Here is a 43,649-nt window from a genome sequence, read left to right on the forward strand (position 1 = left end):
TACCGCCGTTCCGAGCTGGAGTACGCCCTCAACAAGGTGGGCTGTCGCGCGGTGATTGCTTCGCCCAGCTTCAAGAGCAGCAACTACATTGAAATGCTGCAGGATCTGCTGCCAGAACTGGCCGACAGCCAGCCGGGCCAGCTCAAGGCTGCGCGCATGCCACAGCTGGAGTGGGTCATCCGCATGGGGCAGCAGGCCACGCCCGGCATGCTGGGTTTTGCCGATTTGCTGACCGAACCGACGCCGCACGAGCTGGCAGCCTTGCAGCAACTGGGCCAGAGCCTGCAATTCGATGATGCCATCAATATCCAGTTTACTTCCGGCACCACCGGCAGCCCCAAGGGGGCCACGCTGTCGCATCACAATATCCTGAACAATGCCTTTTTTGCCGGCCAGGCCATGCGTTTCAGCAGCACGGACCGGCTGTGCATCCCGGTGCCGCTCTACCACTGTTTCGGCATGGTGCTGGGCACGCTCACCTGCCTGACGCATGGCGCCTGCATGGTGTTTCCGGCAGAAAGTTTCGATGTGCTCAGCGTGCTGCATACCGTGCAGGAAGAGCGCTGCACCGCCCTGCATGGTGTGCCGACCATGTTCATCAGCCTGCTGGATCATCCGCAGTTTGCCGAATTCGATCTGTCCAGCCTGCGCAGCGGGGTGATGGCCGGCAGTCCCTGCCCGATTGAGGTGATGAAACGGGTCACCACGCTGATGCACATGGAGCAGGTGACCATAGGCTACGGCATGACCGAAACCAGCCCGCTCAGCTTCCAGAGCCGCGCCGATACGCCACTGGACCAGCGCGTAGCTACCGTGGGGCTGGTGCATCCGCATGTGGAGGTGAAGATTGTCGATAACGATGGCCGCATCGTGGCGCATGGAGAAACCGGCGAACTGTTGACCCGTGGCTATTCGGTGATGCTGGGTTACTGGGATGATCCGGCGAAAACCGCTGATTCCATCGACAAGGCAGGCTGGATGCACAGCGGCGATCTGGCGGTGATGGACGGGCAGGGCTATGTCAACATCGTCGGCCGGGTGAAAGACATGGTGATACGCGGTGGCGAAAACATCTATCCGCGTGAAGTGGAGGAGTTTTTCTATCGCCACCCGAAGATTCAGGAAGTGCAGGTGATTGGCGTACCGGATGACCGCTTTGGCGAAGAGCTGTGCGCCTGGATCAAGCTACGAGATGGTGAAACGGCCAGCGAAGACGATATGCGCGCCTTCTGTCAGGGCCAGATTGCCCATTACAAGATTCCGCGTTATATCGAGTTTGTTGACAGCTTTCCCATGACCATTACCGGCAAGATCCAGAAGTTTGTCATGCGCCAGCAAATGAAGGAAAAGCTGGGGCTGAGCGATACCCGCACGGCCTGATGGGAGATGGATCAAGCCTTGTGCGAAATGGCCCCGACGTGTCGGGGCTTTTTTCGATACAATGCGGCCAATTCATTCTGACCGCTAGGAGCGCACCATGACTGATATCGTATTCAATGACGCCGATCTGGCCCGGCTGGAACAGTTGCTGACGCCCTTGTCGATCAGTGGCAGTACCATGCGGCCCGACGAAGCCCAAGGCTTTTTCGCGGCATTGGCCAGCGGCCCGGATGCCCCGGAGCGCGCCATGTGGCTGGCCGAGGTGCTGGGTGATGCTCCTGCCTTTGACAAGCCGGAAGAAAAGGTCGAACTGGAAAACCTGCTGCAAAAGCTGTTCGACGTCACCGCGCATGTCCTGGCCGATGGCCGTGAGCTGGACCTTATCCTTTACGCCGACGATGACAGCGAGAGCGACGACGACGAAGCCGACTACTGGCCGTGGTGCAATGCCTATCTGTACGCGCTGGACGTGGTCGACACCGACTGGTTCGAAGCGGCCGACGATGAAGGTTTCGAAGACCTGCTGATGCCGATTCTGGTGCTGGGCGGCATGTTCGAGGAAGAAGAAGGCGAGGACCTGGTCACCTTTACCGACGAGGAAAAGGACGACTGCAAGGAACAGCTGCCGCAAGCACTGATCGCAGTCTTCAACTACTGGCGCGCCAAGGCTCAGGCACCGGAAACCGTGCGCCGTGAAGGTGACAAGGTTGGCCGCAACGACCCCTGCCCTTGTGGTAGCGGCAAGAAATACAAGGCTTGCTGCGGTAGCAACTAAGCCTGTCTGCCTCAAATGCAAAACCCGCATCAGCGACTGATGCGGGTTTTTTGTATTGATGACACGCCATGCAAAAAGCATGGCAGGCAGGAATGGTTTTGATTAGAATGAAAAACGAGAGTACGAGCTCTCTTTTTTTCATTCCTTTATTTATAAGCCCGGGTTTCCGGGCTTTTTTTTGTCTGGACTGCCCTGAGTAGCCGCTATCTGCTGCCAATAAAAAAACGGCCCCGCAGGGCCGTATCAGTGGAGTCGAACAAGCAATCAGAAGGCGAAGTGTTCCTCATCCAGCGCCATCAGCGGCGCGGCACCGCCCTTGATGCGGGCGAGCAGGGTGTGCACTTCCGGGAACAGTTTGGCCATGTAGAAGCGGCCGGTGGCAATCTTGGCCTGGTAGAAGGCGTCATCGCCCTGGCCCAGGCTGGCATGGGCCACTTCGGCCATGCGCGCCCACAGCCAGGCATAGCTCAGGTGGCCGATCAGGCGCAGGTAGTCGGTGGCAGCGGCACCGGCTTCGTCCTTGTTCTGCAGGCTGGCCATGCCGATGCCCATGGTCACTTCGCCGATATCCTTCATCAGTTTGGCAAGTGGTGCGATGTAGTCGGCCAGCTTGTCATTGCCTTCGTTGGCCTGGCAGAACTGGTGAATCTGCTTGGTAAACTTGCGCAGCTTCTGACCCTGATCCAGCAATACCTTGCGTCCCAGCAGGTCGATGGCCTGAATGCCGTTGGTGCCTTCGTAAATCTGCGAGATACGGCAATCGCGTACCAGTTGCTCCATGCCCCATTCACGAATGAAACCGTGTCCACCGAAAACCTGCATGCCCATATTGGCGGCTTCATAGCCATTGTCGGTCATGAAGGCTTTGGCCACCGGGGTGAGCAGGGCGACCAGATCGGCCGCATCCTGACGGGCTGCTGCATCCGGGTGCTTGTCCTCGATATCCAGCTGCAGGGCGAGTAAGGCAGTCAGTGCGCGGCCGGCTTCGGTATAGGCTTTCTGGGTCAGCAGCATGCGGCGCACGTCCGGATGCACGATGATGGGGTCGGCTGCCTTGTCCGGGCATTTGGCTCCGGTCAGTGCGCGCATTTGCAGGCGTTCACGGGCATAAGCCAGTGCACCCTGGAAGGACGCTTCGCCAATACCCAGGCCCTGCATGCCGCAGCCCAGACGCGCCGCGTTCATCATGGTGAACATGCAGGACAGGCCCTTGTTGGCTTCGCCAATCAGATAGCCGCGAGCACCATCCAGATTGATCACTGCCGTGGCATTGGCCTTGATGCCCATCTTGTGTTCCAGACTGCCGCAAGCCACCGGGTTACGGCTGCCATCGGCGTGGTACTTCGGCACGATGAACAGCGAAATCCCCTTCACGTCCTTGGGCGCATCCGGCAGACGGGCCAGCACCAGATGGATGATGTTGTCGGACATGTCGTGTTCGCCGGCCGAGATGAAAATCTTGGTGCCGGTAATGCTGTAGCTGCCATCGCCGTTTGGTTCGGCACGGGTTTTCAGCAGACCCAGGTCGGTGCCGCAGTGCGGTTCGGTCAGACACATGGTGCCGGTCCAACTGCCATCCACCAGGCGCGGCAGGTAGGTGGCTTTCTGTTCTTCGGTGCCATGAGCGTGGATGGCAGCATACGCACCATGCGACAGGCCGGGATACATCGACCAGGCCACATTGGACGAGCACTGCATTTCCATTACCGGGAAAGCCAGCGATTTGGGCATGCCCTGGCCACCGTAGGCCGGGTCACAGTCCAGTGCCGGAAAACCCAGCTCGCAATATTGCTTGTAGGCTTCCTTGAAACCCGGCGGGGTGGTGACGGCCTTGGTGCTGGGGTCGAACTGGCAGCCTTCTTCATCGGCCTGGCGGTTCAGCGGGGCCAGCTCGCTTTCGCAAAACTGGGCGGCGGCTTCCAGGTAGGAAGTAAAGATGTCCTGGGTGGCTTCCTCGTAGCCGGGCAGGGCGGGGATGATGTCCTGTACCTTGATCAGTTCGTTGAGCACAAAGTCAAAGTCACGCAGCGGGGCTTTGTATGCGGGCATGGGGTCTCTCCTGTTGGTTGCGCTGCCCGGGTTTTCCGGGTCGAATAGCTTGTATGAGCAGGGTAGGGCTGTGTTGCTCACTTAATTCAAACGCTTGTTTAATTTATTCCGTCGCGTTTGACAACTCCTTTTACCTGCACCCGCCTCGTGGTGTGGCATTACGACAACGGGAAGGTGGCTGGTCATGCGTTGCTTGCGAACAACAATCCGCCGTCTCAGCACTTACCGCCACCAGCTGCTGAGCCGGCCAGGCCTGGGCTGGCTGGGGCGCTGGCTGGACCAGCCGGCCTGCTGGGCCGTGCAACGACGCAAGGTGGCACAAGGCGTGGCACTTGGCCTGCTCACCGGCTTGCTTCCGGGGCCGCCGAAACGGCTGGCCACCCTGCTGCTGGCGCTGTGTCTGCGTGTCAATCTGCCAGCAGCCTTGCTGGCCACGCTATACAGCAATCCGCTTACCATCCTGCCGCTTTATTTTCTGGCTTATTCCTGTGGACTGCTGTTACTGGGTGACCCGGCTGCAGGTACAATGAGCCAGCCTCCAAGCTGGGAGGCCCTGTCGCTGCAGCAATGGGTCGTGCAACTGGTGCATTGGTTGCTGTCGCTGGGCTGGCCCTTGTTGCTTGGTCTGCTGGTCATGGGGCTGGGGCTGGCATTGTGCGGCTATGTCTTGGTGATGCTGGGCTGGCGCTGTGCCGTGGTTCGAAACTGGAAGAACAGAAAGGCAGCACGTGGATCTTGTTGAAAAGAAACTGCAGTCGGAGCTGGTGTATGAGGGTGGCTTTCTCAAGGTGCACAAGGACAAGGTACTGCTGCCGGATGAGTCGCATGCCAGCCGCGAGTACATTCTGCATCCCGGTGCCGTGGCTGTACTGGCGCTGACGCCAGACCGGCAACTGGTGCTGGAACGCCAGTACCGTTACCCGGCAGGCCGCGTGTTTGTGGAAATTCCCGCCGGCAAGATTGATCCCAACGAAGCCCCGGAGCAGACGGCCCGCCGCGAGCTGCTGGAAGAAACCGGTTACCAGGCCGCCAACTGGCGTTATCTGGGTACGGCCTATCCCTGCATCGGTTATTCCAACGAGCAGATCAGCTACTACCTGGCCGAAGGGCTGCAAGCCGGTGAACGGCAGCTGGACGAGGGGGAGTTTCTCGAAGTGCTGACCCTGCCGCTGGAGCAGGTGATGCAAATGGCGCTGTCCGGTGAAATCTGCGATAGCAAATCCATTGTCGGCCTGCACTGGCTGGCCGCCTATCTGGATGGGAGACTGCCTGGTGCCGCCGTTTGACCCCTATCATGAACGACGTGGTGCGCGCCGCTTGCAGATGGGTTGCAAGGCCCGCATCCGCTCGCTGCACACCGGCGAAACCCACTACGGCGAATGTGTCGACCTGTCGGTAGACGGCATGGCCTTTCGCTCTTCCTATGTACCGCAGCATGGCGAGCGGCTGTCGGTCATTGTGCTGGCACCTTCGCTGGGCGGGCTGCCGGGCAAGCCACTGGAAGCCGAGGTGGAAGTGCGCCGCTGCAATGAGGTCAAGCGTGGGCAGGTCTATGAAATCGGCACCCGCATTATCGAACGCAAGAGCTGAAACATCTGCTTGCAAATTGATACATTATTCCTGCTGGTCGATTTTACGGGTCGGTGTTTTGTAGGTGGTTGATTTAAAAGATTTATTTTTCAAAATGCAGAATGGAAATTTTTTCTCTTAGTTTTTTCTTTGATCATATCAAGATATTTCTCAATAAAATTCAGTGACTTAGCTGGCTAATGTGCCGAAAGTCCTGATTGCCACGCTTTTATTCTTGCTGTCCAGCGCATGTGCTATACCCAGAAAAAGAGAAGCTGAAAAACCAGTCAGTACTCTAATTTGCCAGGGGAATGCGGGTGCACCATGCACGCCGTGCGCGCCCCTGCAACCAGCCAGGAGAGAGCCATGCACCCGGACATCTTGAGCCACTACGCCTCCCGCTACGACAAGACGCGTGAAGAGGAATACACCATTCAGGAGTATCTGGAGATCTGCAAACGAGATCCAGCTGCTTATGCCACGGCTTCCGAGCGCATGCTGGCAGCCATTGGCGAACCGGAACAGGTGGATACTCGCCACGACCAGCGCCTGTCACGCATCTTTTCCAACAAGGTCATCAAGGTCTACCCCGCCTTCCGCGAGTTTTACGGCACCGAGGAAGTGATCGAGCAGGTGGTGGCCTATTTCCGCCATGCTGCCCAAGGGCTGGAAGAGAAGAAACAGATTCTCTACCTGCTGGGGCCGGTAGGCGGCGGCAAATCGTCGATTGCCGAAAAGCTGAAAGAGCTGATGGAGCAGGTGCCGTTTTATTGCCTCAAGGGCAGCCCGCTGAACGAGTCGCCGCTGGGCTTGTTCAATGTGGATGAGGACGGTGCCATTCTGGAAGAAGAATTCGGCATTCCGCGCCGCTATCTCAAGACCATTCCCAGCCCGTGGGCGGTGAAGCGGCTGCATGAATTCAATGGCGACATCGGCCAGTTCAAGGTGGTGAAGCGCTACCCGTCCGTGCTGCGGCAGATTGCCGTGGCCAAGACCGAGCCGGGTGACGAAAACAACCAGGACATTTCCTCGCTGGTGGGCAAGGTGGACATCCGCAAGCTGGAAAAATATGCCCAGGATGACCCGGATGCCTACAGCTACTCTGGCGGCCTCTGCCTGGCCAACCAGGGCCTGCTGGAATTCGTGGAAATGTTCAAGGCACCCATCAAGGTGCTGCACCCCTTGCTGACTGCCACCCAGGAAAGCAATTTCAAGGGCACGGAAGGCTTTGGTGCGATTCCATTTGATGGCATCGTACTGGCCCACTCCAACGAGTCGGAGTGGAAGCAGTTCCGCAACAACAAGAACAACGAGGCTTTCCTCGACCGTATCTACATCGTCAAGGTGCCGTACTGCCTGCGGGTGACCGAAGAGATCAAGATCTACGACAAGCTGATCCGCAACTCGTCCTTGGGCAATGCGCCCTGCGCACCGGGAACCCTGAAGATGATGGCGCAGTTTGCCATTCTGTCGCGGCTGAAAGAGACAGAAAACTCCAGCCTCTTCAGCAAGATGCAGGTGTACGACGGCGACAATCTGAAAGACACCGATCCCAAGGCCAAGTCGCTGCAGGAATACCGTGACTATGCCGGGGTGGACGAAGGCATGAACGGTCTGTCGACCCGCTTTGCCTACAAGATACTGTCCAAGGTGTTCAACTTCGACAACCAGGAAGTAGCCGCCAACCCGGTGCATCTCTTGTATGTGCTGGAACAGCAAGTGGAGCGGGAACAGTTCCCGGCCGAGCAGGAGCAGAAATACCTGACTTTCCTGAAGGAGTATCTGGCGCCCAAGTATGTCGAGTTCATCGGCAAGGAAATCCAGACTGCCTATCTGGAAAGCTACTCCGAGTACGGCCAGAACATTTTCGACCGCTATGTCACCTTCGCCGACTACTGGATTCAGGATCAGGAATACCGCGATCAGGACACCGGCGAAATCTTCGACCGCACCTCGCTCAATGGCGAGCTGGAAAAGATCGAGAAACCGGCCGGGATTTCCAATCCCAAGGACTTCCGCAACGAAATCGTCAACTTCGTGCTGCGGGCCCGAGCCAATAATGGTGGCAAGAACCCGACCTGGACCAGCTATGAAAAGCTGCGCACGGTAATCGAGAAGAAGATGTTCTCCAATACCGAAGAGCTGCTGCCGGTGATTTCCTTCAATGCCAAGGCCAGCGTGGAAGATGCCAAGAAGCACGAAGACTTCGTCAACCGCATGGTGGAAAAAGGCTATACCGCCAAGCAGGTTCGCCTGCTGTGCGAATGGTATCTGCGGGTACGCAAGTCCTCCTGAGCACGCGCCGGCCAGCGGGTTTCTGCCCGCCGGACCGGCACCGATTCTGGCCCGGACTGTCCAAACAGGATGGTCCGGCTTGGCCGGGTCGCATGCCGCGACCGTAGCAAAGGCTGGCGCCCGCAGACCAGCCGGGCCGCAGGAGACAACAGCGAGGTTGCCATGTCCCACATCATAGACAGACGCCTGAACGGCAAGAACAAGTCCGCGGTCAACCGCGAGCGTTTCTTGCGCCGTTTCAAGGCGCAGATCAAGGAAGCCGTTTCGCGTGCGGTGAAGGGGCGCAGTATCACCGATATCGAGAGCGGCGAGAAAGTCTCCATTCCGGTCAAGGATATTTCCGAGCCGGTATTTCATCATGGCCAGGGCGGGGTGCGCGAGCAGGTGCATCCGGGCAATGAAGAATTCATTCGGGGGGATCGTATTCAACGTCCGCAAGGCGGCGGTGGAGGTGGCGGTGGTGGCAAGGCCAGCCAGGATGGCGAGGGTGAGGACGACTTTGTGTTCGAGTTGTCGCGCGAAGAATTCCTCAATGTGTTTTTTGATGACCTGGCGCTGCCCAATCTGATCAAGACCCAGCTGATGGGCGTGGAAGAGCTCAAGCAGGTGCGGGCCGGCTACACCAATGACGGCACCCCGGCCAATATCAGCATCGTCCGTTCCTTGCGTGGTGCACTGGCGCGGCGTGTCGCCATGGCCGCGCCAACCCTGGCCAGCCTGGGCGAGGCCGAGGAAGACCTGGACCAGTTGCTGGAGTCGGATGACGAAAGCGCGCTGGAAGTGCGCGACCAGCGCAAGCGCATCCATATGCTGCGCGAGAAGCTGGCCAGCATCCCTTTTATCGACCCTTTCGATCTGCGCTACAACAACCGCATCAAGCAGCCCAAGCCCACCAGCCAGGCGGTGATGTTCTGCATCATGGATGTGTCCGGTTCGATGGACGAGCAGAAAAAAGACATGGCCAAGCGCTTCTTCATCTTGCTCTACCTGTTTTTGCAGCGTAACTACGACAAGATCGAAGTGGTGTTCATCCGCCATCACACCAGTGCGGTGGAGGTGAACGAGGAAGACTTCTTCCACTCGCGTGAAAGCGGGGGGACGGTGGTGTCCTCGGCGCTCAATCTGATGGCGGACATCGTCAAGAAGCGTTACAGCGGCAGCGAGTGGAATATTTATGCCGCCCAGGCTTCCGATGGCGACAACTGGGACAGCGACTCGGCCAATTGCGGCCGCATCATGGAAGAACAGCTGCTGCCCTATTGCCAGTATTTCGCCTACATCGAAATCACCGAGGGCGAGCCGCAAAACCTCTGGTACGAGTACCTCAAGGTCAAGGAACGCCAGCGGCATTTCGCCATGCAGAAAATCCGCTCGGCCTCCGATATTTATCCGGTATTCCGGGAGCTGTTCAAACGCCAGCCAGCCACGCGCGCCTGAGTGCCAGGGCCGGCCGCCAAGGGGAATGCAGCATGACACCCATTTCCACCGGGTCCGAATGGACCTTCGACCTGATCGAAGAATACGACCGCGCAATCCGCAAGATCGCAGTGGATGAATTCCAGCTGGACGTCTATCCCAATCAGCTGGAAGTGATTACCGCCGAACAGATGATGGATGCCTACTCCTCGGTCGGCATGCCGGTGAACTACCATCACTGGAGCTTCGGCAAGCACTTCGTTTCCACCGAAAAAAGCTACAAGCGTGGCCAGATGGGCTTGGCCTACGAAATCGTCATCAACTCCAGCCCCTGCATTGCCTATTTGATGGAAGAAAACTCCATGACCATGCAGGCGCTGGTGATTGCCCACGCCGCCTATGGTCACAACAGCTTCTTCAAGGGCAATTACCTGTTTCGTGCCTGGACCGACGCCTCGGCCATTGTCGACTATCTGGTATTTGCCAAGTCCTACATCAGCAAATGCGAGGAGCGCTATGGCATCGACGAGGTGGAGATGCTGCTGGATTCCTGCCATGCGCTGATGAACTATGGTGTGGATCGCTACAAGCGGCCGCAGAAGCTGTCACTGGCCGAGGAGCAGGCGCGGCAGGTGGAGCGCGAACAGTATCTGCAGATGCAGGTCAACGACCTGTGGCGCACCATTCCCAAGCGCGACAAGGACGATGCCAATCGCGAACCGCAACGTTTTCCGGCCGAGCCGCAGGAAAACCTGCTGTATTTCATCGAAAAATCCGCGCCCTTGCTGGAACCGTGGCAGCGCGAGCTGGTGCGCATCGTGCGCAAGGTGGCGCAGTATTTCTACCCGCAACGCCAGACTCAGGTGATGAACGAGGGCTGGGCCACGTTCTGGCACTACACCATTCTCAACCGCCTGTACGACAAGGGGCTGGTGACCGATGGCTTCATGATGGAGTTTTTGCAGAGCCACACCAATGTGGTGTATCAGCCGCCGGTGACGGCGCGCTGGTATAACGGCATCAACCCCTATGCCCTGGGTTTTTCCATGTACCAGGACATCAAGCGCATCTGCGAAGCGCCCACGGACGAGGACAAGGCCTGGTTTCCCGATCTGGCCGGTACCGACTGGCGCAGCTCGCTGGAATTCGCCATGAAGAACTTCAAGGACGAAAGCTTTATTTCACAATACCTTTCGCCCAAGCTGATTCGCGATTTCCGCATGTTCTCCATTCGTGACGACGACCATGAAGACAAGCTGGAAGTGTCGGCCATCCATGACGAAAGGGGCTATCGTGACATCCGCAGCAAGCTGGCCGAGCAATACAACCTGGGCTCGCGTGAGCCGAACATTCAGGTGTGGTCGGTCAATGTGCGGGGTGATCGCAGCCTGACCTTGCGCCATACCATGCACAATCGCCGTCCGCTGGACGAGGGCAGTGCGCAGGAAGTGCTCAAGCATGTGGGACGGCTGTGGGGCTTTGATGTCCGGCTGGAAAGCGCAGACAACGACGGTGCGGTCACGCAGAGCTTCGAGGTGAAATCCAGTCTGGAATTACAGCGGCTGTAGCGGATCAGCGCGTACCGTGCGGGACAAAGGCCCGGATGCGGGCATCCGGGCTGATCAATTCAGCCAGCCGGATGCCGTAAATGGCCTCCAGCCGCGCCTGCTGCATGATGTCGGCGGTGCGGCCAAAGGCGATGCTGCAGCCATCCTGCAGCAGCAAGACCCGGTCGGCATGGCGCAGCGCCAGGTTCAGGTCGTGTACCACCGCCACCACGCCGATGTGCAAGTCCTGCGCCAGCCGCCGCCATTGCGCCATCTGGCTGTCGGCAATGGCGAAGTCCAGCGCGGCCGTGGCCTCATCCAGCAATAAATAGCGTTCCGGCTGTGTGGATGCCAGTAGCTGGCACAGTGCGCGTGCCAGGTGGGCGCGCTGCGCCTCGCCCCCGGACAGGCTGTCGAGCCGGCGTTGCGCCAGTGCGCTGGTGTCGGTCAAGGCCAGCGCCTGTTCTATAGCTGCCGCCTGCTGGCCGGGAGCAGCAAAATAACTGCCGGCCGCGACCAGCTCGTTCACCCGCCAGCCGGATGGAGCAGCTGCCTGCTGCTCCACCACGGCGCGCAGGCTGGCCAGACGGGCCGGGCTCATGCCAGCCGTATCCTGCCCGCCCAGCCAGACGCTGCCGCTGTCGGGACGCAGATAGCCCGACATCAATTGCAGCAGGGTGCTCTTGCCCGCGCCGTTGGGGCCAAGGATGACGCACAACTCGCCGGGCACGGCCTGTAGCGAAACCTGCCATAACAGTCGCTTGCTGGCACGCTGCAAACATACCTGCTCCAGCTCAAGCACGGTTTGACTCCTGTTCTCGTCGTAACAGCCACAGAAAAAACGGGGCACCCAGCAGACTGGTGATGACGCCAACCGGCAATTCCGCAGGGGCCAGCAGGCTGCGTGCCAGCCAGTCGGCGCTGACCGTCAGCCAGGCACCCAGTAGTGGAGACGCCAGCAGCAGGCGGCGGGCGTCGCTGCCGGTCAACAGCCGGGTCAGATGCGGTGCCAGCAGGCCGACAAAGCCGATCATGCCGCAGCTGGATACCACCACGCCGGCGGCGATGGAGGCAAGGCAGACGACCAGCCATGCGCCACGGCGAATGTCAAAACCCAGATGAAACGCGGTGGCTTCACCCAGTTGCAGGGCATTGAGCAAGCGCCAGTGGCGGAACAAGCCCAGCCAGACCAGCGGCGTGGCCAGCAGCAACAGCCAGGCCTGCGGCCATTCAGCATTGGCGAAACTGCCCATCAGCCAGAAGGTGATGCTGCGCAGGGCACCATCCGGCAGGGTGGTGATCAACAGCGTCAGCAGACTGCCCAGCAAGGCTGCGATGGCCACGCCGGACAGGATCAGCCGGCTGCCATTGCCATTGGGCGAGGCCAGCAGGCGAATCAGCCACAGCGTCAGCAGACTGCCGGTAAAGCCGGCCAGCGAAACCGGCAAGATGCCGGCGCCCAGGCTGAGTGCCAGTGCGGCGGCCAGTGCCGCTCCGCTATAGATGCCCAGCAGGCCCGGTTCGGCCAAGGGATTGCGGAAGCGTGCCTGGATGGCGGCTCCGGCGCTGCTCAGCAGCATGCCGCTGCAGATGGCGACCAGCAGACGTGGCAGGCGTAGCTGCAGCAGTAGCTGCAGTTGCAGCGCCGGCAGTGTTTGATTGCCATGCAGCATGGCCCAGACAATGCCGCTGCCGTGCAATAGCGAAGCGAGGCAAGTCAGTAGCAGGGCAGCCAGCAGGCACTGGCAGAGCAGGGAGAGGCGGATCATCAGCAGGGGAAGGGAGCCAGCCGGGCGGCCGGCTCCCGCAGGCCTTAACGCAGGCCCAGTACGTCTTGCATGTCGAACAGGCCGGAGGGCTTGGCCGACAGCCATTTGGCGGCGCGCACGGCACCGTTGGCAAAGGTGGCACGGCTGGACGCCTTGTGGGTGATTTCCACCCGTTCGCCCAGGGTGGCGAACAATACGGTATGGTCGCCCACCACATCGCCGGCCCGCACGGTGGCAAAGCCAATGGTGTTCGGGTCGCGCTCGCCGGTCACACCTTCGCGGCCATACACCGCACATTCCTTGAGGTCGCGGCCCAGGGCATCGGCAATCACTTCGCCCATGCGCAGTGCGGTGCCGGACGGGGCATCCACCTTGAAGCGGTGGTGTGCCTCGGTGATTTCGATATCGTAGCCTTCGTTCAGCACCCGCGCGGCCATGTCCAGCAGTTTGAAGGTGAGGTTCACCCCGACGCTGAAGTTGGAGGCAAACACGATGCCGATTTTCTCGGCCGCCGCCTTGATGGCAGCCTTGCCAGCATCGTCAAAACCAGTCGTGCCGATGATCATCTGCACCTTGTGCTGCTGGCACTGTTGCAGATAATCAAGCGTGGCTTCCGGGCGGGTAAAGTCGATGACCACATCCGCACCAGACAGGGCCGCAGCGAAATCGCTGGAAATCTTGACCCCGGTCTGCTGACCAATGAACAGGCCGGCATCCTGACCGATAAAGTCGGAAGCGGCACGATCAATGGCAGCATGCAAACGAGCGCCGGGGGTAGCCAGTACGGATTCGATCAGCGTGCGGCCCATGCGGCCGGCAGCACCGACGATGACGATATTCAGTTCACTCATTGCTTGGGGGCTTCCTGGGCGGGGGCAGAGGCATCAAGCGGCAGAATGGCGCGCTCGGCCGGCTGTGCGGTGCCTTCTACCCGCACCATGGTGTCGCCTTCAAAGAAAACGGTCAGCAGCTTCTTGTCGACCAGCTTGCCCTGCTTGCTATCCTGATACGGATAGTCCCAGCGGTTGTTGTGGAAGGAATCGGTCAGCAAGGGAGTGCCCAGCAGGAAACGTACCTGGGAGCGGGTCATGCCGGGCTTCAGTTTGGCCACGGCATCTTCGGTGACATAATTGCCTTGCTGGATTTCCATCTTGTGGGGGGTAATCCAGTTGATGGGATTCATGGAGGTGCAGCCGGAGAGGGCGATGACGGCAGCGATGATCAGGGCGCGCATGAGACTCCGATGGGCTGAGGATTATATTTAACTGGCGGTGTTAGGCAAAGCCGGAAAAAGGCTTTATCATGCTTCAAAAATCGACCTAATTTATATCACGATGAGCAAAGCCAGTCACCTTAAAGATATCGGCCTCAAAGCCACCGGCCCGCGTCTGAAAATTCTCGACCTGTTCGAGATGACCGACGATCGCCACCTGTCGGCCGAAGATGTCTATCGCAAACTGCTGGCCGAGAATATCGACATCGGTCTGGCCACCATTTACCGCGTGCTCACCCAGTTCGAGCAGGCCGGTATTCTGGTACGCCACCATTTCGAATCCGGCAAGGCCGTGTACGAGCTCAACCAGGGTGGTCACCACGACCACATGGTGTGCGTGAAGTGCGGCAGCGTGATGGAATTCTTCGATCCTGAAATCGAGGCCTTGCAGGATCGCATCGCCGAGCAGCACGGCTTTCGCATTGCCGAGCATGCGCTGTATCTGTACGGCGAATGCCTGAGCTGCCAGGGCAAAACCGGCAGCAAGTAATGATTCCCTGGCTCGGACACGAGCTGGTTTTTCCTCCGGTTCGCAGCGCACTGGCCGAACCGGACGGTTTGTTGGCTGCTGGTGGCGACCTGTCGCCGGCGCGCCTGCTGCTGGGGTACTCCCAGGGCATCTTCCCGTGGTTTTCCGCAGGCGAACCCATTTTGTGGTGGTCGCCTTCTCAGCGCATGGTGCTGTTCCCGCCGCAGCTACGCGTCAGCCGTTCGCTGGACAAGACGCTGCGCAATCGCCACTACCGGGTGACGCTGGACACCGCTTTCCGACAAGTGATGGAGGCCTGTGCCGCACCGCGCGCCGGGGCTGCCGGTACCTGGATCATCCAGCCCATGGTGGAAGCCTACTGTCGTCTGCATCAGCTCGGGGCGGCACATTCTTTCGAGGTATGGATGGATGGCGAACTGGTGGGCGGGCTGTATGGCGTGGCGCTGGGGCGGATGTTCTATGGCGAATCGATGTTTTCCCACCGTACTGACGCCTCCAAAATCGCCTTTGTCCACATGGCTCGCCACTTGCAGGCGCAGGGCGTGGACATGATTGACTGCCAGATGCATACCCCGCATCTGGCCAGCCTGGGCGCAACGCTGATTCCAAGGGCCGAATTTATTGCTACTCTGAAGAACAAGACGCTTGAACCCCAGGCGGACAGCATGTGGAACTATTGTTTCGACCATGAGCCATCGTGATGCCGGACCGGCGGTTGCCATTCATTTTTATGCCACCGCCCCCTATGCCTGCAGTTATCTGGACGGTCGCCAGGCGCGCTCGCAGGTAGCCATTCCTGCCGAAGCCATTGATGCCGCGGTTTACAGCCAGCTGGTCCGGCTGGGTTTTCGCCGCAGTGGTCTGTATACCTACCGGCCTTATTGCGATAGTTGCCAGGCCTGCGTGCCGGTGCGGCTTCCGGTAGCGGCCTTCACGCCCAACCGCAGTCAGCGGCGCAGCTGGAAGCGCTTGCAGGACATGGAGGTGCGGCTGTTGCCGCTGGAGTTCCGCCAGGATCATTACCAGCTGTACCACGACTATCAGCAGTCACGCCATGCCGGGGGCGGCATGGCCGAGGATAATGTGCAGCAGTATTCCGAGTTCATTCTCAAAAGCGGCGTGGATAGCCTACTGGCCGAGTTCCGGCTGGATGGCGAGCTGAAAATGGTCAGCCTGATCGACCGGCTGGCCGACGGCCTGTCGGCGGTGTACACCTTTTATGATCCGCAGGATGCCCAGGCAGGCTATGGCGTATTCAATGTGCTATGGCAGGTGGAGCTGGCGCGGGCCTGGCAGCTGCCCTATCTATATCTGGGCTACTGGATTGCCGATTGCCGCAAGATGGCTTACAAGTCGCAGTATCGGCCACTGGAGCATTTGCAGGACGGGCGCTGGGTGCCGGCAGCATCGGGAGAGTGAGGGGGCAGGCATGCAAAACAGGCTGANNTCAGCCTGTTTTGCATGCCGGCTACTGACCAGGTGTGATCAGTAAGGTACCACCCGGTCGTCACCGCCACCGCTCAGCAGGCGTACACGCTGGCCTGCGCTCAGCGGGATGTCGGCATCCTGCACGATGGAAACCATGCGGCCACTGCCGTCCAGTTTGACAGTCACTTCTAGTGCATTCTTGCTACCCATGCTGCGCTGGGCTGCCTGGGTGCCGAAACCACCGGCCAGTGCGCCGATGATACCACCGGCGATGGCACCCTTGCCGCCGCCGACATTGCTGCCGGCCAAGCCGCCAAGAGCCGCGCCGCCCAGTGTCAGCAGCTCATTGTTCTGGCCTTCCATCTTGACGTTGTTGACCGACACCACGGTGCCCAGTTGTACGCTCTGCGCCTGGCGCATTTGCCCCTTGGAGTAGACGGCGGCGGAATCGGAGGTGGCGCAGCCGGAAAGCAGGCCCAGCGACAGGCTGCCAAGCATTACAAGGCGAGTCATCTTGTTGAACATATATCCTCCCTGGGATGTCAATTGCGGGTTTGTTGTTGCAGGTGGCGGGCGATGGCCTGGCTGCACTGCGCGATCAGCGGTGGTCCCTGATAGATCAGGCCGCTGTACAGCTGTACCAGTGTGGCACCGGCTTGCAGCTTTTCTACTGCATCTTCGCCACTGAGAATGCCGCCTACCCCTATGATGGGCAGGCTGCCGTCTAGTTCACGCGCCAGCTTGCGGATCAGCGCGGTGGAGCGTTCTCGTACCGGTGCGCCGGACAGGCCGCCTGCTTCGTCCTGCAGCGGGTGGTCGGCAATCTCTACCCGCGACAGCGTGGTATTGGTGGCGATGACGCCATCAATCTTGTTGACGGTCAGCAGACGGGCGATGTCGGCAATCTGTTCGTCGTCCAGGTCCGGAGCGATCTTCACCGCCAGCGGCACATAGCGACCATGTTGGTCGGCCAACTGCTGCTGGCGGGTCTTGAGAGCAGCCAGCAGGCGCGACAGCTCGTCGCCTTGCTGCAACTGGCGCAGGTTCTTGGTATTGGGCGAGGAGATATTGACCGTGATGTAGCTGGCGTAGGCATAGACCTTGTCCAGGCAGATCAGGTAGTCATCCACCGCGTTTTCAATCGGAGTAACTGCGTTTTTGCCGATATTGATGCCCAGCACGCCGTTGAAACGGCAGTTGCGCACATTGTCGAGCAATACATTGACGCCACGGTTGTTGAAACCCATGCGATTGATGATGCCCTGATGTTCCGGCACGCGGAACAGGCGTGGCTTGGGGTTGCCATCCTGTGGGCGTGGGGTGATGGTGCCGATTTCCAGAAAGCCGAAGCCCAGCGCCGCCAGCGCGTCGATATGGTCGCCATTCTTGTCCAGGCCGGCAGCCAGACCAACCGCATTGGGAAAAGTCAGACCCATGGCCTTGACCGGCGCCCGGCTGACCGCCGGAACAGCCAGGCCAAGCAGGCGCAGTTTGTGCGCCTTGTCCAGCAGCTGTAGGGTTTGTTCGTGGGCGGTTTCTGCGTCAAATCTGAACAGCAGAGGGCGCAGAAGCGGGTAGAGCATGAGCGTCTCCGGAATGAATTTGCCCGCTAGTATAACCGGGCAATGGCCCTGAGCCGAAGCACCATGGTCAAATCCACGCCCGCTTACGCTGCTTCAGAGTATCTGGCAGGCTTCGTCAAAACCAAAGCGCGGTGCGCGCGCATGCAGCTTGCCGGCCTCGCCATAGCCCAGGTTGATCAGGAAATTGGACTGGCAGCGGCCATCAGCAAAAAACTCGCCATTCACCCCGGCATTGTCAAAACCCGACATCGGGCCGCAGTCCAATCCCAGCGAACGTGCCGCCATGATCAGGTAGGCACCTTGCAAGGTGCTGTTGCGGGCGGCGGTGGCGGCAATGTCGGCATCGTTGCCTTCAAACCAGCTCTTGGCGTCGGCATGTGGAAACAGCCGTGGCAAGTGCTCATAAAATTGCATGTCTTGCGCCACGATCACGCACACCGGAGCGGCCATGGTCTTCTCTACATTGCCTTCCATCAGGAAGGGGCGCAGCCTTTCCTTGGCCGCCGGGGTCTTGAGGAAAACGAAGCGGGCTGGCGAGCAGTTGGCGCTGGTGGGGCAGAGCTTGAGCAGGTCAAACAGCTGATGCAGGGTGTCATCGCTCACCGGGCGTTGCTGCCAGTGGCTGTGACTGCGGGCATTGTGAAACAGCTGTTCCAGCGCAGTGGCGGATAGCGGGGTGGTCATGGGCTCCTCCTGATTGTTATGGTACGGGCGTCTGACTATTTGCCGGCCGGAACGGCTGCCGGGGCAGGGGTGGTGGACGGTTGCGATGGCAGCACTTCGGCCTCGTTCTGGTCTTCAGCCAAAACGGTAATGGACACGCGGCGGTTGGTGGCGCGGCCATCTGGCGTGGTGTTGTCGGCCACCGGCAGGTTTTCTCCCCGTCCTACGGCGACCAGTCTTGCCGGGCTGATGCCGCTTTCCTGGAATAGTCGCACTACGCTGCCAGCGCGGGCGGCAGACAGTTCCCAGTTGGACGGATAAGTGGAGGTCTTGATGGGGACGTTGTCGGTAAAGCCTTCCACCCGGATCTGGTTATCCACCTTGGACAGCAGGGCGGCCATGCCGGACATGATCTGGCGCGACTGGTCGTTGGGTGCAGCCTGACCCACCGGAAACAGCGCCGTATCGCGGATGTCGACGGTGATGCCCTTGGGGCTCTGGGTGATGTTGACCTGCCCGCCCTTGACCAGCGGGTCCATCACCTTGGCCAGATCCGCTGCCAGCGAGCCGAGTTTGGGATTCGGTTCGACATGGTGGTCCCCCGTGATGGCCTTGGCAATCGGCTTGGTCTGGGGGATTTCTATCATGGTATTGGCCCCACCGCTGGGCGGGGTGGTATTGATATTGATGGTGGAGCCACTGCGAAAGGCATCGACGATGGCCGAGGACAGTACCCGGTACTTGCCCTCGTTGACCGAGGAAATGGCGTACATCACCACGAAAAAGGCGAACAGCAGGGTGATGAAGTCGGCATAGGACACCAGCCAGCGTTCATGGTTTTCGTGCTCTTCTTCCTGACGGCGGCGTCTGCTTGCCATGTGTGCTCCGCGATGAGGGCTGTTGTCAGAACAGGCGGGTGTTGAACAGGCTGCGTACGCCCCCGGCGAATTCGACGCCTATCTTGCGCGCCACGCGGCTGGAAAGATCGTCCTGCTGGGTGTAGTCCACCGTCTTTTCGGCCTTGATGATGTCACGCGCGACCGAGCGGGTATTGCCCAGGCCATCCGCCAGTCCCAGCGGGATGCTCTTTTCGCCGATCCATACCATGCCGGAAAATAGCTGCGGGTCGTTTTTCAGCCGGCTGCCACGGCCATCCTTGACTGCCTTGATGAACTGCTGGTGGATGTCATCCAGCAATTGCTGGCGGATGGCGTCCTGCTTGGGATTGACCGGGGAGAAGGGGTCGCCCATCGCCTTGTTTTCACCGGCAGTCTTCAGGCGGCGTTCCACGCCCAGCTTGTCCATCAGGCCGGTAAAGCCAAAGCCGTCAGACAGTACACCGATAGAGCCGACAATGCTGGCCTTGTCGACGAAGATCTTGTCTGCAGCGGCGGCAATGTAATAACAGCCGGACGCGCATACTTCCTGCACGGTGACATACACCGGAATGGCCGGGTGCAGCTTTTTCTGACGGCGGATTTCATCATAGGCCATGCCGGACAGTACCGGGCTGCCGCCGGGGCTGTTGGCCTCGATGACGATACCGCGCGTGCCGTGGTCGGCATAGGCGTCTTGCAGCGCAGCGCTGAGTTTCTCGGCGGTATTGTTTTCGCTATCGATGACGCCATCCAGGCTGATGACGGCAGTGTGGCCGCTGCCGGTCAGGGCCTCGGCCGATTTGTCTTCATTGCGTGCAAAGGCAAAGGCCAGCAGGCTGCCGATGATGCCCAGCCACACCAGGCGGAAAAAGATTTTCCAGCGCCGTGCGCGGCGTTGTTCCACCACGGCGGCCATGGCCAGTTTTTCGACTAGCTGGCGTTCCCAGTTTGGAGTGTCGTTCATTGTGCTTGCCCTGAGTGCGAATGTCGGCAGTCTAGCAAAATTCAGTCAGGCATGACATTCAGCCACACTTGGCCATCTGCTTCATGCAGCGGGAGCGCTTGCAGGCTCTGGCCGCGGCAGGGGCCGCCCACGCAGCGGCCATTATTGGGCAGGTAGAGTGCACCGTGCATGCTGCACACCAGATACTGTCCGGATAAATCGAACACATTGCCATCTTGCAAGTCCAGTTCGATGGGAATGTGGCGGCAGGCATTCACATAACCATAGACCCGGCCCTGATAGCGCAGTGCCAGGGCAGACTGCTGCTTGCCATCTGCACCGTCCAGCTCGAAGCGGACGGCGCGGCCACTATCCTGCAAATCGGCGCTGGCGCAGATCAGCCTAGTCGTGCCAGCAGCCATTGCTGCAACTCCGCAAAGCTATGGACGATAGTCTGCGGCTGGCAATCCTGCAGCAGTCCCACATCGTGTGCGCCGTAGCTGACGCCAACGCCATGCGCGCGGGCATTCAGTGCCATGTTCAGGTCGTGGCTGGTGTCGCCAATCATCACCGTGCGCGCCAGTTCCACCCCTAGCTCATCGCTCAGTTCCTGCAGCATGGCCGGATGCGGCTTGGAATGGCATTCGTCCACGGTGCGGGTGGCGTCAAACAAGGGTCCCAGGCCGGTTTCAGCCAGCAGGCGATCAAGGCCCACCCGGCTGTTGCCGGTGGCCACCGCCATGAATACCCCGCGTTCGCGCAACGCATGCAGGCCTTCGCGTACACCGTCGAACAGGGTCACACCCTCGTCGCTGCTGCGATAGTGGCGGATAAAGCTCTCGGTCAGCGCCTTATGCTGCGCATCGTCCAGGCCGGGGCAGGCCAGGTGCAGGGCCTGGTCCAGCCGCAGGCCGATGACATGACTGGCCGCCTGGCGGTCTGGCACGGTCAGGCCCAGTTCGCGACAGGCATTCTGGATGGAATGGGTGATGTGCGCCGTGGAATCCATCAGCGTGCCATCCCAGTCGAATACCAGCAGGTCGTAGTGGCGTGCCATCAGTTTCTCAGTTTCTTCAGAAAGCCTTCCAGCTCGGCCGGTAGTGGGGCTTCCAGTTTCAATGGCTCGCCGGTAAGCGGGTGGGGCAGGCTCAGGCTGCGCGCGTGCAGGAACATGCGTTTCAGGCCGCGTTTGGCCAATTCTTTATTAAAGGCAAAGTCGCCGTATTTTTCGTCACCGGCAATCGGGCAGCCGCTGGCCTGCATGTGCACGCGGATCTGATGCGTACGGCCGGTACGCAAATGGGCTTCTACCAGGGTGAAGTCGGCAAAGCGTTCCACCACGCTGAAATTGGTGTGGGCAAACTGGCCATCGTCGCCCTCGGCCACCTTGACGCGGCGCTCGCCGTCGGTGGTGTGGAATTTGAACAAGGGCAACTTGACGCTCTTGTTGCTCGGGTCCCAGGAGCCCAGCCCCAGCGCCAGGTAGCGCTTGTCCGGTACGTTGGCGCGCATCATGTCGTGCAGCTTCACCAGTGCCGAGCGTTTCTTGGCCAGCATCAACAGGCCGGAGGTTTCCCGGTCCAGCCGGTGTACCAGTTCCAGATATTTCCAGTCCGGGTGCGCCTTGCGCAGTTGTTCGATCACGCCAAAGGACACGCCGCTGCCACCATGCACGGCCACACCGGCCGGCTTGTCGATCACCAACAGCGCAGTATCTTCATACACCACCGGGAAGCTGCCGGGCGGCACATCGTTGACCGGGCGCTCGGCCACGCGAATGGGGGGGATGCGGATCTGGTCGCCAGCCTGGATGCGATAGGATGCATCAATCCGGCGCTTGTTCACCCGTACTTCGCCCGAGCGCAAGATGCGATAAATATGGCTTTTTGGTACGCCTTTTAGAATGCGTACCAGGAAGTTGTCCAGCCTTTGGCCGGAATCTCCATCGTCCACGTCAAGAAACGTGACGGAGTCTTTGCGAATGTCAGTCATATTGCTTATACTTCGTGCGCTCGATCGCACATTTCAGTGCGATGACAGCGTTCCGGAAAGCCATGGTCACAGGCAGTATTGCCGCGTGATGCTGCTGCGGGAAAGTGAACCGGCCGGCAGGGTGTTGACCCTGACCTGATGCCGCGTCAACCGGCCGCAGCCAAGGTTAACTCGCTCACCAAAAAGCAGCGATGGTAATGCATTTAGTCGCATAACGCACTCACGAGTATTCCATTTCCTGATGCAAAGCCAGTCAGGAGATCTTGCAGCAAAGTTTGACCCGGCACGCAGCCCTCCAGTTTGTCCAGCTCGCCCGCGATGGCGGGCTGGGAGAAAATTTCCGATGCGCTAATGCGCTCAAACCCCCGGGCACGTGTGAATTTAGTCAGGAAGTAGGCTTGATATCTCGGTTGTAATGATCTTTATACCAACACTTCTTTCGGAAAGCGCCCATCAATAGCCTCTGGGCCGTCAAATACTGGCTGCATCCCTTGCGTGAGTGCCGCGCAGGGAACGTTTATGAAACGCATGTTGTTTAATGCAACGCAGGCTGAAGAGCTGCGCGTTGCCATCGTCGACGGGCAAAAGCTGGTCGACCTCGATATCGAAACCGTTGGCAAAGAACAACGCAAAGGGAACATCTACAAGGGCATCATCACCCGTATCGAGCCCTCCCTCGAAGCGTGCTTTGTCGATTACGGCACCGAACGCCACGGCTTTCTGCCGTTCAAGGAAGTCTCCCGCTCCTATTTCCAGGGCTATGACGGCGGCCGTCCGCGCATTCAGGATGTGCTGCGTGAAGGCATGGAAGTCGTTGTCCAGGTAGAAAAGGACGAGCGCGGCAACAAGGGCGCTGCCCTGACCACCTATATCAGCCTGGCTGGCCGCTATCTGGTGCTGATGCCCAATAACCCGCGTGGTGGTGGCGTATCGCGCCGCATCGAGGGCGAAGAGCGTCAGGAACTGAAAGACCTGCTGGCCCAGCTGGAAGTCCCCAATGGCATGAGCCTGATTGCCCGTACCGCTGGTATCGGCCGCAATCTGGAAGAGCTGCAGTGGGACATGGGCTATCTGATGCAGCTGTGGCGCGCCATCGAAGGTGCTGCCGGCTCGCAGAATGCACCTTTCCTGATTCTGCAGGAAGGCAGCCTGGTGATCCGCGCCATCCGTGACTACTACCACCCGGATATCGGCGAAATCCTGATCGACACCGACGAGATCTATGAACAGGCCCGCCAGTTCATGAGCCACGTGATGCCGAACATGGTGCATCGCGTAAAGCTGTACAAGGATCACGTTCCGCTGTTCTCGCGCTTCCAGATCGAACACCAGATCGAAACCGCCTTCTCGCGCAGCGTGCAGCTGCCGTCCGGTGGTGCCATCGTGATCGACCACACCGAAGCGCTGGTGTCCATCGACGTCAACTCCGCCCGCTCCACCAAGGGTGCTGACATCGAAGAAACCGCCCTGCGCACTAACGTTGAAGCCGCCGAAGAAATTGCCCGCCAGCTGCGTCTGCGCGACCTGGGCGGTCTGATCGTGATCGACTTCATCGACATGGAAAACCCGAAAAACCAGCGTGAAGTGGAAAACAAGCTGCGCGATGTACTGAAGCACGACCGTGCTCGCGTACAGATGGGCAAGCTGTCCCGCTTCGGCCTGCTGGAACTGTCGCGTCAGCGTCTGCAGCCGTCGCTGGGTGAAACCAGCCACGAGCCTTGCCCGCGCTGCCATGGCATCGGCTTCATCCGTGGTGCCGAATCCTCCGCCCTGCACATCCTGCGCATCATCCAGGAAGAGGCAATGAAGGAGAACACCGGTGCGGTGCATGCCCAGGTGCCGGTAGATGTGGCCACCTTCCTGCTGAACGAGAAGCGTGCCGAAATCCACTCCATCGAAGAGCGTCTGGACGTGGACGTAGTGCTGATTCCGAACATTCATCTGGAAACGCCGCATTACAAGATTGCCCGCATTCGCCACGATGATCTGGCCGAGCTGGGTGACAGCCCGAGCTATCTGCGCGTGGAAGTGCAGGAAGAAGACATCATCACCAACTTTGGTCAGGAAAAGCCCAAGGTTGAACGTCAGGAAGCCGCCGTCAAGGGCATCACCCCGCAACAGCCGGCTCCGGTGTCCAGCCAGCCCGAAGTGGCTGCTGCAGCCGCTCCGGTAGTGGCCGAGCAAGGTGTGGTCGGTCGTTTCTTCGGCTGGGTGAAGAGCCTGTTTGCCGAACCGGAACAGCAAGCGCAAGAAACCGAAAAGAAAAAGCCGGCAGCCGCGACCAGTTCGCGTGACGGTCAGCGCAATGGCAACCGCCAGCGTGGCAATGAGCGTCGTCCGGGCAGCCAGGCGCGTCGTGACCACAATGACCGTCGTCATGGCGAAGACGCTGGCAAGCGTCCGGCCGAAGCCCGCCAGGATGGCGAGCGTCAGGATGGCCGTCGTCAACCGCAGCGCAATGAGCGTGCTGATCGACAGGAACGTCCGGAGCGCGTAGAGCGTGCCGAGCGCGCCGAACGCCCGGAGCGTGCAGAACGCAGCGAACGTGCCGAGCGTGGCGAACAGCCGCAGCGCGAGCCGCGTCAGCGTCGTGAACGCGAACCGCGTGAAAACCGCGAGCCGCGCGAGCAGAATGCCCGCCCGCAAGCGGAAGAACGTGGTGAGCAACAAGCCGCACCGCAGGCAGCAGAAAAGCCGTCGCGTCGTCGTCAGCCGCAGTCCGAGCGTAATGAAGCAGACAAGCCGCAGGCTAATGCCGCTGAAGAGCTCAAGCTGAACAGCGCAGAAGGTGTGGAAGCTGCTGCCGAATCGGCCGAACAGCAAGAGCGTGGTGAGCGTGGTCGTCGTCGTCGTGGTCGTCGTGACCGTCGTCGCGAACCGCTGGATGGCGAAAACACCGCAGCGCTGGGCGAAGCTGGTGAAGTAGTTGCCGCTGCAGCTGCCGGTTTTGTTGCCGTAGAAGCTGTTTCTGCGCTGGAAGCCGCTCCGCAGCCGGAAGCCGTCAAGCCGGTAGAACAGGTGGCCGAAGCCGTGGCCAGCGAGCCGGTGGTGCAGCCTGCTGTCGAGCCTGCTGCTGCCGAAGTGGTCGTAGTGGCCGAGCCAGTTGCTCATGTCGAGCCGCAGCAGGTGGCCGAGGAGGCCGCTACCGTTGTCGTTGAGCAAGCTGCGCTTGAGCCGGCCCCGGTCAGCGAAGTGGCAGTGCCTGCGGAAGCCCCGGTAGCCGTGGCGGCTGCTGAGGTGGTGCTGGAGCAGATCAGTACCGTCATCGAAGCGCAGCCGCTGAGCATTGAGACTGCTGTGGCCGAAGTGGCCGTAGTTGTCGAGCCGGTTGCAGCAGAGCCAGTGGTGGCTGTGGTTGAGCAAGTGACGGAAGTTGTCGCTGCGCCGCCGGTCGTGGCTGCTGTGGAAACCAAGCCGGAAGCGCCGGCCGACCTGGGTGGTCTGGTCATGGTCGCCACCAAGGCTGTGGTACAGCAGGAACAGCCGCAAGTCGAAGTGCCGGCCGGTCCGCGTCGCCGCGATGTGGTACGTCAGGTGGCCGAGCAGGCAGCGCCGGCAGAGCTGATGCTGCAGCAGGTGGAAACCCGCAATAACTGATGTATTCCGTCGGGCCTCTGAATTTCAGTTCAGGGGCTTGACGGTTTGATCAGGGTTTTATAGAATTGCGTTCTCTCAAGGCAATTCCCTGATAGCTCAGTTGGTAGAGCGACGGACTGTTAATCCGCAGGTCGCAGGTTCGAGCCCTGCTCGGGGAGCCAAGCATTTGAAGCCCAGTCAGCAATGACTGGGCTTTTTGCATTGTGTGGTCATGGTCGGTCAGACCATGACATGCTGCTTGCGCGGCGATGGCCAACCCCTGTTCCGCCTATGTGTTGGCGCCGGGCCGCGACACGGTTCGTGTGATGTTGAAATATTATTTTTTGTTTGCCGGCTTGCTGTCGGCATGCAGTTTGCAGCCCGGCCGACAGTCGCCCTGTCGCGCCGGGCTGTATTGTTTTCATTTGCGGCTAGCGAGTTTGGCCGTGGTGGCCGCTATGATGTATAAAACAGCAAGTTCCGCGCAGATGCGGCCTGTCAGCGGGCCGCATCTTACAGACGGGACAGGACCAGTCCAGAAGCTCATCCAATAAAAACAAACTCAACAGGGAAGTCAGAGGATGACAATCAAGCTCAAAATTACACTGCTGCTCTCCATTGCCTTGCTGGCCTTGCTGGTGGTCAGCGGTGTCGGTCTGTTGCAGCTCAGTGCAGCGCAGAGCCGTTTCGAATACATCAGCAGTAATACCTTTCCCAGTCTGAAAGCCCTGCAAACCGCCCAGACGGCCATGTACGGCATGCGTAGCTCCTTGCGCAACCATGTTTCGCACGTGCAGCAGGAGAAAAAGCAGGCAGACGAAAAGGCCATCGAAAGCAGCCGGCAACAGTTTGACAAGGCAGTCAGCCAGTATGAAACCGAGCTGGCCGTGGATGACAGCGACCGCCAGATGGTGAAGCAGGCCAAGGCAGACATGGTGCAATACCGCGCCGCGATGGACGAGTTTTTCAATAACTCGCGCTCCAACTACATGTCGGTGGCGACTGCCATGCTGGAAAGCGGCAGCCTGTTTCAGCTGTCCGGCAAGCTGGAGGCGGATCTGAACAAGCTGATCGGCTACAACTATCAGCTGGGCAACCAGCAAAACGAGGCAAACCGGGCAGCCTACAATGCCGCCAAATGGCTGCAGACGGCCCTGGCCCTGGCTGTGTTGTTGGTCACGGCCATTGGCGGCTGGCTGCTGATCCGCGCCATTACCCGTTCGCTGTCCGACATGCAGCACACCATGGAGCTGGTCAGCCAGCAGCGTGATTTCAAGCTGCGGGTACACAGCGACAGCAAGGATGAACTGGGGCGCACTGCCACGGCCTTTAACAGTCTGCTGGACAGCTTGCAGCAAAACCTGCTGCAACTGCGACATGGTGCGCAGGATGTCATGGCCTCATCGCACAAGATGAACGAGGCGGCAGATGATATTTATCAGGCCGCGTCGGCCCAGAGTGAATCCTCTGCCGCGGTGGCTGCCACCATCGAACAGATGACGGTGAGCGTCAATCATGTGGCCGAGCGTGCCGACGAGGCGCAGCTGCTGTCACAAACCTCCAGCCGCCAGGCTGAAGCCGGCTCGGTGACCATCAGCCAGACCATTAGCGATATCCGCGATATTTCCGGTGCCATTGCCAGCGCCAGTAATGCCTTGCGCGGGCTGAATGCGCAGAGCAGCCAGATCGTGTCGGTGGTGCAGGTGATTCGCGATGTGGCAGACCAGACCAATCTGCTGGCGCTCAATGCCGCTATCGAAGCGGCACGTGCCGGTGAAATGGGCCGTGGCTTTGCCGTGGTGGCCGATGAAGTGCGCAAGCTGGCCGAGCGCACCGCCAGTTCCACCCAGGAGATCTCCGCCAGCCTGTATGCCATGCAGCAGGCTTCGGCAGCGGTGGTGGACCAGATGAAGAATGCGGAAATGCTGGTGGAGGGCGGTGTCAGCCGGGCTGATGAAGCCGACCGCGCCATCCAGAGCATAGGTGAAGCCGCCGCCGGCACCACCGGCATGGTGGCTGACATCTCGGTGGCCATCAAGGAGCAGGGCATGGCCAGCAACAGCATTGCCCAGCAGGTGGAGCGCATCGCCCAGATGTCGGAGCAGGCCAATTCGGCCGCTTCGCAAACCGCAGGCAGTGCCAAGGACTTGCGCGGGCAGGCCGAGCGCCAGATGCAGATCATCGCGCAGTACCAGCTATAAGCACCGCCAGGGAGGCTACTGAGCGACCGGCTGTTGCTGCAGGCTGGCCTGGCAGGATCGACCGGTCTGAAACCATGCCCCGCCTTGATTCAGGACGTCATCATCAAGCTGGGGCTGTGTTAACATCCCTTTCACTTTTTAGCGGCCGAGGCTGGCTGCGTCGTCCGGTGTGCTTGCTTCCAGATTGGCCACCCTGAGTCCCTTGCCGATGAAACATCATTTAGCGTCCCGCTCCGAGTTGTCCCAGGTCCTGCAAACCTTCAAGCAGACGTTTTACCAGCTGGGGGCCTTCAGTGCCGTGATCAATCTGCTGATGCTGCTGCCTTCCATCTACATGCTGCAGATCTACGACCGGGTTTTGCACAGCCGCAACGAAACCACGCTGCTGATGCTGACGCTGCTGATGCTGGGGCTGTACGGGCTGATGTCGGTGCTGGAACTGGTGCGCTCTTCGGTACTGATCCGGGTAGGCAACCGGCTGGACATGCAGCTGAATTTCCGGGTGTTCACCGCGGCCTTCGAGCGCAATCTGCGCAAGAACAATGGCAATGCCTCGCAGGCGCTGCATGACCTGACCAGCGTGCGGCAGTTTCTCACCGGCAACGGGCTGTTTGCTTTTTTCGATGCCCCGTGGGCGCCGATCTACCTCGCCGTCACCTTCATGTTTCACTGGATTCTCGGCCTGTTCGTGCTGGGAGGCATGATTATCCTGTGTGCGCTGGCCTGGCTGACCGAGCGTTCCACCCGCAAGCCGCTGGCCGAGGCCAATCAGGCCTCCATCGCGGCCGGCAACTACGCCAATAACAATTTGCGCAACGCCGAAGTGATCGAGGCCATGGGCATGCTGCCGGCCTTGCGCGAGCGCTGGTTCCTGTTTCAGAGCCGGGTGCTGGAAAAGCAGACCGAGGCTTCCGACAAGGCTGCCCGCATCGGTGCGCTGTCCAAGCTGGTGCGCCTGTCCCTGCAATCACTGGTACTGGCTGTCGGTGCCGTGCTGGCCATCCAGAATGAAATCTCCCCCGGCATGATGATTGCCGGTTCCATCCTGATGGGGCGGGCTTTGCAGCCGGTGGAAATGGCCATTGGTACCTGGAAGCAGCTCAACAGTGCGCGCGCGGCCTATCAGCGGCTGGAAGAGCTGCTGGCCGAATTCCCCGCCCGCATCAGCGGCATGAGTTTGCCGCGTCCGCAGGGAAGGGTGCAGGTGGAAGGCGTGGTGGCGGCCGCGCCCGGCAGTGGTGTACCGATTCTCAAGGGCATCAGTTTTGCCATCGAACATGGTGATATCGTTGGCGTGGTCGGCCCCAGCGCGGCTGGCAAATCTACCCTGGCGCGGCTGCTGGTGGGTATCTGGCCGGCGCAGTCGGGCAAGGTCAGGCTGGATGGTGCCGACATTTTCCAGTGGAACAAGGACGAGCTGGGGCCGCATATCGGCTATCTGCCGCAGGATGTCGAGTTGTTTGATGGCAGCATCGCCGAAAATATCGCCCGCTTTGGTGAGATAGATTCGGAGCGCGTCATCGAGGCAGCCAGCCGGGCCGGGGTGCACGAGATGATTCTGCACTTTGCCCAGGGCTACGATACCCGGCTGGGCGATGGTGGTCACCGGCTCTCCGGCGGCCAGAAACAGCGCATCGGCCTGGCCCGTGCCATCTATGCCAGCCCCGCTTTCGTGGTGCTGGATGAACCCAATTCCAATCTTGACGATGTCGGCGAACAGGCACTCATCCATACCGTGATGGACCTGAAGGCGCATGGCACTACCGTGGTGCTGATCACCCATCGCACCAGCATCCTCAATGCGGTGGACAAACTGCTGGTGATGCGCGAAGGCCAGCTGCATTTGTTCGGCCCGCGCGACCAGGTGTTGTATGCCCTGAGCCAGGCCGCGCAGCAGGCCTTGCAGCAGCAGGCGGCCATGCAGGGCCAGGCCGACCAGACTTCCGACGAGAACCATGCATGAACCTGTTCAAAAAACTGACACGCCAGGCCTCTGATCGCGCACAGACCCCGCCGGCCCAAGGTGCGGTCGAGCGCTTTGGCCGGGTGGATACCGACGACCAGCGCATTGGCCGCTGGGGCATGAAAATCGTTCTGGTCGGCTTTGGCGGCTTCCTGCTGTGGGCCGCACTGGCTCCGCTGGATGAAGGCGTTACCGCCAACGGCACGGTCATCGTCGCCAGCAATCGCCAGACCGTGCAGCACCTGACTGGCGGCAGCATCGAAAAGCTGCTGGTGGGTGAGGGGGACGTGGTGAAGAAGGGTCAGCCGCTGATCCAGCTCAACGACACCGAAGCCCGCGCACAAATGGGCAGCACGCTGGCGCAGTTCATCAGTGCCCGTGCCATCGAAGACCGGCTGCTGGCGGAGCGTGCCGGCCTGCCCACGCTGGTTTTCTCGGACGAGCTGAACGCGCTGGCCAGCGATGCCCGTGTGGCAGAGGCCAAACAGCTGCAAACCCAGCTGTTCAATACCCGCCGCGACGGCTTGCGTAACGAACTGAAGGCGCAGGATGAAAACATCAACGGTCTGCAACAACAGCTGCACGGATTCCAGGGGGTAAAGGCAGCGCGAGCCGAACAGAGCAAGTGGCAGGACAAGGAGCTGGAAGGCATCCGCGAACTGGCGGCCGGTGGCTATGTGCCGAAGAACCGCCTGTATCAACTGGAGCGCGGGGCGGCCGAGCTGCGTGGCGAACTGGCTGACACCATCGCCAATATCGGCCGTGTCCAGGACAGCATTGCCGAAACCAAGCTGCGCCGCATCGCGCGCCAGCAGGACTACCAGAAGGAAGTCGAGTCACAGCTTACCGACATCCAGAAAGAAACCGGTGCCTTGCGCGACCGGCTCACCGCCCAGCGCTATGTGGTGGCCAACAGCACTATTCGTGCGCCGATTGACGGCCTAGTGGCGGGGTTGAAAGTTCATACCATCGGCGGTGTGGTGCAGGCCGGCCAGGCGCTGATGGATGTGGTGCCTACCAGTCAGCCCTTGCTGATCGAAGCTGCCGTCGATCCGGCCATGAGCGCCAAGGTACGTAGCGGGCTGCCGGTGGATGTCACCTTCCCCGCGCTGAATCAGCAGACCACCCCGGTGATTCCCGGCGTGGTGGCTACCTTCTCGGCCGACCGGCTGCTGGATCCTAAATCCGGAATGCCCTACTACCTGGCGCAAGTCAAGGTCACCCCCGCCGGCATGAAGCTGCTGGGAGAGCAGCCAGTCAAGCCCGGCATGCCTGCCACCATCGTCATTCGCAGTGGTGAACGCACCATGCTGCGCTATCTGCTCAAGCCCGTCATGGATCGCATGAATCTGGCATTCAAGGAGAGCTGAATGGCCGCTCGCCGCACTCTGCGCCTTTCTGTCCTGCTGGCTTGCTATGCCATGCTGAGCCTGCCTGTAGCCAGCGGCTATGGCTTGCTGGAAGGGTTTCAGCTGGCGCGCCTCAATGATGCGCAATACCAGGCGGCTGCTGCCGAGCGCGAGGCGGGCGAGGCCAACAGGCCCATGAGCCGGGCGCAACTGCTGCCCACGCTGAACGCCAGCTTCAACCGCAGCAAGGTAACCGGTTCGGATACCGCGCCGGATTTCTTCGGTACGCTGAATACCTCGCCGCTCAAGTATATGAGCCAGGATGCGGCGATCCAGCTGCGTCAGCCCATTTTCAATTTGCAGCGCTGGGCCATGTATCAGCAGGGCAATGCCCGGGCTGATTACAGCCAGGCGATTTTCTCGCGCAAGGAGTACGAGCTGGCGGTGCGCTATCTGACCAGCTATCTGGGCCTGCTGCTATCGCAAAAGAACATCGCCTTGAGCGAGGCCAAGCTGCAGGCGCTCAGCGGTACACGCTTGCAGGCGCAAAAGCTGTTTGATCAGGGCGATGGCACCATCACCGATATCCACGATGCCGAGTCGCGCATGGCGCTGGCCGAAGCGGAGCTGATTGAAGCGCGCACGATGCAGGCCATTGCCGAGCGCAGTCTGTCGGCCATTACCGGCGAAATGCCCCAGCAACTGGCCGAGCCAGAGCCGGGGATCGTGCAGTACCTGGGTGTGACCGGGCAGTTGGCCGATTGGCGTGAACAGGCCTTGCAGCACAGCCCGGACATCCAGGCCGCGCAGATGAATGTGCGCATTGCCGAACAGGAGCACAAGAAAGCCCGTGCGGCCAATTATCCCAGTCTGGATCTAGTCGCCAGCAAGGACCGCTCCAGTGCCAGTTCCGTGTCCACCATCAATCAGCGCATTACCCAGAATGTGATCGGAGTCGAGCTGAGCGTGCCGCTGTTCAATGGCGGCTTCAATTCCGCCCAGATCACCCAGACCAGTGCGCTGTATCGCCAGGCACTGGCCGAACTGGACAATGCACGTACTCAGGTGGAGCTGGAAGTGACCAAGCAGTTTTATGGCATCAGCAACGGTGTGCGCAAAGTGGCAGCCTTGCAAACGGCGGTGAGCGCCAGCGCGGAAACCGTCAAGGCCAGCAAGCTGGGGCTGGCTGCCGGCGTGAAAACCCTGACCGACATCCTCAATAGTGAAGAGCAGCTATATCAGGCAAAGCGCGATTTGCTGCTGGCGCAATACAACCAGCTGGTTAGCTGGATCTCGTTACGCGCTGATTGCGGCATCCTGAGTCCGCAAGATCTGCTGCTGCTGGATCAGCACTTCAGCCACCAGGCTGCTGTGCGCTAGTGTCTCTTGTCCTGCGCGTGCTGCTGGCCAAGGCAGCAGCGGCGGGCGACTTCTCTCATTCCTGTCCACTGAAGCTGCAGGCAGCCACAAATGAAACAGACCCGGCCTGGCCGGGTCTGGTGTAGTTCTCAAGCAACAGCGCACTGGCAGCAATGCCGTGCGCTGTTGGCATCTGGCGCGGGCTTATACCAGATGATGCTCTGCCAGCGCGGCGGCGTTCATGTTGACACCCACCAGTGAAATGGCCGGTGCTTCGGCGCTGAGCAAAGGATGCGGCGAGGCAGCCACACCACCAATCGACAGTGAGAAGGTTTCACTGGCCGACAGGCCGGAAGTATCGGTGGCCTTGACGGTGATGTCGGCCGACTCAATCAGGCTGCCCATGGTTGCGACAAAGCTGTCGGTTTTGGGGTTGAAGGTAATCCAGCTGGGCAGCGCCTGGCCATTGGCCTGGCTTGCGCTATAGCTGAGGGTCTGTCCTTGCGGATCGATAAATGTGCCCTGCGGTACGCTGATATTGAGTGTGCCGTTGGCGTTGAACGTGATGCTTAGCGGCAGCGGGTTGACCACCGGCGCTTTCAGCGCGGTAGCCACATCATTGATGGTAAAGGTTTCCGAAGTCGACAGGCCGGCGCTGTCGGTGGCGGTCAATTTGACTAACAAGCTGCCTGCCGTGGTAGGTGCCGTGCCGGAGAAGGTTTCGGTCTGGGCGTTGAATGCCAGCCAGGACGGCAAGGCCTGGCCACTGCTCAGCGCCGCTTTGTAAGTCAGTGCCAGCCCTTGCGGATCGACAAAGGTATTGGACGGCAGGCTAATGCTGAACGCCTTGCCGGCATTGATGGTTTGCGTTGCCGTCTGCAGGTTGAGCGTGGGCGCGGCATAGCTGTCGTTCAGGGTGAAGGTTTCCGAGGTCGACAGGCCGGCCTGATTGCTGGCACTGACCAGCAGCGACAGCGTGGTATTGGCCGTCGGCGCGGTGCCGGAGAAGGTCTGGGTTTGTGCATTGAAGCTCAGCCAGGACGGTAGTGCCGCGCCACTGGCCAGCTTGGCGGTATAGGCCAGGGTCTCGCCTTGCGGGTCGGTAAAGGTGCCGGCCGGCAGGGCGAAACTGAAGCTGTGGCCGGGGGTGACCAGTTGACCTGCAGTGGCTTTGGCCAGAATCGGTGCAAGGGCAGTGTCGGTGATGGAGAAGGTTTCCGACGCAGACAAACCTGCAGTATCGGTAACCGTCACCAGCACTTGTGTGCTGCTGGAGGATACCGGCGTGGTACCGGACAGGGAGTTGGTCTGGGCGTTGAAAGTCAGCCAGGAGGGCAGTGCTTGCCCATTGCTCTGGGTTACCTTGTAGGTCAAGGCTTGGTTTTGCGGGTCGGTAAAGGCATTGGCCAGCGACAGCGAGAAGGCATGATTGGCCGCCAGGGTCTGATTGGCCGTCTGGTTGCTCAGGATGGGTGCAGCTGGTGTGACTGGCACCGTGCCGCCAACATTGTCGACGGTGATGGTGTCACCAGCGGCCAGCAAGGTGGCCAGGCTGACTTCGAAGGTGGTGTTCCAGTACTGGCCGGTTTGCGAACCCCAGGGGTTGCGGATCTGCAAGTAGCCATTGGCGGTGTCGATACCGTAGATCGACATGGCATGGCCCGCCACCAGTTGCACCTTGCCGCCAGCATCGTAGCTCCAGGTGTAAGACGACAACACCAGATCGTCGCCGGCGGCCAGATCGGCTTTCAGTGTGCCCAGCACACTGGCCGTGGTAATGCCGCTTTGCGAACCGGTGCCGGAGAGCGAAGCATTATAGGTACGGCACAGCCAGCTGGTGCCATTGGCGCAAAAATCGGTAATCTGCGAAGCGCCGGTGATGGCCTCCAGCGCATACTCGGGCAAGCCACCATTGCCGATGGCAGTAAAGCTGTTGCCGGTGTAGCTGTTGCCGGTGGTCACATTGATGGACTGCAACTGGGCATAGGCTTTTTCCAGCAGCGTGGCCCACATATTGCTGCCACTGTTACAGCCGGTTTGCAGCGTGTTGTTGACGGTAACGTACTCGGTGGAGCCCCGGTAGTGGAAGGCCACGCCATAGCTGTCGTTACCATTGGCCGTGATCATGTTCTTGATGATGTTGGGGTTGCGGCTGGCGACCTCGGTAATTGAGGACAAGAAGTAGCAGTCCCCCAGCTTGCCCTGATTGATATCATTGGCCGAGGGGCCGCTGGCCCCGAACAGCGCCGCAGTGCTGGTGCTGTAGGTGATCTTGGAGGTAGAGCCACTCACGGTGACGGTCGACGATGGCAGGTCAGTGCCTTGCAGCCATTTGCCGTTCAGATAATTCAGTTGCGCCGCGCTGGAACCGGCAGCCAGATTACCCAGGCTGCTGCTGGCAGCACCACCACCAGTCCAGGATGCATTGGCGGCATTGCCGTTGACCAGTGCGTTCAGGGTGTACAAGTGATAGCCGGATGCGCTCTCGCCAACATTCAGGTTGGTGACAATCGTTTTCAGATCGTTGAACTGATTGGCCGACAGCGTGGTTTTGTTGCTGGTCAGTTCAGCAGACAAATCAGTGACCAGTTTGGCCAGCCCGGCTTCGGTAACCGTTCCAGCCATGGCATTCATATCGGCCTTCAGCACCGAGTCCGACAGCGTGGCAATCCAGGATGGTGCGGTGGTACTGCCCGTTTTCACCATGCTGCCGGTGCTGCTTACCGTGCTGCTGCTGGCCAGCGCAGTGCTACTGGCGGCGCTTGCGCTCACCGTTGCTGCAGTCGGGCTGGTGTTGGGGGAGGGGCTAAACAGCGAAGCCAATGCCGACACGGACAGATCGCCCAGCCCGAGAAAACCGGGGTCAGACAACAACCCTTCGGCGGCCTTGGTCATGGCCGCATTGGCGAGGAGCTGGTCTTGCTGGCGGGTCGAAGTATTCGAGGCGCTCATGGCTTTCCTTCTGAAGAGTAAGGCAAAGCTAAAGGAGCGCTTGCAGCGGACACAGGGCGTGTTGCTGGCAACTGGCTGACATAAGCGGCCAAGCCGCCCGTAGTCCCTTTAGTTTTGCGTCGCCGGCTTTCACCGGTTTTGCCTATAACGGTCTAATTTTATGTGTGAAATTTCGTAAATGGAAAAGGAAATTTACACTTTGTATCTGATCCGCGACAGATACCCAGCAAACGATGAAGAGTGCTTCAAGCCAGTGCAGCAGACCGTATGCCAGCGTGCCTATTCCTGCCTGCCACCATGCAGGCTAGCTGCCGCGAGGGGCAAAAGCCAAACCCCGGACGCCGCGTGTTCTCGACTGAAACACGGGAGCCCGGGGTCTTGAGTCAGGTAGGTGTTGCTGCTTTGCTAGCGGCTGAGGTTGCTGCGGTTTTGGCCCTTTTCCCTCAGAACCTGTTCATAGTCTGCTGGATTTAGTCGAAATGGGGTGATACCGCGTTAAAAACGCCTGCGGAATGCTCATTTACTCCATGTAAACTCTGCTTCTCCGCTTGTTTTCCGTCGTTTTCGTCTTGTCTCACTCTAGCTTGCGAGACTTTGAACAGGCTCGCCTAATTTCATACAGCTGCTCAGGTCCGCGCAGGAACTCCAGAATACAGCCAGCTATTGACTGTCAGGTGCTGGCAAATCTCGGTTTCGAAATAGTGTTTTTGGTGCAGGCTCATGGTTATTCCGACCATTCAGGATGGTTTTCGGCCAGCCATGCCCGGGTGTGGGCCAGCAGGGCTGCAGCTTGCTGCAGGCAGGCGTCTAGGGCGCTATCTGCAATCGGGTCGCCCTGGTAGTCGTTCACATTGCGCTGCTTGCGCAAGGCATCCAGTACGATCACTGCCTTTGGCGGCAGATCCATGGTTTTCGGTAAACACTGGATCGCTGTCTGGTGATGGCCGGGCTTGCTGGTCGAGGTGCGGTAACCGCGCGCCAACAGGCCGACCATGGCGCATTGCATGATGGTCTTGTAGGCCGCATCAAAGCGGTTGTCAGCACTCAGGCCCGGCAAGGCTGCATCGGCCAGATTCCGCGCTGCCGCTGCCAGCAGTTTCTGGATGGCCGCTTTGTCTGCCGGCTGTCGCAGCAATTGGCCCGTTGCCATTAAATTATCCAGCGTCATGTATTGTTCCCAATAGCATCAAGTTTGGCCGCGTCAGCACATCACGGACAAAGTAGTCATCAGCGGCACGCATTTGCTGCCATTTCTCAGTGCTATACACCACGGGGTTGATCTCGCGCCCCAGCATGGCCTGGCAGGGGTACAGTGCCTCCACCACCTCGGCAAAGCCGACACGGCCCACCACCAGCACATCAATATCCGACTCGGCATGTGCCTCGCCCCGTGCCATGGAGCCAAATACCAGCGCCAGCTCGATCTGCCCGGCCAGCGGCTGCAAGGCATCACGCAAGGGGGTGGACAGGCCAACTGTCTTGCGGAATAGCCCAGCCAGCTCGGGATACACCGGGTTGGCCACATTGGCCTGGTACAGCACCTGATTGCCCCGTGTACTGCGCAACAGCAAGCCACAGGCAGCAAGTTTCGCCAGTTCCCGGTGCAGTGAACCGGGCGAGCTGCCTGTCAGGCGGGCCAGCTCGCGCACATGCAGTGATTGTTCCGGGTGTAACAGCAGGCGGGCCAGCACACCCTGGCGCTGCGCACCAAACAGGGTTTCAAGCAAATCCATATGTAACTCTTTTGGCTTCAATTGTAGCAATATTGGCTACATTAAAGCCGGCAATGACCCGACTCAAGCAAAATCAATGGTTGCAGCTAAAAAGGCTGCAATTGAAGCAAAAAAGGCTACATATCGACTAGCTGGGCATCCTGCCAATCGGTATAGCTTTGCCCGCTGTCCTTCAGCTTCCACTCGATACGGCCATTGGCATTGCGTGCCAGCACGATGGCGGCGGCAGCACTGGGGCTGTTGAAGGGACAATCCTCGCTGAAAACCAGCATGCCATTGTCAGTGGGCACCAGCTTCTTGGCCTCTTGCAGCGACTGATGCAGCTTTTTGTAATTGACCCATTTCTCGTTTTCCCATTGGCCGCGAGCTAATGAGCCTTTACGCACAATGAACTCGCCATCGATTTCCTGTGCGGTGGCGCTGATACCTTGCCTGGTCGTGATGGAGAACACCGGGGACTGCACGCTGGAGTCCTGTTCGCTTGGCTGCGTTGTGGCCGCTTGCGCCGGCACGGCACGCAGCAAATCCAGCCCCAGCGCTGGCAGCACGATTTGCAATTGTTCAATCAGGTAGTGCATGTCGGCCATGTCGGCTTCCGGCAAGACGCCATATTCGTTTTGCTTGCCTTTGACATTGGCCACAGACAAACGCCCGGCATGGCTGGCAATCGAAATCAGCTTGCTTTCCACATAGCGCAAATGGCCTTTGGTGAGGTTGGCATCCTTGCTGGTAAAGATGAACATGCGATCCCAGAAGTCCTTACCACCGGTGGACTCCGGCTTGTTGTGCTGGGCCAGCCGTTCTCCTACCACTTCCGATTCGCCGATATACGCCTGGCGGCTGTCAGAGTCGGCAGGATTGTCGCCAACCAGCACATACAAGCCAGGCCGGCTGGCTTCTGCCCGCTTGAGCACATCCGCCAGCCGGGAGCGCGGGGCGCTGATCACATGGCCGGTCCAGTTGATGATTTCAGCCGTGATGATGCCACCTGGCGTACCGTCCACCAGAAACATGCGGATGGATTTGCCGTGGTTCACACCAGATCCATCCAGCTATCGTCATGCCAGGCGTCGAGCAATTCGCTGACCTCGGCCTTCGCCACGGCAGGGTAGCGACTCACCCAGGCCTGCAGGGCGTCGCGTTGGGTCAGGGTCACGCTGCCGCTGGCATAGGTGGTGATGAAGCCGCTGCTCTCATCACCGCCGTAAGTCAGGCCCAAGGCTTCCACCTTTTCAATCAGCGCCTCGACATAGCTGTCTCGTGCAGCTCCTTTCAGTGGGGTGACAAATTGCACCGACAAGCTAAAGCCAAGCTCCTGAAATTCGCCTGCATGGTGCTTTTTGCGCTGGCGACGGTTCCAGTTGGCCAGACGACGAGCGGAAGGGATGATGATGTTGTTCATGGTTTACCTTGTTCTCATTGTGTCAGCGTGGATTTGTTGGATGGATAGAGCACGGCGATACCACTCATCATGTGGTTACGGCTAGTCCCGTACTTGGCTAACCAGACAAGAGCTGAGCGGGTTGTTGTGCTCACTAGTCTACATGACAGGCATGGGCTGCATCGTCGCGGATGTGCTGTTCACCGTGGTGCCATTGCCGCGTTCTCTGTTGTTTTGGCGGCTGGGGCGCCTCATCTTCGAAGTAGGCTTGCTTATCTTAGTCAATGGCATGTTTTCGCTATCCTGCAGCGCAGTTGTCTGGCTGCTGTTTGTCCTTGAGGCCGAGCACGTTCCTACTGCCCGCGTCACGCGGTGGGTGTTCCACGCTAATGGTGGTGTAGTCATGTATCGACGACAGTCCAGCCTGTCATGGCCCGCTCCATTGTAATAAACCCCGGATGCACCCCCTGCTAACAGGTGGATGAGTCCGGGGTTTGTATGGGGCAGGGTGCTGGCATCGCTTCGGGGTGCGGAAGCACCACACCTTAGCGCGCTTTCCTACGCGCAAAGTAAACCCCGGTATCCGCGTGTCCTTGAGTTCTACACGTGAATCCGGGGTCTTGATTCTGGATATATAGCTGTCGGTCAGGTGCGCCTGCATCGTTCGCTCCGGGGTGGCAACTGGGGTCGAGCGCTACAGGCAAACACCCAAAACAGCTTATTCCTTGGCTGTGCTGTCCTCTGCTCCGGCAGCGGCATCGCGTGCCTGCTGCTGGGCGGCACTTCTGGCGTCGTAATACTCTTTGTTATCCAGATAGTGCTGACGGCGGGCTTCCTTGGCTGCGGCTTTTTCCGCCAGTTCCGCTTGCTTCTTGGCTTCTGCCTCGGCTTCCTGCGCCTTGCGGGCCTGACGCTTGGCTTCGCGGATGGCTTCTTCCGCCGCTTCCATGTCAGCCACTTCCTTCAGGCTCTTGGCCGGGCCGGTTTTTTCGAACCAGGCGACGGACTCGACGTGGGCGGTGTGCGGGAACATGTTACCCAATTAGGAATTACTGTTATTTGCGTCTGGCTAGCACGACTCCAGTGGGCAGCTAAGCGCTGCCTGGGGTTAATTGGGGAGATACCTGTTGATGGTAGCAAATGTAGTGATAATGGGCTATCAACAAGAGTTATACATACTCCGTTGCTGGCAGAAACGTGATCTTGCCAAGATGCAACTGTATGACATCAAACCTGCTGATGTGGCTAAAGCCAGGGACCAACGGTTAGAAGAGGTTAGTTCTGGTTCTGTACGGCGAGAGTTTGATGCTATTTCTGCTGTGTTTACCTATGCGGTCAAAGAGTGGGGGCTGTGCTCAAGTAACCCTGTAAAACAGATCAGAAAGCCACCACACGGCAAACCAAGGGAACGTCGCGTAGAACTAGACGAAGTAACCCGCATCATTGCAGCCAGCAAAGCACCTGACTTCGCTGCTATTGTGTGGCTAACCTACGAAACCGCTATGCGCCGTAGTGAACTCCTGTCGCTGGTGTGGGAACATATTGACCTTGAACGACGCATTGCCTACCTTCCCCTGACCAAGAACGGCGATAGCCGAACTGTTCCCCTTTCATCCACAGCCATTTCCATACTCTCGAAATTGCCCCGTCGTAATGATGGAAAGGTCTTTTCCAAGAATGCGACTAGCCTCAGCGGTGCATTCAATCGAGCTGTAACAAGGACAAGAAGTGCTTATCTGAAAGAATGTATTTTAAATGGCATAAAAATAATACCACGATATTTAGTTGATATTAGATTACATGATCTTCGGCATGAGGCTACAACAAATATGTTGAAATTGGACTTAGTTTGCTTGAAATTTCAGCAATAACTGGGCGTAAATCACTATCAATGCTAAGAAGGTATTCGCATCCATCAGCAGAGTTGCTGACTACTAAGTTGATGTAATGAAAAAAAAGGCCCTAGATTCTGGGCCTTTTAATATTTAGATTACAGTGAATTTAGCTTGGTAGTCTTGATAATAATTCATTAAGTGATATTTCACCGACTCCATCTTCCAGATTAACAAGATGAAAGTTGCATTCTGGTTCATTTTTGAGAATGTCAATAGAATCTTCTGTGCATGGTGATATGGGTAATGATGTTGCAATACCTTCATTTGGTATGAAAAGTAGTTTGAAAAATTTCTTTATTAATCCTGCTTGTGTCAGTTCAAATGATTCAAATATTTCAGTTATGTAGTTAATGAACAGTTTGGTGTTTTTGTATTGTCCAGCGCAACGATCATTATTTCCTTGAGTGCTTGATTTTAAATCGGAGATGACAAAATAAACAGTGTTGTCTTTTTGTGTAATAAGGCAAAAATCAACTTTCTGATTAATTCCAGATGCGCCAGATTTTAGAAAGTGTGTGAAATTTTCTAATAGTGGATTTGAATGATCTAGTTCAATAAAAATCCCATCTTTAGGGTGCTGATCAAGCAGCTCTGGTTTACTTGCTTTTATGATCAGTTTTCTTAGTTTGGCACTTTTATCGGGCTCTATAAATTCAATTTTTTTTGAATCAAAACGCTTTACGGCGTGGTGATTTATATTTTGTCTGAGGCAGGATATTAAGTTACTCATATTTTTATTCCTGATCGCTTTTCTCAGAAAGGTAATTGCTTAGTATTCCTGTGATCTCTCTTAATCTTCGGTTGTTCTTTAATATTTCTCGATTGAAAAGGTCAAGATTAATTCCGTATTCATTTACCTCGGCAGGGAATAATTTTCTTTCCTGTGCAGAGATTACAAAAGCTTTTACATGTTCGGGATTGATTATGCATCCTGCGGGAATTTTAAATTCTTCAATAATATCTAATTTTTCATCACTCGGAATTGCGTTTGATGAAAGCATCATGAGAGTGTTTAGTTCTCTTAATAGGTGATCGCTATGAGTTGTTATGACTACTTTAACGCCGGAGTTAACTAATTTCGTAATAACTCTTGCCATTTGGATTTGATTGTCTAAATGTAGATTTAGTTCTGGCTCGTCAATGACAACAAGGCTTCTATCGTCAGAGATGTATTTGATGAAATTTTCAATCAAATATATGGATTTTACCGATGAAGAAGTGGCACTCATCGGGATTATCGTGTTGCCGTTTTTTGGTTTAAAGCTTATCTCATTGGAGGATTCTATAAAATGTCCTCCAGATATTGTCTCTAATAGTTGTTTCATTTCGTCATCAAACAAGTCGGACAGAGCATTTTTTTTATTTTCACCCTGTCTTATTTGATTGATATTGTCTTTGATGGCGGTTGAAAAGTTAAAAGAGTCAGATATTGAGCTGGTAAGATGCTTTATGGATTCTCTATTCGTTGTGCGTATTTTTGTAGAGACTTCATGTCCAAGGTCGGACATGGCAGTGTCTAGTGCTTTGTAAAATAATGCTATGCCAGTTCTTTCAGACGTGATAACTGTTGTAGTTGGGAATAGTTCATTAACAATATTTATCAGTATGACAAAGAGAAAAAGATACGTTGATGTGTCATTTTCCTGGCTTACCCCTATGTGCGTTATGTTAAAAATAAAGCTATTTTTTGGTTTTTGAAATTTATAAACACTGCTGCCGCTTTCGAATATTTCTGATATTTCTCGTGAGAAAATTTCATTTTTTAGTTCAAATTTATATGTTATTTCAATATTTAGATTTTTAAAAAGTGATCCTCCGATATTGAAGTAATCATTTAACCCTTTTGTGGCAAGTGTTCGACTTCGTTGTTGTGCAATTTTTTTTACATCAGGTATTATTTTTTCGCAGTCGTACTTAGTATTTCCGAAATGTTTTACAATATCATTATCAGGTCCCAGTTCGGAGTTTCTTAGAGAATTCAGTAGTTCAACTATAATGCTACTTTTTTCTAGGCAGCATGCAATTGTATGACTTACGTAGGTCTTACCAACGTTGTTTCGGCCACATATTACTGTTAAGGGTGCAAGTTCAATTTCACCGCTTGAAATTGGACCTAGGTTTTCAAATTTGATATTTATCATTTTGGCATACGCTCTTTAAAATAAATTTTTAATTGTGGCTTGCTCAATTTGTATTTTTATTAAATTGAGAACGAATGTAATAAATTAAACTTGTTCTCCAGCTTCTATATAATTATTTATGTAGTGTCAAGTTGCAGCTATGCACACTACCCTAAATACAGCATTGGCAGTGCTTTGTCTACTGGATGACTAGTGAAGGGTGAGGAAAACGTCAAGAATCGCGCTTACGATCAGAAGATTGGCATTTTGCACTGCTGCGATGTTGTATTGGTTAATGTTGCTCGTGTTGTTCCATTGGTATATATTGACTACAAATTAAATGAACATCTAGAGTTGTAGTCAGTAGAGGAAATCCATGCCTTCCGGTAAGTTCATTGCGTACTACAGGGTATCCACAGCCAAGCAAGGTGAGAGTGGGCTTGGTCTTGATGCTCAAGAGACCTCTGTACTCTCTTACCTCAATGGTGGCGAATGGGAACTGTTGCAGTCATTCCATGAGGTTGAAACTGGAAAAGGAAGTAACGCTCTGGACCGTCGCCCCCAGCTAAAAGCAGCTTTGCAAGCATGCAAGAAACACGGGGCAACACTCATCATTGCTAAGCTTGATCGGCTGGCAAGAAACGTCCATTTCGTATCTGGACTACTAGAAGCCGGGGTAGAGTTCGTAGCTGCTGATATGCCCCATGCAAACAAGGTAATGATTCAGATGCATGCGGTTATGTCTGAGTGGGAGCGTGACCAGATCAGTACTCGCACAAAGGCTGCACTGGCTGCTGCTAAGGCCAGGGGAGTCGAGCTTGGGAAAGCTGGCCCCGCAAACCTACGGCCTAACATTGAAGAGCGCAAGCAAGCAGCGCAGGCATTCGCTGAGAAACTCAGAGGGCAGTTTCTAGGTATGCAACTCCGGGGGCTATCACAACGGAAGATGGTAGAAGACCTGAATGAAATGGGCATACTCGCACCGAGAGGAGGTAAGTGGTCCCTCCTGCAAGTACAGCGTGTTTTGAAACTACTGAAGTGAGCCTGAGCACAGCCCTCAAGCTCTCCTG

The 43,649-nt window shown here is 57.9% G+C and carries 39 protein-coding genes, 1 tRNA gene and 1 riboswitch (1 of these 41 only partly in view); of the genes, 19 read left to right on the forward strand and 21 right to left on the reverse strand.

The genetic code is table 11. From position 1 onward, the window contains the following. Window positions 1–1,380 carry the 3' portion of an AMP-binding protein gene (locus DBR44_RS01020; RefSeq protein ID WP_124641188.1) on the forward strand. 309 nt of this gene lie to the left of the window's left edge, so only the last 1,380 of its 1,689 coding nucleotides appear in the window; the start codon falls outside the window, past its left edge; the stop codon is at window positions 1,378–1,380. 97 nt (window positions 1,381–1,477) lie between these two features. Next, entirely contained in the window at window positions 1,478–2,155 is a 678-nt protein-coding gene (locus DBR44_RS01025; protein WP_124641190.1) for a UPF0149 family protein, read from the forward strand. Between the two features lie 264 nt (window positions 2,156–2,419). Here DBR44_RS01025 and DBR44_RS01030 read toward each other — a convergent pair whose 3' ends face one another. Continuing rightward, window positions 2,420–4,204 (reverse strand): acyl-CoA dehydrogenase C-terminal domain-containing protein, encoded by a 1,785-nt coding sequence (locus DBR44_RS01030; RefSeq protein ID WP_124641192.1) that lies wholly within the window; start codon window positions 4,202–4,204, stop codon window positions 2,420–2,422. A gap of 184 nt (window positions 4,205–4,388) precedes the next feature. On the opposite strand from DBR44_RS01030, the gene DBR44_RS01035 reads away from it, so the two are divergent. The 6 genes from DBR44_RS01035 (at window position 4,389) to DBR44_RS01060 (ending at window position 11,052) form a co-directional block, all read left to right on the forward strand. Beyond that, complete coding sequence (locus DBR44_RS01035) at window positions 4,389–4,946, forward strand: DUF2062 domain-containing protein (protein WP_124641194.1); 558 nt, start codon at window positions 4,389–4,391, stop codon at window positions 4,944–4,946. Continuing rightward, a complete protein-coding gene (locus DBR44_RS01040) occupies window positions 4,933–5,490 on the forward strand; it encodes an NUDIX domain-containing protein (protein ID WP_124641196.1) in 558 nt (185 codons plus the stop codon). The genes DBR44_RS01035 and DBR44_RS01040 overlap by 14 nt, the downstream gene beginning before the upstream one ends. Continuing rightward, entirely contained in the window at window positions 5,477–5,794 is a 318-nt protein-coding gene (locus tag DBR44_RS01045; protein ID WP_233578255.1) for a PilZ domain-containing protein, read from the forward strand. Before DBR44_RS01040 ends, DBR44_RS01045 begins: the two co-directional genes overlap by 14 nt. Window positions 5,795–6,139: 345 nt before the next feature. Then, on the forward strand, window positions 6,140–8,068 hold the full coding sequence (locus tag DBR44_RS01050) for a PrkA family serine protein kinase (protein ID WP_124641200.1): 1,929 nt from the start codon (window positions 6,140–6,142) through the stop codon (window positions 8,066–8,068). A gap of 162 nt (window positions 8,069–8,230) precedes the next feature. Next, complete coding sequence (locus DBR44_RS01055) at window positions 8,231–9,505, forward strand: YeaH/YhbH family protein (protein WP_124641202.1); 1,275 nt, start codon at window positions 8,231–8,233, stop codon at window positions 9,503–9,505. A gap of 32 nt (window positions 9,506–9,537) precedes the next feature. Beyond that, entirely contained in the window at window positions 9,538–11,052 is a 1,515-nt protein-coding gene (locus DBR44_RS01060; RefSeq protein WP_124641204.1) for a SpoVR family protein, read from the forward strand. Between the two features lie 4 nt (window positions 11,053–11,056). Here DBR44_RS01060 and DBR44_RS01065 read toward each other — a convergent pair whose 3' ends face one another. From DBR44_RS01065 to DBR44_RS01080, 4 genes are read right to left on the reverse strand one after another with little or no spacing between them, the layout of a single operon-like run. Then, a complete protein-coding gene (locus DBR44_RS01065; protein ID WP_158613533.1) occupies window positions 11,057–11,833 on the reverse strand; it encodes an ABC transporter ATP-binding protein in 777 nt (258 codons plus the stop codon). Further along, window positions 11,826–12,800 (reverse strand): iron ABC transporter permease, encoded by a 975-nt coding sequence (locus DBR44_RS01070; RefSeq protein ID WP_158613534.1) that lies wholly within the window; start codon window positions 12,798–12,800, stop codon window positions 11,826–11,828. Before DBR44_RS01070 ends, DBR44_RS01065 begins: the two co-directional genes overlap by 8 nt. Window positions 12,801–12,844: 44 nt before the next feature. Continuing rightward, a complete protein-coding gene (gene dapB, locus DBR44_RS01075) occupies window positions 12,845–13,651 on the reverse strand; it encodes a 4-hydroxy-tetrahydrodipicolinate reductase (protein ID WP_124641210.1) in 807 nt (268 codons plus the stop codon). After that, window positions 13,648–14,034, reverse strand: a complete 387-nt coding sequence (locus DBR44_RS01080; RefSeq protein ID WP_124641212.1) for an outer membrane protein assembly factor BamE — start codon at window positions 14,032–14,034, stop codon at window positions 13,648–13,650. Before DBR44_RS01080 ends, dapB begins: the two co-directional genes overlap by 4 nt. 100 nt (window positions 14,035–14,134) lie before the next feature. Between DBR44_RS01080 and fur the strand changes: the two genes are divergently transcribed. Genes fur through DBR44_RS01095 form a run of 3 tightly spaced genes read left to right on the forward strand, consistent with a single transcriptional unit; the run spans window position 14,135 to window position 15,982 of the window. Next, the gene (fur, locus tag DBR44_RS01085; RefSeq protein ID WP_059286148.1) at window positions 14,135–14,563 is read left to right on the forward strand and encodes a ferric iron uptake transcriptional regulator; all 429 of its coding nucleotides are present in this window, start codon (window positions 14,135–14,137) and stop codon (window positions 14,561–14,563) included. Further along, window positions 14,563–15,264, forward strand: coding sequence for a leucyl/phenylalanyl-tRNA--protein transferase (gene aat, locus DBR44_RS01090; RefSeq protein ID WP_124641214.1), 702 nt, complete (start codon window positions 14,563–14,565; stop codon window positions 15,262–15,264). Before fur ends, aat begins: the two co-directional genes overlap by 1 nt. After that, complete coding sequence (locus DBR44_RS01095; RefSeq protein ID WP_124641216.1) at window positions 15,251–15,982, forward strand: arginyltransferase; 732 nt, start codon at window positions 15,251–15,253, stop codon at window positions 15,980–15,982. Before aat ends, DBR44_RS01095 begins: the two co-directional genes overlap by 14 nt. A gap of 66 nt (window positions 15,983–16,048) precedes the next feature. Here DBR44_RS01095 and DBR44_RS01100 read toward each other — a convergent pair whose 3' ends face one another. From DBR44_RS01100 to DBR44_RS01135, 8 genes are all read right to left on the reverse strand, one after another. Then, a complete protein-coding gene (locus tag DBR44_RS01100) occupies window positions 16,049–16,504 on the reverse strand; it encodes a glycine zipper 2TM domain-containing protein (RefSeq protein ID WP_233578258.1) in 456 nt (151 codons plus the stop codon). A gap of 29 nt (window positions 16,505–16,533) precedes the next feature. Further along, complete coding sequence (locus DBR44_RS01105) at window positions 16,534–17,574, reverse strand: quinone-dependent dihydroorotate dehydrogenase (protein WP_124641220.1); 1,041 nt, start codon at window positions 17,572–17,574, stop codon at window positions 16,534–16,536. A gap of 93 nt (window positions 17,575–17,667) precedes the next feature. Beyond that, window positions 17,668–18,258 carry a malonic semialdehyde reductase gene (locus tag DBR44_RS01110; protein WP_124641221.1) on the reverse strand — a complete coding sequence of 197 codons (591 nt, stop codon included), beginning with the start codon at window positions 18,256–18,258 and terminating at the stop codon, window positions 17,668–17,670. Window positions 18,259–18,293: 35 nt separating this feature from the next. Beyond that, the gene (motD, locus tag DBR44_RS01115; RefSeq protein WP_124641222.1) at window positions 18,294–19,115 is read right to left on the reverse strand and encodes a flagellar motor protein MotD; all 822 of its coding nucleotides are present in this window, start codon (window positions 19,113–19,115) and stop codon (window positions 18,294–18,296) included. Window positions 19,116–19,140: 25 nt separating this feature from the next. Beyond that, window positions 19,141–20,079: a S49 family peptidase gene (locus DBR44_RS01120; protein WP_124641223.1), complete on the reverse strand. Its 939-nt coding sequence runs from the start codon at window positions 20,077–20,079 to the stop codon at window positions 19,141–19,143. A gap of 41 nt (window positions 20,080–20,120) precedes the next feature. Next, window positions 20,121–20,480, reverse strand: coding sequence for a Rieske 2Fe-2S domain-containing protein (locus DBR44_RS01125; RefSeq protein WP_124641224.1), 360 nt, complete (start codon window positions 20,478–20,480; stop codon window positions 20,121–20,123). Further along, window positions 20,456–21,115 carry an HAD-IA family hydrolase gene (locus DBR44_RS01130; protein WP_124641225.1) on the reverse strand — a complete coding sequence of 220 codons (660 nt, stop codon included), beginning with the start codon at window positions 21,113–21,115 and terminating at the stop codon, window positions 20,456–20,458. Before DBR44_RS01130 ends, DBR44_RS01125 begins: the two co-directional genes overlap by 25 nt. Then, window positions 21,115–22,050: an RluA family pseudouridine synthase gene (locus DBR44_RS01135; RefSeq protein ID WP_124641226.1), complete on the reverse strand. Its 936-nt coding sequence runs from the start codon at window positions 22,048–22,050 to the stop codon at window positions 21,115–21,117. The genes DBR44_RS01130 and DBR44_RS01135 overlap by 1 nt, the downstream gene beginning before the upstream one ends. Before the next feature lie 519 nt (window positions 22,051–22,569). Between DBR44_RS01135 and DBR44_RS01140 the strand changes: the two genes are divergently transcribed. From DBR44_RS01140 to DBR44_RS01165, 6 genes are all read left to right on the forward strand, one after another. Then, entirely contained in the window at window positions 22,570–25,647 is a 3,078-nt protein-coding gene (locus DBR44_RS01140) for an Rne/Rng family ribonuclease (protein WP_124641227.1), read from the forward strand. 85 nt (window positions 25,648–25,732) lie between these two features. Next, window positions 25,733–25,808: transfer RNA gene (locus tag DBR44_RS01145), tRNA-Asn, on the forward strand. Window positions 25,809–26,207: 399 nt separating this feature from the next. Further along, window positions 26,208–27,827 (forward strand): methyl-accepting chemotaxis protein, encoded by a 1,620-nt coding sequence (locus DBR44_RS01150; protein WP_124641228.1) that lies wholly within the window; start codon window positions 26,208–26,210, stop codon window positions 27,825–27,827. Window positions 27,828–28,035: 208 nt separating this feature from the next. Beyond that, window positions 28,036–29,790: a type I secretion system permease/ATPase gene (locus DBR44_RS01155; protein WP_124641230.1), complete on the forward strand. Its 1,755-nt coding sequence runs from the start codon at window positions 28,036–28,038 to the stop codon at window positions 29,788–29,790. Further along, window positions 29,787–31,160, forward strand: coding sequence for an HlyD family type I secretion periplasmic adaptor subunit (locus tag DBR44_RS01160; protein WP_124641232.1), 1,374 nt, complete (start codon window positions 29,787–29,789; stop codon window positions 31,158–31,160). Before DBR44_RS01155 ends, DBR44_RS01160 begins: the two co-directional genes overlap by 4 nt. Further along, window positions 31,161–32,519 carry a TolC family outer membrane protein gene (locus DBR44_RS01165; RefSeq protein ID WP_124641234.1) on the forward strand — a complete coding sequence of 453 codons (1,359 nt, stop codon included), beginning with the start codon at window positions 31,161–31,163 and terminating at the stop codon, window positions 32,517–32,519. It begins immediately after the preceding gene. 183 nt (window positions 32,520–32,702) lie between these two features. Here DBR44_RS01165 and DBR44_RS01170 read toward each other — a convergent pair whose 3' ends face one another. From DBR44_RS01170 to DBR44_RS01195, 6 genes are all read right to left on the reverse strand, one after another. Further along, window positions 32,703–35,450, reverse strand: coding sequence for a putative Ig domain-containing protein (locus tag DBR44_RS01170; RefSeq protein ID WP_124641236.1), 2,748 nt, complete (start codon window positions 35,448–35,450; stop codon window positions 32,703–32,705). A gap of 63 nt (window positions 35,451–35,513) precedes the next feature. Beyond that, window positions 35,514–35,603, reverse strand: a riboswitch (cyclic di-GMP riboswitch). 571 nt (window positions 35,604–36,174) lie between these two features. After that, window positions 36,175–36,600 carry a DNA-binding protein gene (locus tag DBR44_RS01175; protein WP_233578261.1) on the reverse strand — a complete coding sequence of 142 codons (426 nt, stop codon included), beginning with the start codon at window positions 36,598–36,600 and terminating at the stop codon, window positions 36,175–36,177. A 4-nt stretch (window positions 36,601–36,604) separates the two neighbouring features. After that, window positions 36,605–37,183: a nucleotidyltransferase domain-containing protein gene (locus tag DBR44_RS01180; RefSeq protein ID WP_124641240.1), complete on the reverse strand. Its 579-nt coding sequence runs from the start codon at window positions 37,181–37,183 to the stop codon at window positions 36,605–36,607. A 116-nt stretch (window positions 37,184–37,299) separates the two neighbouring features. After that, window positions 37,300–38,220 (reverse strand): GIY-YIG nuclease family protein, encoded by a 921-nt coding sequence (locus DBR44_RS01185; RefSeq protein ID WP_124641242.1) that lies wholly within the window; start codon window positions 38,218–38,220, stop codon window positions 37,300–37,302. Further along, window positions 38,217–38,585 carry a 50S ribosome-binding protein YggL gene (locus tag DBR44_RS01190; RefSeq protein ID WP_124641244.1) on the reverse strand — a complete coding sequence of 123 codons (369 nt, stop codon included), beginning with the start codon at window positions 38,583–38,585 and terminating at the stop codon, window positions 38,217–38,219. Before DBR44_RS01190 ends, DBR44_RS01185 begins: the two co-directional genes overlap by 4 nt. A gap of 697 nt (window positions 38,586–39,282) precedes the next feature. Continuing rightward, entirely contained in the window at window positions 39,283–39,597 is a 315-nt protein-coding gene (locus tag DBR44_RS01195; RefSeq protein ID WP_233578262.1) for a hypothetical protein, read from the reverse strand. 118 nt (window positions 39,598–39,715) lie between these two features. Between DBR44_RS01195 and DBR44_RS01200 the strand changes: the two genes are divergently transcribed. Then, window positions 39,716–40,435 (forward strand): site-specific integrase, encoded by a 720-nt coding sequence (locus DBR44_RS01200; protein ID WP_233578264.1) that lies wholly within the window; start codon window positions 39,716–39,718, stop codon window positions 40,433–40,435. A gap of 130 nt (window positions 40,436–40,565) precedes the next feature. Here the strand turns inward: DBR44_RS01200 and DBR44_RS01205 are convergent, their stop codons facing one another. Both DBR44_RS01205 and DBR44_RS01210 read right to left on the reverse strand, forming a co-directional pair. Further along, window positions 40,566–41,189 carry a hypothetical protein gene (locus tag DBR44_RS01205; RefSeq protein ID WP_124641248.1) on the reverse strand — a complete coding sequence of 208 codons (624 nt, stop codon included), beginning with the start codon at window positions 41,187–41,189 and terminating at the stop codon, window positions 40,566–40,568. Between the two features lie 4 nt (window positions 41,190–41,193). Continuing rightward, window positions 41,194–42,600, reverse strand: coding sequence for an AAA family ATPase (locus tag DBR44_RS01210; RefSeq protein ID WP_124641250.1), 1,407 nt, complete (start codon window positions 42,598–42,600; stop codon window positions 41,194–41,196). 355 nt (window positions 42,601–42,955) lie between these two features. On the opposite strand from DBR44_RS01210, the gene DBR44_RS01215 reads away from it, so the two are divergent. Beyond that, window positions 42,956–43,621 (forward strand): recombinase family protein, encoded by a 666-nt coding sequence (locus DBR44_RS01215; RefSeq protein ID WP_124641252.1) that lies wholly within the window; start codon window positions 42,956–42,958, stop codon window positions 43,619–43,621. The last annotated feature ends 28 nt before the right edge of the window (window positions 43,622–43,649 follow it).

The sequence above is a fragment of the Aquitalea sp. FJL05 genome, from assembly GCF_003852595.1.
Lineage (GTDB): Bacteria > Pseudomonadota > Gammaproteobacteria > Burkholderiales > Chromobacteriaceae > Aquitalea > Aquitalea aquatilis.

Excerpts from the sequence above, each read along its gene's own strand:
- DBR44_RS01055 (WP_124641202.1), top strand. The coding sequence starts at position 8,231 with ATGTCCCACATCATAGACAGACGCCTGAACGGCAAGAACAAGTCCGCG.
- fur (WP_059286148.1), top strand. The coding sequence starts at position 14,135 with ATGAGCAAAGCCAGTCACCTTAAAGATATCGGCCTCAAAGCCACCGGC.
- DBR44_RS01200 (WP_233578264.1), top strand. The coding sequence starts at position 39,716 with ATGGGCTATCAACAAGAGTTATACATACTCCGTTGCTGGCAGAAACGT.
- DBR44_RS01050 (WP_124641200.1), top strand. The coding sequence starts at position 6,140 with ATGCACCCGGACATCTTGAGCCACTACGCCTCCCGCTACGACAAGACG.
- aat (WP_124641214.1), top strand. The coding sequence starts at position 14,563 with ATGATTCCCTGGCTCGGACACGAGCTGGTTTTTCCTCCGGTTCGCAGC.
- DBR44_RS01130 (WP_124641225.1), bottom strand. The coding sequence starts at position 21,115 with ATGGCACGCCACTACGACCTGCTGGTATTCGACTGGGATGGCACGCTG.
- dapB (WP_124641210.1), bottom strand. The coding sequence starts at position 13,651 with ATGAGTGAACTGAATATCGTCATCGTCGGTGCTGCCGGCCGCATGGGC.
- DBR44_RS01095 (WP_124641216.1), top strand. The coding sequence starts at position 15,251 with ATGAGCCATCGTGATGCCGGACCGGCGGTTGCCATTCATTTTTATGCC.
- DBR44_RS01035 (WP_124641194.1), top strand. The coding sequence starts at position 4,389 with ATGCGTTGCTTGCGAACAACAATCCGCCGTCTCAGCACTTACCGCCAC.
- DBR44_RS01060 (WP_124641204.1), top strand. The coding sequence starts at position 9,538 with ATGACACCCATTTCCACCGGGTCCGAATGGACCTTCGACCTGATCGAA.
- DBR44_RS01155 (WP_124641230.1), top strand. The coding sequence starts at position 28,036 with ATGAAACATCATTTAGCGTCCCGCTCCGAGTTGTCCCAGGTCCTGCAA.
- DBR44_RS01080 (WP_124641212.1), bottom strand. The coding sequence starts at position 14,034 with ATGCGCGCCCTGATCATCGCTGCCGTCATCGCCCTCTCCGGCTGCACC.
- DBR44_RS01190 (WP_124641244.1), bottom strand. The coding sequence starts at position 38,585 with ATGAACAACATCATCATCCCTTCCGCTCGTCGTCTGGCCAACTGGAAC.
- DBR44_RS01135 (WP_124641226.1), bottom strand. The coding sequence starts at position 22,050 with ATGACTGACATTCGCAAAGACTCCGTCACGTTTCTTGACGTGGACGAT.
- DBR44_RS01030 (WP_124641192.1), bottom strand. The coding sequence starts at position 4,204 with ATGCCCGCATACAAAGCCCCGCTGCGTGACTTTGACTTTGTGCTCAAC.
- DBR44_RS01100 (WP_233578258.1), bottom strand. The coding sequence starts at position 16,504 with ATGACTCGCCTTGTAATGCTTGGCAGCCTGTCGCTGGGCCTGCTTTCC.
- DBR44_RS01170 (WP_124641236.1), bottom strand. The coding sequence starts at position 35,450 with ATGAGCGCCTCGAATACTTCGACCCGCCAGCAAGACCAGCTCCTCGCC.
- DBR44_RS01125 (WP_124641224.1), bottom strand. The coding sequence starts at position 20,480 with ATGGCTGCTGGCACGACTAGGCTGATCTGCGCCAGCGCCGATTTGCAG.
- DBR44_RS01175 (WP_233578261.1), bottom strand. The coding sequence starts at position 36,600 with ATGGCAACGGGCCAATTGCTGCGACAGCCGGCAGACAAAGCGGCCATC.
- DBR44_RS01070 (WP_158613534.1), bottom strand. The coding sequence starts at position 12,800 with ATGATCCGCCTCTCCCTGCTCTGCCAGTGCCTGCTGGCTGCCCTGCTA.
- DBR44_RS01105 (WP_124641220.1), bottom strand. The coding sequence starts at position 17,574 with ATGCTCTACCCGCTTCTGCGCCCTCTGCTGTTCAGATTTGACGCAGAA.
- DBR44_RS01110 (WP_124641221.1), bottom strand. The coding sequence starts at position 18,258 with ATGACCACCCCGCTATCCGCCACTGCGCTGGAACAGCTGTTTCACAAT.
- DBR44_RS01025 (WP_124641190.1), top strand. The coding sequence starts at position 1,478 with ATGACTGATATCGTATTCAATGACGCCGATCTGGCCCGGCTGGAACAG.
- DBR44_RS01140 (WP_124641227.1), top strand. The coding sequence starts at position 22,570 with ATGAAACGCATGTTGTTTAATGCAACGCAGGCTGAAGAGCTGCGCGTT.
- DBR44_RS01160 (WP_124641232.1), top strand. The coding sequence starts at position 29,787 with ATGAACCTGTTCAAAAAACTGACACGCCAGGCCTCTGATCGCGCACAG.
- DBR44_RS01205 (WP_124641248.1), bottom strand. The coding sequence starts at position 41,189 with ATGAGTAACTTAATATCCTGCCTCAGACAAAATATAAATCACCACGCC.
- DBR44_RS01215 (WP_124641252.1), top strand. The coding sequence starts at position 42,956 with ATGCCTTCCGGTAAGTTCATTGCGTACTACAGGGTATCCACAGCCAAG.
- motD (WP_124641222.1), bottom strand. The coding sequence starts at position 19,115 with ATGGCAAGCAGACGCCGCCGTCAGGAAGAAGAGCACGAAAACCATGAA.
- DBR44_RS01120 (WP_124641223.1), bottom strand. The coding sequence starts at position 20,079 with ATGAACGACACTCCAAACTGGGAACGCCAGCTAGTCGAAAAACTGGCC.
- DBR44_RS01210 (WP_124641250.1), bottom strand. The coding sequence starts at position 42,600 with ATGATAAATATCAAATTTGAAAACCTAGGTCCAATTTCAAGCGGTGAA.
- DBR44_RS01150 (WP_124641228.1), top strand. The coding sequence starts at position 26,208 with ATGACAATCAAGCTCAAAATTACACTGCTGCTCTCCATTGCCTTGCTG.
- DBR44_RS01195 (WP_233578262.1), bottom strand. The coding sequence starts at position 39,597 with ATGTTCCCGCACACCGCCCACGTCGAGTCCGTCGCCTGGTTCGAAAAA.
- DBR44_RS01165 (WP_124641234.1), top strand. The coding sequence starts at position 31,161 with ATGGCCGCTCGCCGCACTCTGCGCCTTTCTGTCCTGCTGGCTTGCTAT.
- DBR44_RS01180 (WP_124641240.1), bottom strand. The coding sequence starts at position 37,183 with ATGGATTTGCTTGAAACCCTGTTTGGTGCGCAGCGCCAGGGTGTGCTG.